Here is a 55,537-nt window from a genome sequence, read left to right on the forward strand (position 1 = left end):
TGAAACCTTCCCGCCCAAAAGCGGGATGCTCTATCCAATTGAGCTACAGGACCGTAATTGTCGGGGTGGCAGGATTCGAACCTACGACCTCCTCGTCCCAAACGAGGCGCGATACCGGGCTACGCTACACCCCGAAGCTTTAATTTTATACAAGTCCAAATACACCAGCGTACAAAACTGTGATCCCGCTGGGATTCGAACCCAGGACCCATACATTAAAAGTGTATTGCTCTACCAGCTGAGCTACGGAATCATTTTTATTATTTCAATCACCCTATAATCTTGGCCTCACGATCAAAACTAAAAAGCTAAACACTAAAGTTATCGACTCCGGATTTCCCTGTATCGACTCCTTAAATATCCTCATTAAAGTATCCAACGTGTATGCCTTATATTCTGGCAGCGCATCTAGCTTAAGTCCATACGACTTAAATTTTTAACGAAATTTGATTTGCTTTTTGCTAAATCTTTATCGTAATTGGACTGCAAATTTAAGCGACCTTATTTAAAATGCAAAACTTACAGCCAATCTTTATTACAAAATTTCTAATATTTTTTTTGATGATTACACAAATCATTAATTGTCAAGCAAATACCAAAAACTTAAATTTAGGAGATTCTTTGTTCAAAACGCAAAATTACAAAGAAGCCTTGGAAATTTATGAAAACTTGCTCCATGAAGAGCAATCCTATACGCCAAGCATGCTGCTGAAAATGGCATTTATCACAGAAGGAATGGGCGATTATCCTAAAACTACCCTTTACCTGAGCAAATATTACGATTACAATCCCAATCAAAGAATAACCAATAAAATCAAAGCCCTAACAGAACAGACTAATCTTGTAGGATACACGGTTTCAGATGGTGAACAATTCTTCCGGCTTCTGGCAGACCAAAGAGAGAAAATAACCATATTCTTGATTCTATGTCTATTGCTATCTCTCGGGTTCATTATAAAATTTAAAGAAAGAGCCGATAAACCTCGCTATTTTGTACCCAGCATTATTCTTATATTGCTCATCTTCTTTTCCAATAACTTTTTGCATACACCTCAGCGTGCCATCATCACCGGTAGCCCTACCTTAATCATGGACCAACCTACGGCAGGAGGTAACCTCATTAAAAAAGTGGATGCCGGTCACCGTGTTAAAGTAAACTCCACTAAAGATATATGGTACGAAATAGAATGGGAAAACCGTAAAGGCTATGTTAAAAAAAATAGTCTTACTAAATTGTAATCATAAAAAAATGACTTCTCCAAAACCACTTCTATCACTGTATCCTAGAAAATGCCATTTTATAAAAGTATGTCATATTATATGTATGGTCACAGCATAGTGACTTATATTATCTTATCAATTCGGAATAGCTATAACTGTAAGTTTATTTTATAAAAAAAAGAGTGATTTGTATCTAAATTGCCTTTATGATTTTCAAAAAAAATTTACCGTAAATATTTTTAAATACAAATGCATGGATATGCCTATTCATAAACCACAAATAGATCGTCAGCTAAATAATAAAACATTGGTTAAGTGTATAATTAATGTTGTTATTTAGGAAAACAGTACGAAGAACATAATTGTAGTACCATCATTTTTCAGCATTTTCCACTTCATCATCATCATCATCCTCTTCCACATCTACCAGGGTCATGATCTCACCGGGGGACATATATAGGTCCCGGATCTTGTTCCTGTACTCTTCCGGGAGGCGGTCATGGTTTAATATAAAGTTTTTGGTATCTACCAGGTTATTACCCAATCCACCCGCTACAGCATAACTATCTGCAGTAATTTCTGCTTGGGTAACAAATGCATTAGAGGTGACATATCTCACCCCAAAAGAAATTAAGCCCAATCTGGATTTATCAAGATAATCCATGATATGTCCCAGTTCATGACCAATCCATCCCAACAGGACATTTTCAGGAACTTCTTCTATTGGAAGCCATTCATCATCCAGTTCAAGATATCTGCTAATATTTATGCGGTATTTCCTATTGCTTTTACTATTAAAAAGCAGTGAGCCAACTTTTGGCTGAGCTTGCATCACTGACCCTCTAATTTTCTTTTTAAAGTCAAAATCAATTTCTACCTCCATTAATTCAGGAAAATGTGAAAGTGCCAACAATGTTACATCTCTGATTTCATCAGGAATTACTTTATTGACCGCATATTGCTCCAAATCTACATATTCGGTCACGCTGGTGGTAGGCATAGGTAAATCTTTCTCTTTATTATCTGACAATTGATCACTCAGCATTAGGCTCAATATTATAGAGGTGGGCAAAACAATATGTGCTAAAATGTATGAAATCATAATTAAACAACTGGGTGGGGTACTGAAAAGTTCAGGCTCAGGACTTTCCTGTATTTAACATATATAGGTTAAAAGCAAAAACCATCCCGTTTAGGATGGTTTTAATAATTAATATTTAAAATATATATTAACTTACTTTTACATTCTTCAAATATTGAGCATTCTTTTCTGCACTCTCCATAGAAGTAATATTGTCAAATCTTTCTTGTTCGGCAAAGAAATAATCCATTCCATTTTCTTTGGCAGTTTTGATAATAGGAAGAAAATCTATCATACCAGTACCTAACTCTGTAGAGGCATCAGCCTCTCCTGGTGAGGCGTCCTTTCTCCTGTCTTTGATATGGCCCAGCTTAAACCGGTCACTGTATTTCCTGAGATAGGCCTCTGGATCATGGCCAGGTACTACTACCCAATAGAAGTCCATTTCATAATATACCAGTTCCGGATCAGTGTTTTCCATAAGAAAATCTTGTGGCATTTCACCTTCCAAGGGTTCAAAGGTATAACCGTGATTGTGATAGGCAAACCTTATGCCCTTGTCCTTACAAACCTGTCCTATCCGGTTGAATTCATCGGCTAATCTTTTAAAATCGTCCATGCTCTCCTGTGGACCTACGTAAGGGCAAATCAGGTATTTTAAATCAATCTCTGCCGCTTCAGATGCCTTTTGCTCCAGACCTTCAAATACATTGGCATGAGTCGAAATAAATTTAAGGCCTAGATCTGATGTCATATCCTTGAAAGCTCTGTGCTGCATACCCCAAAAGATCCCCTTGCCTCCGTCATAACCCTCTATCGTATCGTACCCATAAGCGGCTATTTTTTCTAGCGTATTCCTCACATCCTCGTCCATTTGGTCTTTTACAGAATATAGCTGGATCCCTATATTGGAAAGCCCCCTTCCTGCATTATTGTTAACCAATGCAGACTTCCCTTCTGGGCTACTGCAGAATTGAAATGGCAAAAAGGCACCGCTAGCCATCACCGCTCCCAATTTGAGGAATTTTCTTCTGTTATTCATTTTTATAATTTATTAAATAAAAAACTAAGGAACTTTAGGATATTAGGAAGCCTGTTAAGTTAAATTGCCCAGACTTTATCTCCTACAGTGTAATCTGTACAACCATCGTATCTACCAGGGGTTTCGACGTATCTCAGCTGTTGGGTAGCACCTATTTCCGAGGTAAAATAGCCTAATAAGGTCAGGTCTTTCATCATATTGATGTACTGGGGCCCGTCTTCATTTTCTATGTCTCTTCCTTTCCGGTTCAGACTATTGAGATATTCAGTTCTCTGCTCTACAGTGCCGCTCATAAAATCATTCCCCATCTCCTTTTTAAAGCCGTCCCTTATTTCATTCAAGCCCCTTATCCAGGTTTCCTGTTGCTCTTTATTATAAGTCTCTCTTACCATAGTAGCCATAAAGACTCCTATTCCCGTAGCTTTAGCTCCTGGAGTATCCGTAGTAGGGATGATAGCCTCTCCGATTTCATCCATATAGGCTATTTCACTATCAGAAAAATCCAGGCCCTCTATCCTATCTTCAGGAGCACATCCAGTAAGGATGACGTTGGCACCGACCATAGTCCCACCCATCATGAGCACCATATTTTTCAGCGCATCTCTTCTATTCATTGCCATAATATATGTGTATTATAGGTTTCTGTTTTTTAATTCTCTTACCGCAAAGTCCACCGCTCTGGCAGTCATGGCCATGTAGGTGAGGGAAGGGTTCTGAGCAGCCGCAGAAGTCATCGCTGCTCCATCTGTAACAAATACGTTTTTAGCGTCCCATACCTGATTATTACCATTTAGAACGGAGGATTTAGGATCTCTGCCCATCCTGGCAGTTCCCATTTCATGTATCCCCTGGCCCATGGTATATCCGCTGTCAAATTTAGATACATTTTTGAGACCGGCTGCTTCCAACATTTCGGCAGCATCATTCATCATATCCTGACGCATTTTCATCTCATTTTCTTTGATTTCAGCATTCATTACCAGTACTGACATCCCCCATTTGTCTTTAACATCAGGACTTAGCTTAATCGTATTTTCATGGTAAGGAAGAATTTCACCAAAGGCGGTGATGCCCATGCTCCATGGCCCTGGTTCACTGATCGCGTCTTTAAGGGGAGCCCCGAAATTAATTTCTGCTATTTCCCTGCTCCAACCCTGTCTGCTGGCAGCACCCTGATACCCAAAACCTCTTACGTAATCCCTTTTATCCCCATTAATATTCCTAAATCTGGGTATATAAATACCTGTAGGCCTTCTTCCATAATAATATTTATCATCAAACCCTTCCACCTTACCGTTTGCTCCTAGTCTGAAATGATGATCCATTACATTGTGCCCCAACTCCCCGGAACTACTGCCAAGTCCTTCCGGCCATATATCTGTAGCTGTCCTCATCAGTATGGCTGTGGAGTTAAAAGCTGAAGCACATAAGAATATAATTTTAGCTTTATATTCTACTGTCTGGTTGGTTTCAGCATCCAATACCTCTACACCAGTGGCTCGCTGTGAATCTTTATCATAAATCAGCTTATGCACAATAGACCATGGCCTGAGAGTAAGGTTCCCGGTCTTCATAGCAGCAGGGAGTGTGGAAGACTGAGTGCTGAAATATGCTCCGAAAGGACATCCAAGCCAGCACTTGTTCCTATACTGACAGTTAGTCCTACCCTCTAGCGGCTGTGTGATATTCGCCACTCGCCCTATAGTCACATGGCGTGAACCTTTAAAATGGTCTTTTACCCTGGCGGCAACATCTTTTTCCACACAGTTCATATCCATAGGAGGCTGAAATTCGCCATCAGGGAGTTGTGCCAATCCATCTCTACTTCCAGATATTCCGGCAAATTTTTCTACATGGCTGTACCATGGGGCTAAATCCTTATACCGGATAGGCCAGTCTACCGCAATGCCTTCTTTGGCATTTGCTTCAAAGTCTATATCACCCAGTCTATAGCTCTGCCGTCCCCACAATAGAGATCTTCCCCCTACCTGGTATCCTCTATACCAGTCAAAAGGCTTTTCCTCCACATATGGTGAATCAGATTCATGTGCCCACCAGTCTACATTCAGCTCATTCAATACATAATCCCTTCTAAGTACAGGATGATTTTCGATCATTTCTACCGATCTTCTTCCTCTATAATTAGTCTCCCAAGGTCCAATAGTAGCCGTATGATAGTCCTTTACGTGCTCTACATTCTGTCCTCTTTCCAGTAACAGGACCTTAAGCCCTTTTTCCGTCAATTCTTTTGCCGCCCAACCGCCGCTGATACCTGACCCAACGACTATAGCATCATATTCTTGATTTGCCATAAATTATCTATCCTCTATTCTTATATTAAACATCACATATTTCTATAGCTTCACGCAGTGATGCTATTTTATTACCGGCCTTGGGAATAAATTCCTGAGCCACATATCCATCAAATCCTGTATCCTTTATAGCATTCATTATCGCTGGATAGTTTAGTTCCTGACGGTGATCTATTTCATTCCTTCCAGGATTACCTGCAGTGTGGTAATGTCCATAGTATTGGTGGTTTTGCTTTATGGTCCTGATAACATCTCCTTCATCTATCTGCATATGATAGATGTCATAGAGCAGTTTAAAGTTTTCAGAATCCAGCCTTTTGCATAGTTCAACTCCCCACTTGCTGTTATCCGCCATATAATCAGGATGGTCTACCTTACTGTTCAATAATTCCATCTGAAGTACTACCCCTTCCTTTTCAGCCAAGCCAAGAATTTTCTTTAACCCTTCCACACTGTTTTTCAATCCAGTTTCATCATCCATCCCATCTTTGTTTCCACTGAAGCATATCAGGTTTTTATATCCAGCTTTGGCTACCTGGGGGATCATTGCAGTATAATTGTCCACCAGTTTCCTATGATACGTTTTATTATTGAAACCATGGATGAGGTTGATCTCTGCCCCATTGCACATAGAACTGTGAACATTGTGCTTTTTCAGTGTATCCCATCCACCAGGCCCCACCAGATCGATTGCATTAAATCCAAGCTCTTTGATCGTAATACATAATTCGTCCAATGACAAATGTCCAAATGTCCACTGACAGACAGCATGATTTATATTGCCTTTTAATCTCATTTCATTTTTTGCTTTAACATCTACAAAAGGCAAGGCAGAAAACAGTGCCGTTCCTGCCAGCATTTTCTTTAGCACATTTCTTCTAGAATCTCCCATTACACAGCCTTTTCTATAAGTTCTTCTTTTTCAACCTTTTCTTCTTTAAACAATACAGCGAAAAGTATGGTCACCAATACCGCTATACCTGAAGGGATCATCCAAATCGATTTCCAATCGTGGGTCTGATCTGCTAAAAGGAAATGGTCAGACACCAACCCTGCTATCCAAAAACCTATCAGCATGCCCACGCCATAGGTTGCCAAGGTGATAAGACCTTGAGCGGCACTTTTATACCGTGGACCTGCTTTTGAGTCAGTGTATATCTGACCTGAAACGAAGAAAAAGTCATAACAGATACCATGTAGTGCTATCCCTATCAATAACATATATACGCCGGAGCCCGCATCTCCAAATGCAAATAAAGCGTATCGGGCCACCCATGCCATCATTCCGACCAGCAATGTTTTTTTGATCCCAAACTTAGTGAAGAAAAGAGGCAGCAATAACATGAAAAGCACTTCCGATACCTGTCCTATAGTCATCTTCCCGGTGGGATTTGGCAGCCCTACTTCGGTGAGGAAAGGGTTTGCATTCTGGTAATAGAACGCAAGTGGAATACATATTAAGATAGAGGAAATGAAAAATATCAAATAATTCCGATCTTTCAAAAGTTTAATGGCATCTAAGCCGAGTACTTCACTTATCTTCAACCTCTCGCCCGTCGCTATTTTAGGTGGTGTAGCTGGCAAAGTAAAACTGAAGAGTCCCAGAACGACAGATGCTATGCCTGACATTAGAAAGGTATTCCGAAGGGCTCCCGCAGCAAGTCCTTCTGTACTATCCCATAAAAGAAGGCTGATAAGTAATCCGGCTAATATCCAGCCTATAGTCCCCCATACTCTTATAACAGCAAATTCTTTCGCAGGATCCTGCATCTGATTAAAGGACACGGAATTTACTAAAGCCAGAGTAGGCATATAGACCACCATATAAGCAAATACATAAGGATAAAACTGGGTGAAATCTTCTGCTCTAAACATCATAAACATCAATCCGGCACCTATCAGATGCAAGAAACCCAATATCTTTTCTGCATTAAAATATTTGTCCGCTATTAGCCCAATTATAAAAGGTGCTATGATAGCCCCAAATGATTGGGTAGAAAATGCCGCTGCAGTCTGTGTACCTGATGCCTGTAAAGTAGCACCTAAAAAGGTCCCCAATGTCACAAACCAACCGCCCCAAATAAAAAATTCAAGGAACATCATGAAAGATAATCTAATCTTAATACCAGTAGTCATAGGGTCAAAGAAGGTTATTATAAGTTTAAGTTAATACTGAATTTACAAACATTTTCTAACATTAATCACTTAAATTAGTAAATCCAAACAATATGGTAAGAAAGCAATTCCTGATCATTTTATTTTTACCATTCATATAATATTGAGACACTAAATCACCGATACCATTTGGTGAGAGAAAAAAATTATCCAATATTAACTATTATAAGAGAAATTATAACAAAACGAATTAATATAAAAAGATCAACCACAATAATAAAGAATATGGCTTACAAAAAACTCAAAATGGGAATGATCGGTGGCGGACCTGGCAGTTTTATTGGCGCTATTCATAGAATAGCAGCCAATATGGATGGTGAAATAGAACTCGTGGCGGGAGTATTCAGCAGCGATCCTGAAAAAAGCAGATCGGCAGGGGAATCCTTATTTTTGGATCCCAATAGAGTTTATGGATCATATGATGAAATGTTTGAAAAAGAAAATCAGCTTTCAGAAGAGGAAAGAATGGATTTTGTGAGCATAGTCACTCCAAACCATGTCCATTTTGACCCCTCCATGAAAGCGCTCGAGCATGGCTACCACCTGGTACTGGATAAACCAATGACCCTGACATTAGAGGAAGCCCGTATTTTATACGATAAAATAAAATCCAGTGGCAAACACTTTTGCCTAACACATACCTATACCGGCTATCCCATGATAAAGCAGGCCAGACAAATGGTAGCTGATGGTATACTCGGAAATATCAGAAAAGTATATGTAGAATATCCTCAGGGATGGCTTACAGAAATGCTGGAAAGTGAAGACAACAAGCAGGCTTCATGGAGAACTGATCCCAAAAAAAGCGGTAAATCAGGATGTATGGGTGACATAGGAACACATGCCTTTAACCTGGCTGAATACATAACCGGATTAAAACTCTCTAAATTATGTGCAGATATTAATACAAAAGTAGAAGGCAGGTTACTTGATGATGATGGAAACGTACTTTTGAAATTTGATAATGGGGCATCAGGGACATTAATCGCCACACAGATAGCAACAGGGGCAGAAAACAACCTCAATATCAGAATCTATGGAGACAAGGCAGGCCTAGAATGGAAACAAGAAGATAACAATACCCTCATTATAAGACATCACAATCAGCCGGACCAGATCTATAGAGCTGGAAGCCCTTACCTGAGCCATAATGCACAGGCCAACACAAGAACTCCGGCGGGCCATCCAGAGGGATATTTGGAAGCATTTGCAAACCTTTATAGAAATTTTGCGCGAACCATACAAGCACAACGTCAGGGTAAACAACCTGATGAAGCATGGCTTGACATCCCAGGAGCTACTGATGGCCTTCGGGGCATGGCATTTGTACACCATGTAATCGAAAGTGGAAAATCAGACCAAAAATGGACAGAGTTTACCGTTTAAAAACTGATATGGCACATCTAAGCAACCTTTGTGTGTCTAATATTTCAAATTTTATTACCTTGTATTACTAACCAAACAAATACTATATGAAATTTTTCAAACCTTTAAGTCTTGGCATCATTGCCCTAACATCCGTAATGTATGCCTGTGGAGGAGGCGGAGGAGAAGGTACAGAGGCCAGTAAAGAAACCACCTCCTCACTACCACAAAACCAGCCGCAACAATCATTGGAACAAAGGTATGGTGATGATCCAGATTATATAGCAGGACTGGCACTTATAAAGGAGTCCGACTGCCCGAGTTGCCATATGGCTGAAAGAAGAATAGTAGGCCCATCCTATAATGAGGTAGCTGAGAAATATGAAAACACCTCAGAAAATGTAAACTTATTAGCTTCCAGGGTAATCAAAGGTACTGTAGGGGAATGGGGAAATGTCCCTATGCCTGCTCATCCAAGCCTATCAGAAGAAGATGCACAGCAGATGGTGCGCTATGTACTATTGCTAAGAAAATAGATGATGATTAAAAATACGTATTTATCAATAGCGGCTATTGCACTTATAGCAACAGCATGTGAACCCAGTAATACCACCTCTAACGAAGAGGAACAGGAAACCACTTCGACCCGGGATTCTGATTGGATCGATCTTTTTGACGGTGAGTCTACACGTGGATGGTCCAGCTATAACCAAGAGGGTATAGGAGAGGCCTGGAAAGTATCAGATGGAGTTTTACATTTCGATGCGTCTGCCGGAAAAGGCGGCGATCTTGTGACAGATGAAGTTTATTCTGATTTTCACCTAGAACTAGAGTGGAAAATATCGGAAAATGGAAATAGTGGGATTTTGTTTTATGTTCAGGAAACTGAAGAATATAGTGCTCCCTATCACACAGGACCTGAAATGCAGATTCTGGACAATGATGGACATCCTGATGCCAAAATCACGAAGCACCGATCAGGAGACCTTTATGATCTGATAGAATCAAGTGAAGAAGCTTCCAACCCTGTGGGCGAATGGAATAAATCAGAAATAATATCACAAAATGGCAAACTTGATTTTTACCTTAATGGCGTCCACACCGTGTCTACCACCATGTGGGATGATCAGTGGAATGAAATGGTAGCCAACAGTAAATTTAAAAACTGGGAAGGTTTTGGTAAATACCAAGAAGGAAAAATAGCCTTACAAGATCATGGTGATGATGTATGGTTCAGAAACATCAGAATCAAAAAACTGTAAATAAAAAAAAGCCGGAATATCCGGCTTTTTTTTTATTCTCCTATCATTTCCAATATACTGTTAAAGGTGCGGCTAGGCCTCATAGCACGTGATGCTTTATCTGCATCGGGCTTATAATACCCTCCTATATCTACTGATTTGCCCTGAGCTCCGTTCAGTTCTGCTAGAATATCTGCTTCCTGATCAATAAATGCCTGCGCTACTTCTTCAAAATCTTCCTGAAGATCCGGATCTTGATCCTGTTCTACTAAAGCCTCAGCCCAATACATGGCCAAGTAATAATGGCTTCCCCTTAAATCCAGTTCGTTTACTTTTCTGGAAGGCGATTTGTCATTCTGCAAAAACTTTCCTGTAGCCTTGTCCAGTGCCTTTCCCAGGACTATTGCCCGCTCATTGGAGAATGTATTGCCAAGATGCTCCAAAGAAACCGCCAATGCCAAGAACTCTCCCAGTGAGTCCCATCTCAAATGCCCTTCCTCCACAAACTGCTGTACGTGCTTGGGTGCTGATCCTCCTGCCCCGGTTTCAAATAGACCTCCTCCGTTCATTAAAGGTACTATAGAAAGCATCTTTGCACTGGTCCCTAATTCTAAAATAGGGAATAAATCTGTCAAATAATCCCTCAACACATTACCGGTCACAGATATAGTATCTTCTCCTGCTTTTGTCCTTTCTAATGTAAACTTAGTAGCCTGCTCAGGACTCATGATCTGTATGTCCAGTCCATCAGTATCATGATCACCCAGGTATTGGTGGACTTTTTTGATCAGTTCTGCATCATGAGCCCTATCTTTATCCAGCCAAAAAACAGCCGGTGCCCCTGTAGCCTTGGCCCTATTAACAGCTAATTTTACCCAATCTTGGATAGGGGCATCCTTGGTCTGGCACATTCTCCAGATATCGCCTTTTTCCACTCTATGTGCTATAAGCACTTCTCCAGCATCGTTTACTACCTCTACTGTACCTGCATCAGGTATTTCAAATGTTTTATCATGCGACCCATATTCTTCTGCTTTCTGCGCCATCAGTCCCACATTAGGAACACTACCCATTGTAGTAGGGTCAAAAGCACCATGTTGCTTACAAAAATCTATCGTCTCTTGGTATACCCCTGCATATGATCTGTCAGGTATTACTGCTTTGGTATCCTGAAGCTTATTGTTTTTGTTCCACATCTGGCCAGATGAACGGATCATGGCAGGCATAGATGCATCTATGATCACATCACTAGGTACGTGCAGGTTGGTGATGCCCCTGTCAGAATTTACCATAGCTAGATCAGGACTTGATGCATAACAGTTATCTATTGTTGCTTCTATTGCCTTTCTTTTATCATCTGGAAGTTGCTGGATGGCATTCACCAGATCAGCAAAACCATTTCTCACATCCACACCTAGGCTCTTTAATTCCTCCCCATGCTTTTCAAAGACAGGAGCAAAAAACACCTCAACCGCATGGCCGAAAATAATAGGGTCCGATACCTTCATCATGGTCGCTTTCATATGAAGAGAAAATAAGACGCCCTGATTTTTGGCATCTTCCTTTTGCTCTTCCAAAAATGATCTTAGTGCTTTCACACTTAAAACGGACGCATCTATAACTTCGCCTGCTTTTAAAGAGAGTTTTTCTTTAAGTATTTTTGTATCTCCGTTCTCCGCTTTAAGTACTATGTTCACTGTACCTGCTTCTGATAAAGTAAGTGATTTTTCACTTCCATAAAAGTCTCCCCCAGTCATACTGGATACATGGGTTTTAGACTCACTGTTCCATTTCCCCATACTGTGGGGGTTGTTTTTAGCATATTGCTTTACAGCCTGTGGCGCCCGTCTGTCCGAATTACCTTCTCTCAAAACTGGATTTACAGCACTTCCTTTTATTTTATCATACCTTCCCTGTATAGACTTTTCTTCCTCACTTTGCGGTTCATCAGGATAATTTGGCAATGCATATCCCTGCACCTGAAGTTCTTTGATAGCTGCTTTCAGCTGTGGAATGGAAGCACTTATATTTGGAAGTTTTACGATATTGGCTTCAGGTGTTTTAGCGATTTCACCTAATTCTGCCAGATCATCATTTATCTTCTGGTCTTCATTTAGAAATTCCGGAAAAGAAGCTATGATTCTGCCCGAAAGTGAAATATCACGGGTTTCTACTACCACCCCTGCAGACCCTGTAAAAGCTTTGATAATAGGCAATAGGGAATAAGTAGCTAAAGCTGGAGCTTCATCCGTAAGTGTATAAAGGATTTTTGGAGTTTTTGATGTCATCTTTTTTTATCTAAAATTCTAAGCTCAGCCGACAAACTGTTTGTCGGGTTTAAGTTAAGTGCTATATAAATAAACAATGTACGCTTACCTTATTTTTTAAAGGTTTAAAATTGTGGCTAAAAATAAGCATTTTATCGGGGAATAGTAAATAGATCTTTAAATGAATAAATTCTATCTCCTATAGATCATTTAACCAAAATTGGCGTTTGTGTATAGAAAGTTAGAAATATTAAAAAAAAATTATGCCCGTTAACCTGTTTATAGCCTTTATACTATCCCTACTAATTCATCATTATAGTGATGGACCTGCGGCTGATGTGCTTAGCCCCGAGGAAATGGAACTAATGAAGATAATAAATGAATACCGCACTACCAGAAATTTACCTCCAGTGACTCATTCTCCCAAACTTACCAAAGTAGCCCAGGCCCACGCAAAGGATTTACAGGAAAATTTTTCCCGGGGAAAAAAATGCAATATGCACAGCTGGTCAAAAAATGGCCCCTGGTCCGACTGCTGCTATACAGATGACCACAAACGAGCCAGCTGTATGTGGGATAAGCCTAAAGAAATAGCCGGATACGACAGCCCCGGATATGAGATAGCCTATTGGCATTCTGCCAAAGCCACTCCTGACCATGCCTTAGAAGTATGGAAAAAAAGTCCCGGCCATCACGCTGTCATAGCGAACCTGGGGCCGTTTAAAGACGCCGAATGGAAAGCCATAGGTATAGGTATATTTAAGGAGTATGCAGTAGTCTGGTTTGGCGAAATGGAGGAATCGTCCTAATGCGGAGTAATGGGATCCATAACCAATTTAAAATTCCTATTCCTTACCTAAGGGTAATCAGCATAATGACTAATAATAATACAGTATATACCTTATACTATATTATTATCAGTTCATAGGCCTTATGGTTTCAATTTAATAACTTTCTTTTTCATTGGGAAAATCCCGGGACTTCACATCATCGATGTATTCTTCTACAGCTTTAAGCATCTGTGACCTGAGATCAGCATATTGTCTTAAAAATCTCGGTTTAAATTCCTGGGTGATCCCCAACATATCATGGACCACCAATACCTGCCCGTCTACATCTGGGCCGGCACCTATACCTATTACAGGAATAGATACTGTTTCAGCTACCATTTTGGCTAATTTTGCCGGAATTTTCTCCAGCACTAAAGCAAAGCAGCCACATTCCTGGAGTATTTTAGCATCTTCCAATAGCTTTTCTGCTTCTTCATCTTCTTTAGCACGTACGGTATAAGTGCCAAATTTATAAATAGACTGTGGAGTCAGGCCCAAATGTCCCATCACCGGCACCCCCGCACTCAAGATCCTCATGACCGATTCACTTATTTCTGCACCTCCTTCTACTTTGACAGCATGCGCACCAGATTCTTTCATGATACGGATGGCGGACCTTAAGGCTTCAGAACTATTGCCCTGATAGCTTCCAAATGGAATATCCACCACCACAAATGCTCTGCTTACCGCTCTTACGACGGAAGTAGCATGGTATATCATTTGATCCAGCGTGATGGGCAGGGTGGTTTCATGTCCAGCCATTACATTAGATGCTGAGTCTCCTACCAGTATGATGTCTACCCCACCGGCATCCACTATGCCGGCCATAGAATAATCATAAGCGGTCAACATTGAAATTTTTTCCCCTCTGCCCTTCATTTCATGGAGGGTATGGGTGGTGATTCTTTTTATATTGGATGATTGGTGTATGGACATAATCAGTGAAGATGTACGGTATATTGATCTTTAGATAGGTCTACTTCTATATGCTCACTCAATGTGGTAGAAAGTTCAAAACCTGTGTAGTCAGGTGTTACGGGAAATAGTTTGTGGCTTCTGTTTACAAGTACTGCTATTTCCATTTTATTGATTGGTATTTCCAAAAAAGGTTTTAGTGCATAAGCTAGTGTTTTGCCTGTATTAAGCACATCATCTACTATAATCAGGCATTTGTCTTTTAAATCAATATCTTCAGAAAGTATCACTTCACCTTGTACCACAGCTGTTTTGTCCAGCATTACCTCCAAGAGTTCTACTTTCAATGGGGAAATTTCACGTAAACTATCTGCAAGAAGCGAAGCAAATAAATTACCCATACCTGAAATACCAGCAAATACCACTGCTTCTGCAGATATATTCCGCTCGTATATTTCATAAGCTATCCGGGTGATCTTCTGGAGAATCTGCTTATGGTTTAAAACCAATGTGTTTGTGTCACTCATATTTGTAGGTATAATACCGAATTAAAAATGAAAATTAATTAGATTGTGGCGGGATTCAAAGATTTGCAGATTTTATTTAATCCCTCTCTATGGCCAGGTTCAACCATTCACTTATTCTTCATGTATAAAAAAACTTATCTGTAAGTGTCTTCTTCGTTCATAATATTTACATAACTATCATACCGGTAAGGGTGAATATATCCATCTTCCAATTTTTCTAAAACCATGCACCCAGGCTCATTGATATGTTTGCAGTTATTATACTTACACTGACCTAAATATTTTCTCATTTCTACAAAATAATGAGAAAGCTCCTGGTCCTCTATATCCAAAATCCCAAATTCTTTAATTCCGGGCGTATCTATAATATAGCCACTGCCTTCAAAGCTGAACATCTCCGCAAATGTGGTCGTGTGAACGCCTTTAGTGGTGAAACTGGATATATTTTTGGTAGCCTGGTTTGCGCCTGGAATCAGCTTATTGAGCAATGTGGACTTCCCTACACCCGAATGTCCGGACAATAATGTCGTCTTCCCGATAAGTAAAGGTGCCAGACCTTCAAGCAGACCTGACTCCTTGAGTGCTGATAATTCCAGAACCGGATAGCCCAAAGGTTCGTAGATCTCTCTGATGTCCTGGAGAAAATCAAGGTCTTTATCTTTGTAGGCCAGGTCCATCTTATTTACTACCAAGGTGGCCGGAATCCTAAAGCTCTCGGTACTTACCAGAAATCTATCTATAAAACCCAATGAAGTCCTGGGGCTTCTCAATGTGATCACTAGAAATGCCTGATCAATATTAGACGCAATAATATGAGAAAAATGAGATTTTCGGGTGGACTTTCTTATTACATAATTTTCTCTGGGAAAAATTTCTGTGATCACTGCAGTCAGCTGATCTGCCTCTCTCTCTACCTCTACATAATCTCCTACAGATACAGGATTGGTTAATTTAAGGTCATCTTGTTTGAATTTGCCTCTGAGACGGCATTTGATTTCCTCATCTTTTACCCTTACCAGATACCAGCTCCCTGTAGATTTGGTTACTCTTCCCTTCATTGATTTAAATGTATCATTACCTGTGCCATAATTTTCTCTGCGCTACCCAAATTATCCATCACCATTTTTCCCGCAGCATTACTTGCTTTATCATATCTCTCATTTATCAGAAGCTGATCTACCACTTCTATTAGTTCATCTGAATCTTTAACTTGAAAACCACACCCATACTGTAGACTTATACCAGCTTCGGGGAATTTGTTTTTTATTTTTAATTCCCCGAAGATAACAGGGACACGGAAGGCCAAAGGCTCCAGAATATTATGAAGGCCTCTTCCAAAGGCCCCTCCTATATAGGCAAGATCTGCATATTGAAACAATGAAGAAAGCATGCCTATATTATCTATAAAAAGCACCTTACTTTCTTCCTTTGATATCAGCGTGGAATAGAGGCTACTATTGCTTTTAATTGCCTCTTGCCACAGACGGATCGTTTCTATATTAATATCATGTGGAGCAATGATATATTTATAAGGCGCATCAGAATTAATCAAAGTAAGGAGCAGATCCATATCTTCCTGCCAGGCACTGCCTACTACCATCACTTTTTCATCATTAATCCATTCTTTTATTTCTGGGAAAATTTTTGGGCTTTGGCTTAAGGCATGTACATTATCAAACCTGGTATCACCTGTAAGGGAGGATAAGGGATAACCTATAGTAGTAAGAAGGTCCTTTGATGTCTGGTTTTGGGTAAAAATATGGTCAAATGATTTTAATATTTTCCTAAAAACCCCTCCATAATACTTAAAATATACCTGATCTGGTCTGAATGATGCAGAGAAAAGAAAGAGTGGTATATTCTGTCTCTTTGCTTCCAAGATCAAATTAGCCCAAAGGTCATATTTCACAAAAAAAACAGCATTAGGATTTACCAGGTCTATAAATTTTTTTGCATTCACTGGAGTATCCAAAGGCAAATAAGAAATGAAGTCCACATTGGCCTGAGGTTTTTTTATGACATTTTCATAGCCGGATGGGCTAAAAAACGTGAGCAGAACCGAATGCCCAGGCATTTTTTCTTTGAGTTTAGCGATGACGGGTTTGGCCTGTTCATATTCGCCTAAGGATGCCACATGAAACCAAACAATATCTTTATGATGGGCAGCAAAATAGTGTAAATGCTCAAAAAGCGCAGTTCTCCCCTCTACGAATAATCTCATTTTTGGCGAAACCACTTTGATTAAGCCTGATACTGAAGAAAAACCGCTTAGGATAAAATCATAAAATACCTTCATTGATAGCAAAAATACTCAGAAGGATCCTATAATTGTAGACTTATCCCTAATTTCTATAAAACCAAAAAGCCCCGACGTGGTCGGGGCTGTATTGCTGAGGAAATTTTAAATTAGTTTTTACCTAAATATGCCGCTACACCTTCTTTGGTAGCCTGCATTCCTTCTTTACCTTCTTCCCAGTTAGCAGGACATACTTCACCGAATTTCTCTACGTGATGTAATGCATCCACTAATCTGATCATTTCATCTATATTTCTTCCCAAAGGAAGATCATTGATCGTTTCATGTCTAACCTTACCTTCTTTGTCGATCAAGAATGAACCTCTGTAAGCTACAGGAGCTCCTTCATAAACCAACTCTCCTTCTTCATTATAATTCCACTCACCTGCCAATACGCCAAAGTTATGGGCAATAGTTTTAGCCGGGTCAGCTACTATAGGATAGGTTACTCCCTGTATACCGCCCTGGTCTTTTGGAAGGCCCAACCATGCCAGATGAGACTCCTCAGTATCCGTAGACGCACCTACTACTGCTACTCCTCTTCTCTCAAATTCAGCCAATTTTTCCTGAAATGCAAGAATTTCTGTAGGACATACGAAAGTGAAATCTTTTGGATAAAAGAAGAAAATAACATCCTGCTTGCCCAGATATTGGTCCAATGAGAAATTTTCAACAATTTCTTCACCGTTAATTACTGCTGCTGCTTTAAATACTGGAGCTTTTTTTCCTACTAATGACATAAATTTAATTTTTTGGTTTTGTATAAATAATATATTCTATTGTACTTTTTGGCCTTTGATCACGATGGATATTTCATCGATTTCAAAATCCTCTATTTTATGCTTTTCAAAGAAATCTTTTAGCATAAGTTCTAATGCTTTATTTTGATAATCAGATATCTCATTGGTCTTCCTGCAATAGATGTGGCTGTGTGCTTCCAATATTGCATCAAACCTCATCACACCTTTGTTATCAACGAATTTCTGGATCAAACCAGCATTGACAAAGGTATCCAAGGTCTTATAGACCGTACCTAAAGAAATCGAGGGATTTTGGGTTTTTATGGAATCAAAAACATGTTCAGCTGTAGGATGGTTTTCTGCATCTACTATGGATTTATAAATCACCATCCTTTGATGGGTAAATTTTAATCCACTCTCTGAAATGATGTTTTTTACTTTATTAATATTCATTTGCTACAGAGAATGATTCTCATTAAAGAATCGTTCCACAAAATTAAAAAAATTTATGATTCAAAAAAAATCATTGAAAATTTATTTTTCAAAGTAAAACTTAAAAGAAATTCTGTAAATTTAATCTTGCATCGGTTTAACCTGATTGGCATTGCTTGTACAGAAAGCTTCTTATATTTTCTATATTAAACTATTTCTCGACCAGAGACCTTCTGATTAAGTTCGTCATTATGATCAAAGTTTTATTTATTTGTTTGGGAAATATCTGCAGATCCCCTTTAGCGGAAGCGATATTTAACCACAAGATAAACCTGCGCGGATTAAATAACCGATTCTCGGCGGATAGCTGTGGGACTTCAGATTACCATATCGGAGAACTCCCCGATGAACGGACTATCCGCTGCGCAAATAAATACAACATCAGCCTGAATCACCGCGGACGCCAGCTTAACAAGCTGGATTTTAAGACTTTCCATTACTTGCTGGTAATGGACAAATCGAATATGAAAAAAGTGCATGAATACATGGATGCAAATGGCCTCGACCACCCAAAAATTTATATGTTATGCGACCTAGAATGCAAATCTCCTGTAGAAGTGCCCGATCCCTATTATGGAGTGGAAGAAGATTTCAATAATATGTATACCATCCTGGATGAAGCCATAGATAAACTCCTTGACAAAATAATGAAGGAAGCGGTCCATGTTTGATCAGCAGGATAAATATCACAAAATACTCCTAGAAGTATTAGGTAACCCTGTCACAATACATGAGGTAAAATTAGTAGCTGCCGGTAATTTAAACCAGGCAATATTCTTATCTACAGGCGGGGGTGACTTTTTCCTTAAAACAAATTATTCGGAACACCCTGACATATTTGAAAAAGAAGCATTGGCGCTGGAATTTTTGAAGCCCAAAACTTCCTTACATATTCCATCTGTATACGGCTTTGGAAAATTAGATGACCTGAACTACCTCATCACTGAGTGGATTCCAAACAGTAGGAAAACCCCTGATTTCTGGAAAGATTTAGGATATGGGCTAGCACAGCTACACATGGTCAGTGCTAAGAATTTTGGCATGGACCATGATAATTATATCTCTCATCTTCCCCAGATCAATACACCGAAAAAAAAATGGAGCGAATTTTTTATTTCCTTTAGATTGGAACCTATGCTAACAAAGGCTTTTTATGACGGGCTCATAACAAAAGCATTTATGGAACGATTCAGAGGAATATATGATAAACTACCATCAATATTTCCTAACGAAATCCCTTCACTATTACATGGAGACCTATGGTCAGGCAATGTAATGGGATCCGGCTCTGGCGGTCCGGCGCTGATCGATCCGGCCATTTACTTTGGTCAAAGAGAGGTAGACCTGGCATTTTCAAAATTGTTTGGAGGGTTTGAAAGCGGCTTTTACGATGCCTATCACGATGTATTTCCTCTTGAGCCTGGCTTTGATGATAGGGTTAGATTATACAACCTTTATCCTTTACTTGTTCATCTCAATCTCTTTGGGCAAAGCTATCTATCACCAATTGAAAAAACCGTCAGGCTTTTACTTTAAGACATAGCAGTATCCACCATTTTTTCGAGGTATGCGATTTGATATGAAGTTCTAGTTCGCTGCTCGAGGAGAATTTCTCGCCCCTGTTCATGTAGTTCTATAAGTTCTCTGGTATAATGTAAAATAGTCAACAGCTGTAAGCCCACATTGTATTTGAACTGGAACTCTCCTTTTATTTCTCTTTTCCATAGCTCAATATTGAAAAATTCTTTATCAATACAAATGGATATGCTGACTGCGGATGTTTGTATTAAATTGATCTTCAGCTTTAATTTGTTCAGCAATCCATAAACATACTGAAGGTGTTCCCCGCTGATGAAGGTCAAGTCTCTCACCCATAAAGTGACCAAAACCTGGTTTTCTTTTGTAATGATAGTTGGAATTTCAGGCTTTAAAGAGGAGTTAGTGATTAAAGTTCCACTTTGATCAGGTTCCAAAAATGACTTCACCCATAAAGGGATGCTTTTATTTGCCAAGGGCTTTATGGTTTTGGGATGGATAACGTTGGCCCCGTAAAAGGCCATCTCTGCAGCTTGGTGATAGTCTATTTCATGGAACAGAACTGTAAAATCATTTTTTTTTGGATCTGCATTTAAAACTCCCGGAACATCTTTCCATATAGTCACAGAAGTAGCCGCTGTGCAGGCAGCTAATATAGCCGCTGTATAATCCGATCCTTCCCTACCAAGGGTGGTAGGATAGCCTGAATCACTCCATGCTATAAAGCCCTGAGTCACCACTGGATACTTCTTTAGCTTGGGCAAAAGAATTTTCTGACAGTTTTGATAAGTTTTTTCCCAATTGACCTTGGCGTCTCTATGATTTTGATCTGTAAATATAAGCTCTCGGACATCTTGCCATAAGCAGTATAGTTTCTGGTCACATAAATACTCTTGAACCATCCTCGTAGCAATGAGCTCTCCGAAACTTACCACCTCGTCATAGAAAGCATCCTTATCGCTTCCTTTAAATCCCCTGGCCATTATCCGCTTCAGATGAGCAAAATGATTATCTACATGAGCAAAAATCAAATGACCATCCTCAAATAAATCGTGGCAAATTTCCATATGAAGGTTTTTTACAATTGTAATATTTGAAGAATAATCTTTTTGTTCATATTTCAAATTTAAAATATTTTCTAACAGATTAGTTGTTTTACCAATTGCCGAAATTACAATTATCGGGGGATTTCGCAATCGATTGTTTAAAATGTTATACAGGTTTTTGAACCCCATAGCATCTTTTACTGCAGCTCCACCAAATTTGAATACAAATGTTTTTGACATATAAATTATTGTTGTAATTTAAGTGAACCAATAACCAATAATAGGATTTTTCAAATATATGCGTACTAAGCCTTACATACAAGACAATTCAGCTTTGGGGTATTCAGTAGGAATAACCTTAGACAGATTTATCAAAAGTAAACAAGATGATTTTCCCTTTGCCTCGGGAGAGTTATCACAACTTTTAAGGGATATAGCTTTGGCCACAAAGATAGTGAATAGAGAAATCAATAGGGCCGGCTTATCAAATATAGGAGGGGCATTTGGCCAGACCAATGTACAGGGTGAAGAACAGCAAAAACTCGATGTGGTAGCTAATATACGTTTTACACGAGCCCTGACCAAAGGTGGGGAGGTTTGTGCCGTAGTCTCTGAAGAAGATGATGAGGTCATTGATCTTCAAAACAACAGCGGAAAATACGTAGTAGCCATAGATCCATTGGATGGCTCATCCAACATAGATGTAAATATTTCCATTGGGACTGTATTTTCCATTTACCGAAGGGTCACACCGCTGGGCAGCCCTATACAACCTGAAGATGTGATGCAGCCAGGAAATAAGCAAGTAGCCGCTGGCTATGTCCTGTATGGATCATCTACCATGCTGGTGTATACTACAGGCCATGGGGTAAACGGATTTACCTATGAAAATTCTCTGGGTGAATTTTTCCTTTCTCATCCGGACATTAAAGCGCCGGAAACCGGAAACGTATATAGTATAAACGAAGGACTATATTACCAAATGGCAGAAGGTTTGAGAAATTTTGTGTGTGATTGTAAAAAGAAAAACTTCAGTGCCCGATATATTGGCAGTTTAGTAGCAGACTTTCACAGAAACTTACTTAAAGGGGGCATATATATATACCCAGGTACAGATAATAATCCTCAAGGAAAACTGAGGCTTTTATATGAAGCCAATGCTCTGGCTTTTATCGCTGAGCAGGCTGGAGCAAAAGCCACAAACGGCATAGATAGGATACTGGATATGGTACCGACCAGCCTCCACCAGAGGACCCCACTTATCATAGGTTCCAGGGATTTGGTCCAGGAAGCTGAATCATTTTTAAATGGTAAAAAAGAAGCTTTCACAGAAAAATTTCAATAATTAACACCGACCCAAAATCAAAAAGTCTCCTGAGGGAGACTTTTTATTTAAATTAATGCGGCATAAATACTTCGTCGGGCCATTTGAATTTTTCCCCTAATTTTTCATCCCAATAGTCAGGTTCCATTCTTAAATTACCTGCTGCCCCGGAGAATGTCATCTCTCCAAAATAAATAGTATTTTCAAAAAGATAGAGGTCAACTCTGGCATACGCAAATGGATTGGCTAATTTCTTAGCAATAGTAAGCAAGTCTGCCAGTTTTTCAGGCCTCTTCAAAAGTTCTTTATTGGTGATAGGTTCAGATCCTTCCCTTCTAAAAGGCGCTTCTGTCCAGTCCTCCAAATAGAAGGATTGCTTGATATTTACAGTCCTTTCATCCATTACCTGTATAAAAATATACGGAGGTTCTCCATCATGTCCTGAGAACACATGGATTTTATAATCAGCGGGTGAATGGCCATCCTTAAGAAGTGCTTTTTCAGCGATCAGTCTCCTATTTATATTTTGATAATGTTTTTCATGATAGATTTTGGAATAATCAATTTTAAGCCATTCATTAGCTTGTTCCACAATATCAGGAATCGATTCTACACTTTTATCTTTAATGACCATATTAAAACCTGCACCATGATTAGCTTTTAGTACAAAGCTATCCGGAAGAAGCTGGACATCCTTTTCAGTAATCTCCTCAAAATACCCATAAGTTGGTATTAAATATTGCTCACCTATCACGGATTTAACATATTCTCTAACCCTGACTTTATCGGCCAATTCAGAAAATATAGGTAAAGGTTTAATCAGTCTACAATAAAGCTTCTCCGTAAAGGTCTTGGGATGTAGGAAATTGGGAAATTTATGAAATTTTCTGTAATACTGAAGGTACAGCTTTAACGCTTGGGGGGAGCGGCGTTCTATACCATACATAATCTGGTTAATTTTCATTTTCAAAAGCTGTTATTTCTATATTACAGGCAACAATCCATTTATGGTAGCCTATCAGTTACTATTATAGAAAATACCTGCTTACAAAACTTATACCACCTCGAGTATATTTTATTACCGTTACTTTAAGTTATATTTTGCCGGCACCTCTCAGGCCAATCAAACATTTGGCCTAACTTCTTATCCCAAGAAGTAGGGCTTAGGCTAACACTACCAGCACCTGGGGTAACTGTCATTTCCCCGAAGTATATCCTGTCTTCAAACAGATACAAATCAACCCTCAAATAGCTAAAAGGGCTCGCTAACTTCTTGGCGACACTTACCAATTCTTTCAACTTTTTAGGTTTAGTTAAATTTTGCACTGAATCTATTTCTGACACATTTGCCTTAACAAATTTAAACGGTGCCGGCCTCCAGTCTTCCAAATAAAAAAAATGTTTGAGCATATCGCCGTTTCTTTCCATCAGTTGAATAAAAACGAAAGGATCTTTATCTTGGTTATTAAAAACATGTACCTTATAATCAAGGGGGGGCTTATTTTCAGACAGTAATGCCTTTTCAGCAAATAGCTTTGGTGCTATCATCAAATAATGCCTTTCATTGTACCTTTTAGAATAATCCATCCGTAACCATTCATTGGCTTCGGAAACCATGTTTTCGAGGGTCAGCGTGGTTTCTTGTTTTTTATCTGCAACTATCCTATTGAAACCCGCACCGTGATTTGCCTTTAAAACAAATGAATTGGGCAATGCCTCCAAATCTTTCAAGGTCAATTCATCAAAAACGTTATATATGGGTATCAAATAGGGTTTACCTATCATTTTCTCTACATAACCCCGAACCTTTAACTTGTCAGCTAAATCTGAGAATACGGGCAATGGATTGAATAATCTACAATAGATTTTCTCTGAATAGGAACTAGGCATGTATAAATTCGGAAACTTATTGAACCGTTTACGATATCTAATAAACATCATAACTGAACAGGGAAGCTTGCTTTTAAAGCGTTGGATCAACTTATTAAAAGGCATACCGGTTACTTTACAAACTGAATCTGTCTGGCCAACTAAACATTTTTCCAAGTTCCATATTCCATATTTCCGGTTCTATGTTCATATTACCGGCAGCATGTGAAAAAGTGATCTCTCCAAAATATAATTTGCCTTCATATATATAAAAATCGACTCTGGCATAACTGAAAGGTTTAGCCAAAACTTTAGACGCATTAATCAGTTCATTTAAAATCGCAGGTTTGGCTAATAATTCTGGACTCTCTATATCTCCTACTCCCTTTCTTCGCAGTTTAAAAGGAGCAGGGTCCCATGATTCCAAAAAGAAGGCATTTTGCATTTTACCTCCACATTTTGCCATTACCTGTATGAACAGATAATCTTCTTCCCCTTCCGGCCTGTTGAAGACATGAACTTTATAATCTGTAGGCGATTTACCTTCTACCAATAGGGCTTTTTCAGCTATAAGTTTCGGTATAATCTGGCCATAATGTTTTTCAAAATACCGCTTGGAATAATCGATAGAAAGCCAATGGTTAGCTTCACTCACTAATGAAGAAATCGACTCTTGGCTTTTATCTGCTACTACTTTATAAAATCCTGCACCATGATTAGCCTTCAGCACAAAAGAAGAGGGAAGTTCATTTAAATCTTCCTCGGTCAAACTGTCATATACTCCATATAAAGGGATCAAATACTCAGGGCCCAATACTCTTTTAACATAATTTCTTACCTCTACTTTGTCAGCTAACTGAGAAAATATAGGCAATGGGTTCATGATCCTGCTATATAGCTTTTCCATAAATGTCTTTGGAAAAAACAAATTAGGGACTTTGTTAAATCTCCGATAATATTGTATATGGAGCTTTATAGCCGTCGATGAAATCCGCTCTATGTTATCTAGTATTCTATTCATATTCCCTTAAAAAGTAATAATGGCATATATAAAGACACCTGTGTTAATTGATCGTTATAACTGCTTTTTCTGTAAAACAACATAGCCTGTCATCTGACATGAATCAGACCTTATAATTTATGCCCATATACAGAATATTGCTATTGCAGATGAAATAACCTATTCAACTCCTTTATCACAATATTAAGTTTGAAGATTTAAACTGACTGCTAAACTACAAAAATTATTATATAAATCCCATTTTTGATTATTTTTCTTGCGCAAATAATTAAAAAACAAAATATGGTGTTTTACGATACCTAACAAAAAAATTAACATTTAAGCCACTAGAACTATATTTTTTCCATCCAAAAATGTAAGTAATTAATCTACTATTATAACAGTTGGCTTTTATAAGAAATGGATTAAGAGCATTATTTAATAAAAACAAATTTTGCTATATAGCTATAAAAGATTTTTAAAATCAATGTATAAAATCCCCTTTCATTTTTTATAAATCTACATCAATTAATTACTGACCTGCTCATCAGGGTGAATCGCGTGATCAATTTGGTAAAATACAATAAGTATATATCATAATGAAAAGAGCTGCCCGTTTACATATTACAGGCAGCTCTCATAATGGTATACCCACTATCTATTAATCCTCGGTATTCTCATCCTTTTCTTCAGAAATGGACTCGTCTTTAGAACTGGAGTCCTGAAGTGATTCCGGACTATATTTCCTTAGGATATTATACCAGCTTACCAGTTTCTTGATATCACTGGAATAAACCCTGGACTCATCATAGTCAGGCAGAACATGCTTCAGAAAAGCCTTCAGTTCATCTGGATCTGCACTTGTAGTAAGGCCCAAATCACCGTCAAACTCCTTTTCTATTGTTTTCATCACCTCTTCCAAAGATGTGGCCCCTTCTTCATTCATGGTATAAATGGAAATTTCACTTAGTATCGAGACTCTGTGGCTTGCTCCTACTACTAACTTCCCCTTTTTTTCATCCATGGATTCGAGGATGACGCCACTTCTGCTGGGTTTTAAAATTTTATATAAGCCAGGTTTTCCTGCTACAGTTGCTATTTCTTTAAATTCCATTGCTGTTAATTTTTTATTAGGGTTGCAAATATACTGGTTAGGTTGTAATGCCCAATACTTAATTACGCTCTGAGTAAAAATCTTCTGTCACTGCACCTACAAATTCAAGCACCTCATCCCTCCCCTGCTTATCCTCAGCAGAGGTTACAAAATAAAGCGGAGCTTCTTCGTATATCTCTTGAGTAGCCTTTATAAACGCATATACATTTGCCAGGGTCTTGGTTTTTGATTGTTTGTCGGCTTTAGTAAATATAAGAACGATGGTCACGCCATTTTCAGCGCACCACAATATAAACTCCAAATCATTTTTCTGTGGCTCCAGCCTGCTATCGATCAGTACAAAGGTAACTTCAAGGTTTTCCCGTGAGGTGAGATAGCCTTTAATCATTTTGTCCCAGTCTCCTTTTATAGATTTACTGACTTTGGCAAACCCGTATCCCGGAAGGTCCACCATATACCATCTTTCATCAATTACAAAATGATTGATCAACTGCGTTTTACCAGGCCTTCCTGAGGTTTTTGCTAAACTTTTATTATTTGTCAGCATATTGATCAGGGAGCTTTTGCCTACATTTGACCGTCCTATAAATGCAAATTCTGGTTTATTGGGAGTAGGGCACTTCGTGTGGTCGGTATTACTTACTAAAAAAGAAGCTTTTTTGATCATGGCATAAATATTTTTCACAAAGGTAAGGCTTTCCTTACAAAATAGTGGGATCAATTAATCTTTAACATTTTTCCGATGCTCAAGTTTAGTTAGTAATATTACGTTCTAATCAAGTAAATTCAGATGGCAGTAGTACCTTATAAAGATAAAAACGATGGCAAAAAGGCTCAGGTAGCCACCATGTTTAACAATATTAGTAAAAGATACGATCTCTTAAATCATGTGCTCAGCATGGGCATTGATATCATCTGGAGAAAAAAAGCCATCAAACTGTTAAAAAATGACCAGCCCAAACTCATACTGGATATAGCTACAGGTACAGGGGATTTTGCTATAGAAGCTTTGGCACTTCATCCTGATAAGGTTATAGGGGTGGATATCTCTGAAGGTATGCTAGCCGAAGGAAAGAAAAAGCTGAAAAAGAAAAAACTGGAGGACAAAATAGAACTCCAGATGGGTGATTCGGAAAAGCTGCTGTTCGAGCAAAATAAATTCGATGCGGTGATCGTTTCCTTTGGAGTAAGGAATTTTGAAAATCTGGAAAAAGGTCTGGCAGATATGTACCGGGTGCTAAAGCCTGGAGGTAAGACTGTTATTATAGAATTTTCCAAGCCCAAAAAATTTCCCATGAAGCAGACATATAATTTTTATTTCAAATTTATCCTTCCTCAGATCGGTAAAATTGTATCTAAAGATAATTCTGCTTATACTTATTTACCTGAATCCGTTCAGGCATTTCCAGATGGAGAGGATTTTCTTCAGGTACTTAGAAAAGTAGGCTTTAAAAACACGCAATGCACACCGCTCACATTTGGGATAAGTTCGATATACATAGGAGAAAAATAGGGTTCACCCTGCTTTTCCTCTTTATTTTTTTCAACAGCTACAGTCAAAGGCCACTAAGCGAATCTGGTCAGGATGATGCTTTTATATCCTATGGTTTCTTTTTGGCCGGACATACCAATTCTTTTAGGATCAGGTATTCTGATGCCTTTATGGACCCAAACAGGGGGATCAACCAAAACCTTCCACAGCTACAAAATATCCACAGTATCCAACCGGTGTTTTCTCAGGGATTTTCGTTGGGATTTCTTACTACTTTAAGACTACATGACCAGTTCAATTTATTATTTACCCCAAAAGTGGGCTTCTATGAATACCGTACTGAGGTAAATTATTTCACTAGAACTGATATCATAGATCCAGAGGGTAAAATATATATTGAACCTGTATCTCATGTATCTGAGGCTACTCTGGTAGAATTTCCTCTCCTGCTTAAATATAAGTCTCAGAGGTTCAATAACACACGCATGTATTTTATAGGAGGAGCCAATGCCCAGTTCAGAACCAAAGGGCAAGAGGAAGCTAATGAAGACAGCTTGGTCATACTGGGAAGTGATCTGGCTTTGGAGTTAGGAATGGGGTTTGACATATATTTTGAATACTTTAAATTCTCTCCGGAAATAAGATTTTCCCATGGTTTAAGGAACCTATATAAGGCTTCTCATACAGACCCCATGTTTGCAGAGGCCATAACCGATATCAGGATGAAGACGATAACCATTTACCTTAACTTTCAATAAAAAACCATTTTTTAGAATCTTTGACTTTTTTAGTATGGGTAAAAATCTTTAAATTGTTTTCAGAAACTCGTTTTAGCAGGTATCGCTGTATATAATTAAGATGATGCCCATCCAGTCAATCCATGAAAAATAAAATCGCATTTATCACCGGAGCTAGCTCCGGCATAGGGAGAGCTAGTGCCCTAGCACTAGCTGGCGCAGGTTATGACATCATTGCCTGTGGCAGAAGAGAGGAAAGATTATTAGCTCTAAAAAAAGATCTTCCCCAAAATGTTGGATACACCCATTTAATATTTGATGTCAGAAATAGGGATGAGGTAAGAACTGCATTTGAATCTTTGGATGAAAAATGGAAGCAAATTGACCTTTTGATCAATAATGCAGGAAATGCACACGGTCTTTCTCCCATTCAGGAGGGGGATATGGATGATTGGGATGCGATGATAGACATCAACGTCAAAGGACTTTTATATGTATCAAAACAGATAATGCCAGGCATGATCGAGCGCAAGTCGGGGCAAATCATCAATATAGGGTCAATAGCAGGAAAAGAAGTGTATCCAAACGGCAATGTCTATTGCGCTTCTAAACATGCCATAGATGCCCTTACCAAAGGCATGCGGATTGACTTAAACCCATACGGGGTTAAAGTCATGGGCATACACCCGGGATTAGTCGAGACAGAATTTTCCGTAGTGAGGTTTAAGGGGGACGAGAAAAGGGCCAATTCAGTCTATCAAGGATTTCACCCTCTTCAGGCTGAAGATATAGCTGACATTATAGTTTTTGCAGCTACCCGCCCAGCACATGTAGTGATGGCAGATATAGTCGTATTACCTATAGCCCAGGCAAACAGCACCATACTCCATAAGCAGCTATGAGGTATGTGTATATACTTTCTTCTTTACTCCTGCTTTCCTGTCAGCAACCCAAAGAAGAATCCATTTCAGCGGAGTCTCTTGGCCATGATCTGTATGAACTTGATGAACTAGCATCCGAATCTATGAATTTCTCAGAAGAAGCTCAATTACTGACGGACTGGGACAAAAGATTTATCGATGCTGGCCTGACTAACATTCAGGATATCCTACCAGATGTATTGGTAGATTTAAAATACTCCAGTACTGATAATTTTTTTGGCCAAGATGTATATGATGATTTGGAAAATGCCTATTTGCAGCCCGAAGTAGCAGCTATGTTATTAAAAGCGCATGAAAACCTACAAGAAAAAAATCCCAGCTTCACTTTTCTCATTTATGATGCCGTCCGCCCCAGGACAGTACAGCAGATCCTGTGGGATAATCTGGACAAACCGGATAGCTTAAAGCCTCTATATGTAGCAGACCCAAAGGTAGGCAGCCTGCATAACTACGGGGTAGCAGTAGACCTCACGCTGGTGGATAAAAAAACACGGCTACCGCTAGATATGGGCACCAAGTATGATTATTTTGGATACCCGGCATACCCGGACAGGGAAGCACAAATGCTCAAAGAAGGCAAAATTACCCAGAAGCACATTGATAACAGAAAGCTGCTCAGAGAAGTGATGCTAAGTGCGGGATTTACAGGGATCGGAAGTGAATGGTGGCATTTTAATGCTTTCTCACGAAAAGAAGCGAGCCTAAAATACGAAATTGTACCTTAAATATTCTCCTGAAATGAAAATACACCTCGTCATCCTCTTTGCCTTTCTGCTTCCATCTATAGGACTAGCCCAAAAAATGCAATTCAATGCCTTAACTTTCAGTAAAACAGAAGGATTCAGGCATGAATCTATAGAAGCTGGTACCAACGCTTTAAAAAAGCTGGCAGCAGAGAATTTTTTCAAACTAGACCATACTGAAGATGCTAGCCTGTTCACTGAAGATTATTTAAATAATTATGATGTGATCATCCTGCTCAATACGACAGGGGATATTTTTAATGCAGATCAGAGGGAGGCTTTTAAGAAATTTGTCCAAAGCGGAAAAGGTGTCGTAGGAGTACATAGTGCTACTGATACAGAATATGACTGGCCATGGTATACCGAATTGATAGGCGCACAGTTTGAAAGCCATCCTCATATCCAGACAGCTAGGGTTCAGACCGTACATCAACATCCATCCACTTATCATCTTCCCAAGATCTGGCTTTGGACAGATGAATGGTACAATTTTAAACATTTTAATGATAAAGTTATCGTACTGCTGGAATTAGATGAAAGCTCTTACGAATCCGGCAAAGAAGAAAAGAGAAGCCACCCCATCTCATGGTACCATGATTATGATGGAGGGAGGGTTTTTTATACAGGACTGGGACATGATCCACGTATATATGAAAACCCTGTTTTCATCAGGCATTTATTGGGAGGCATCTGGTACGCAGCCAAAAAAGATATGAATGTAGTATCTCCAGTAGATGGTTTTTAACCATTTAAATCATTAAATTTAAATGGCAAAAGTTCATCTATACTGTCAACCTTATATATTTCATCATTTGGGGCCAACATATAGATCTCTATAGGCTCGGAATATCTTTGCTCATATTCGCTTATGGTCTGCCGGCAAAGCCCGCACGGCGTCACGTAAGCAAAGTTTTTTTCATTCCTTCTCTTGGCTGCCACAGCTAATTTAAGAGGTTTTGATTTTGGATAACGTGCATGGGCATACCCTAATACTACCCTCTCAGCACATATGCCTACAGGGAAGGAGACATTCTCCTGATTATTGCCTGACAGTATCTCTCCATTGTCCAAAAGTAAGGCGGCTCCTACCATAAAATTCGAATAGGGAGCATAAGCCTGTGATGAAGCAGATCTTGCCATATAGATCAAGGTCTTGATTTCTTCATCAAGCTGATCCCAATGAAAAACTTTCAGGGTTACTGTTTTTTGTATTTTATTTATCATGAGCTACATTTAAAAAGGGATTCAAATTATAAAAAAAATATTACAATAATTAGAATTAATATGTAATTTAAATAAAATTTTTTAGGCTTCGTTAAATTTACCATCTTCATGTAATACGTTTTGTCTTAAAATATGAAAACAGTCTTAATAATCGGAGCAGGAAAATCTGCTACGGTTCTAATTGATTATTTAATGGAAACAGCCAAAGAAAAAAACAGGAAGGTGATCATTGCAGATGCCTCATTGGAAATGGCTCAAAAGAAAACCAGAGGACATACTACTGCCCGTGCAGCTCACTTGGATATACATGACAGGGAATTGAGACAAAAATTAATCCAGGAAGCTGACATCATAGTATCTATGTTACCTGCCTTTTTACACCCTATAGTAGCTAAGGACTGCCTGACTTTTGGAAAGCATTTTTTTAGCGCTTCTTATGAATCTGCAGCGTTGAAAGAAATGAGAAAGGAAATTGAAGAAAAAAACCTGCTCTTTCTAAACGAATGCGGTTTAGATCCTGGCCTGGACCATATGTCCGCTATGCAGATTATAGATAGGGAAAAGGCACAAGGTAATAGCATAACCCTGTTTAAATCTTACACCGGAGGTTTATTGGCTCCTGAGAGTGAAAATAATCCGTGGAAATACAAATTCACGTGGAATCCGCGCAATGTCATCTTGGCCGGCCAAGGCGTATCAAGATTTATCCGAAATGGCAAATTGAAATTTATCCCTTATCATATGCTGTTTAGAAGAACTGAAACTATCATCTTTGATAAGCTTGGAGCATATGATGGATATCCAAACCGGGATTCTTTAAGTTATCGCCATATATATGGTTTAGATGGTATTCCAACAATACTGCGGGGAACATTGCGCCGCTCAGGCTTCTGCAAAAGCTGGGATGTGTTTGTTCAACTGGGGATAACAGATGATTCTTTCGAAATGGACGTGCCAGAAGGCTTTACAATGAGGATGTTTATAAATTCTTTTCTTCCCTATCACGAAACCAAAACGGTGGAAGCAAAGTTGCTGGAATTACTGCCTTGGGTAGATGAAGACATTCTATTAAAGGTCAGGTGGACTGGGATTTTAGAGCACAGCCCATTGACATTGACAAAAGGAAGTCCTGCCCAAATCCTTCAATCGATTCTTGAAATGAAATGGCAGCTTCAGTCTGGGGATAAGGACATGATCGTCATGCAGCACCAATTTGAAATGGACACTCCAAAAGGCCGTAAATCCATCACCTCCAGCCTGATCCATATAGGAAAAGATCAACAACATACCGCTATGGCCAAGACTGTGGGATTACCACTTGCCATAGCAGCAGATCTCTTCATGGACGGAAAGATAGATAGCCGAGGTCTTAGACTTCCAATACATAGGGATATATACGCACCTGTCCTGGACAGGCTTAAAGAAGAAGGTATAATTTTTACCGAGATAGAAACAAAGCTAGATTAAAATACTATCCCATTTTCAGAATTGTATTTTTCTGGAAAGTTTTCCTGTGATTCCCTTAACTGCTCTCGGAGATTGGTCTCTATGGTCACACTTAGGGCAGTCATAGGAGTATCTTCGAGTCTGTTTTCAAATGGATCTTCTGTCCTTTCGCCTATAAGGTCAAGGGCCAAAAACACGAATGAGACTGCTAAAGCTATCGGTATGGTTTTCCAGCCTAGCTCACTGACAAACACCATGGGCAGTAATGTACAGTGGATCAGAACAAATATCCTAGAAAAATAGGTATATTGTCTTGGTAGGGGAGTATTTTTGATACGTTCGCTCATGCCCTGGATATCATTAAAATCCACGAGGGTCTCTTCCATCTTCACAAATCTGTAATCACTTAACCAGCCTCTTTGAAAAGCATATTTAAGGTCTTCGCCCTGTCGTTGGATCAGGTAATTGGGAGGATTGTTTTGCTTTTTGAAAATTTCAAATTCTTCAGAACTTAAAAATGGCTTAGCATCCAGGTAGGTATTTTCTTCTATAAACAATTCTTTAAGACTTGTTTTATTGTATTCCAGCTTCTTTCTAAGAAATACACGCAAAGCATTGACAAAAGCCAGGTGTCTATATACGAGTTTCTGATGGAACTCTCTGGCTTCTGCTTCTTCATCAATTGAAGTGGGTATAATAAGCGTCAACACCTGCCTGGTCCATGCCCTGCTGTAATTGACCATCAAACCCCAAATTTTTCTTGCTTCCCACCACCTGTCATAAGCATGATCATTTTTAAAACCCAAAAATATAGCCAATGCAGTACCTAGCGCAGCTATGGTATAAGATGGTATATTAAAAAAGATCACCTCATATACATCATGAAGTATTACGATAAGCGTAGATAAAATTATATAATAGAGCAGCTGTCTCCATGTATAGTGCAGTATCTGTTTAAATTTAATATTCCTACTTACGATCATATGTTTATATATTATATGTCAGATCTTAAATTCTTTGAATTCAAGACCGTAATGGTATTGAGCATGTCACATTTATTAAAGATCAAGGGCAATGTAAAGCCTAGACCTTTATAGCTAAAATAATACCTAAAATATTATAAGAAAGTCCTGAAGTAACGAAGCATAGGTTTCAGCATAATTTCCGTTATCATCTTTGATATTCATCTTTACATGATAAGGGCTGGTAGAAGCTCCAAAAGCAAAGGATGTGATCAATCTTATAGGTTTAGTAGCAGGCCTGTCCTTTACCTCCACTATTTCATGTGGGTACAACCCCTGTTTAGAAAGACAAATCTCCAATCGTTTCATTTGTACAGGAGGAAGGATAGCATAAAACTTCCCCTGAGGCGATAATAATTCTGCTATTCCTACACTGAGTTCTTCAAATGTCAATAAATCGGAGTGAAGTGCTATGTTTTTTTCAAGAGTCAGGGATTTTAGGTGATTATGATAATAAGGGGGATTGCTTACTATCAGGTCATACTTCTTACTCCCATTTAGACTATTAACATATTCTTGAAAGGGTATATGAAATACCTGCATTCTATCAGACCAGGGACTATTCTCAAAATTATCCTTAGCCTGTAAAAATGCTTTATATTCAATCTCTACACTACTGAGGTTAGAATATGGGTATCGCTGCGCCAGCATAAGGGAAATGACACCGGTACCCGCTCCTATGTCCAAAATATCCTCAGGCTGTACTGTCTCTGCTAAGGCGCCTAAAAGAACCGCATCTGTATTGACTTTTAAAGCACATTGGTCCTGTTTTACGATGAACTGTTTAAAAGTAAAGGGCCTGATGGTTTTCATTAACTACCCTCTATTGGTTTCATACCCTATGTCAGGTTTTGGTCCCGCAGTCATAGCGGCCATTACCGCCAAAGTATCACACCGCTCGTTTTCTATATTGCCGGCATGTCCTTTAACCCATACGAATTTAGGTTTGAACTTGATATGGAGCGGAATGTAACGCTTCCATAAATCTACATTTTTTTTATCTTTGAAGCCTTTTTTTTGCCAACTCCATATCCATCCTTTTTCTACTGCATCCACTACATATTTACTATCTGAATAAATCTGTACTGGCAGGCCTTCTACTTTTAGTTCTTCTAACCCCTTGATGACAGCCATCAATTCCATCCTGTTATTGGTAGTCAACCTAAAGCCCTCTGACAGCTCCTTTCTGTGCTGCTTATATATCATTACCGTGCCGTACCCTCCGGGGCCTGGATTGCCCTTAGCCGCTCCATCTGTGTAAATAGTAATCATATGTAAGTTATAATTTTATTTATAAAAGGATTAAAACAGATTGGTCTTAAAGATTTTGATGGCTATGGATAGCAATATGATACCAAAAATCCTTCTTAGCACATCCAGACCCGTTTTGCCCAATTTCATTTCCAGCCAATTAGTACTCTTTAAAACTACAAAGACTATTATCAAATTGATAACTATCCCTATCCCTATGTTAAATTGTGTGTATTCGGATTTTAGAGTCAATATAGTCGTAAGGGTTCCTGCTCCTGCTATGAGCGGAAAAGCTATAGGAACTATAGAGGCACTGGTGGTAGCTTCAGGGTCAGGTTTAAAAATCTCTATACCTAAAATCATCTCTGCCCCTAGGGCAAATATGATCAAAGCCCCTGCTATGGCAAAATCGTCTACTCCTATTCCAAAAAGATTTAGGATAGATTTTCCTACCAATAAAAACAATACCATCAGGATTCCTGCCGCTATAGTAGCTTTACCTGACTGTATATGACCTACTTTTTTCCGAAGATTGATAATGATAGGAATAGACCCCAATATATCGATGACAGAAAATAAAATAAGTGTAACAGAAAAAACCTCTCTTAAGTCAAACATCTATAGAATTTTTCCACAAAATTAGTTTTAAATTATATAGAAAACATATAACCTATTTAATATTCCTTCAAATAGTCAGTAAGTTTCTTAAACTGTTCATCAGAGATCACCGGGAAGTTTGCTACTCTAAAGGAAGTAGTTTTATATCCTCCATAGCCACTTCCCAATAATATACCGTGCTGTTCAGCGTCCTTTTTAATATCCCCTATCAATGATTCTTCCCCAGAAATCCCTAATACGGTGCGGCTCCTGAATTCTGGCATTTTGATGAGGTAGCGGTACTTGTCTTTACTTGCAACTATGTTTTCGAGCTCCTGCATTCTTTGACGGGTCCTTTTGTCTAGAAAATGTATTTCTTCTACATCCTTCAATAACCTCATCAGAAAATAAATACCCAGTACATTTGGGGTATAATGGGTCTGGTAGTTATCTGCATTTTCCACCATAAAACTGACGCTGTTATATCGCCCATGTTCGCCTATCTCGCTGGCTTTCTTTAAAGCTTTGGGGGATAATATAAGTATGCCTAGGCCAGAAGGCAAGCCAAAACACTTCTGTACAGATGCAAACCAGATATCGGCCTGGTGAAAATCCAGTTCAATTCCCCCCATGGAAGAGGTAGTATCTACGGCTATTAATTTGTGAGGAAACTTGCTTCTAATCTCTTCTATGACATGCAGGGGCACCTGAGAAGCATTAGCTGTTTCATTTTGGGTTATCGCGATAATATCCAACGCCTCAGGTACATCAAGATCATTTACCTGGAATCCTTCATCAGCAGAAAATTTAAAACCTGCAGTATGGGGAAGAATATTAGTGGCATAATCAAACCACTTTTTACCGAAAGCCCCAGAATAAAGGTGATAGGAGCCTTCTTTGGTAAGTGATTGTGAAATGATTTCCCAATTTTCTGTAGCACTAGAAGTAAACAGCAAGCGATAATCAGCGGGCAAGTGTAATTTTTCCTGAAATAACTGTATCACTTCTTGATACATGTTCATAAACATTTTACTTCTGTGATTGGCGCTTAATACATGGTGATTATAGGCGTCCTGAAAATATTGCGGTAATGCAGGATATACCTGCGATGGACCGGGAGAAAAAGAGATCATGATTTTTTGTTTTTTTGTAATAGAAAATAGTTTATACCCAGCCGATAACTATCAAGGCCCAGACCAGATATTAAACCCACGCATTCTTTACTGATTATACTCTTATGCCTAAATGCTTCCCTTTTGTAAATATTGGAGATATGTACTTCCAATACAGGGGTGGTCACCCCTGCAATGGCATCTGATATGGCTACAGAAGTATGCGTATATCCTCCGGCATTGAGTAATATACCATTCACCTCAAACCCTGCCAAATGGATAATGTCTATCAGTTCCCCTTCTATATTGCTTTGAAAATAGGTGATTTCAATTTCTGGAAAATCTCCTCTTAACACTTCTAAAAAATCCTCAAAGCTTTGGTGACCATAAATATCTGGTTCCCTCTTGCCCAATAGATTTAGATTTGGCCCGTTTATAATTAATATTTTCAAAATTTGCGATTTAATGTGTCCTTTCTCTGCTATGACTTATTCAGATCAAATTTAATGATTCAAAATTAGAACTCTTCCTACTACAGCACTTCTTTTGTATTTATATTTACCAAAACAGCTAGAAGAATGACCTGGGACAATGCCATAAAGCAATTTGAAAATTATTTAAAACTCGAAAGATCATTAAGTAAAAATTCAATAATGGCCTATAAGCAGGATGTGTCCAAGCTAAAGGCATATATGGAGCTATATATGCCACATATAGGTCCACTCGAAGTTACACTGCCCCAACTGCAGGATTTCACCGCAGAAATCGGCCAGGTGGGTGTATCTGAATATACCCAGGCAAGGATCATTTCAGGAATCAAGGCTTTTTATCATTTTTTGATGTACGAAGACAGGATAATCGAAGATCCTGCTCAGCTTTTGGAAGCTCCAAAACTCGGAAGAAAGCTGCCGGAAACACTTGATTTCTTGGAAATAACCATGCTTCTTGAGGGCATTAATCTTGGTGAGCCGGAAGGCCACAGAAACAGGGCTATGCTGGAGATCTTATATTCGAGCGGCCTCAGAGTATCTGAACTGGTAGATTTAAAGCTTTCTTCTGTATATAGAGATGTTGGATTTTTGAGGGTTATAGGAAAGGGCAATAAAGAACGGCTAGTACCTATCGGTTCAGAGGCATTAAAATTTCTGGACTTATATTTGTCACATTACAGACAGAAAATGGCTCCGGCCAAAGGTCATGAGGAAATCGTATTTTTAAATCGTAGGGGCAAAAAACTTTCTCGTGTCATGGTATTTTTGATTATCAAAAAACTGGCTGAAGAGATAGGACTCAAAAAATCAATCAGCCCCCACACTTTCCGTCATTCCTTTGCCACCCATCTGATAGAAGGAGGGGCAGACTTGAGGGCAGTTCAGGATATGTTGGGACATGAAAGTATCACCACCACAGAGATCTACACCCATTTGGATAGGGATTATCTGCGCCAGGTTTTGACTGAATTTCACCCTCGAAAATGAGTTGTTATTAATCATTATATAAAATTATCGAACATGAACAAAAAAAGAAACTTCCGTCCTTTGATGTATTTTTTGGGATTTATTATACTGGCACTTTTGGTGTTAATAGTTTACATCATGGTAAATCAGCCTGAGGTATAAAAAGTAGAATTGCCTATTCCGGATGATTGGCATGATACTATGGATCAGAATCTGTAAGATCAAGTCTTTTCTGCTATATATATATGAAGCTACTGGTAAACGCATAACATTGGGAAAGAAATGACGATGAAGTGTTTCAAATTTGACCTAACTTGCAGCGCAAATCTTACTGAGCATTTTAATACATAAGCTAGTGTACAAGTCTGTCATAAAACCCGTCCTTTTCAGGAAAAATCCAGAAGAAGCACATTACTTCACTTTTTCTGCTATAAAAAAGATATTTCACCTTCCTTTGGTCAATAAAGTTATTGATAAGCTTTTTGCCTATGAGGATAAAATATTAGAACGGGAAGTTTTCGGTCTTACATTTAAAAACCCGATAGGCCTGGCCGCGGGATTTGATAAAGATGCTACCTTAATAGACGAAATGGGTATGCTGGGATTTGGTTTTATAGAAATAGGAACCCTTACCCCCAAACCGCAGGAAGGAAACCCAAAACCAAGGCTTTTCAGACTTCCGAAAGACAAGGCACTTATTAACCGCATGGGGTTTAATAATGGAGGAGTAGATGGTGCCGTATCCCGTCTTAGCAATAGAAAAACCAAAGTGCTGATAGGAGGAAATATTGGGAAAAACAAAAACACACCGAATGATCAAGCAGAAAGTGATTATCTTTACTGCTTAGAAACACTCCATCCTTATGTAGACTACTTTGTGGTAAATGTAAGTTCACCCAATACCCCTAATCTCAGGGAGCTGCAAGAAAAAGAACCTTTAAAAAAGCTCTTATTAGCGGTGAAAAGGGCTAATGATAGAAAGTCTAAACCTAAACCTATACTTCTAAAAATAGCACCCGATCTGACTGAGGGACAACTGGATGACATCGTGGCCATCATACAGGAAACACATATAGATGGTATCATCGCTACCAATACTACTATAGACAGAAGCGGGTTAAGCACTAAGGCAAAAGAAGTAAACCATATGGGTGCTGGTGGTCTTAGTGGCGCCGTACTTAAAGACCGAAGTACAGCCGTGATAAAATACCTGGCAGATAAATCAAATAAGTCATTCCCCATCATAGGAGCAGGAGGCATATTCACGGCTGCGGATGCTATCGAAAAATTAGAAGCAGGAGCCTCACTGGTACAGGTTTACACAGGCATGATCTATGAAGGACCGAGTATAGTAAAAAAAATTAAAAAGGGCCTAGTCCAATATTATAGAAGCTGAGATTTTATATATTTCAGATTAGATTAAACCAATAAGCATCAAATGGCTTCAAATACTTATAAATCCAATACTTTTAGAAAAAAGGAAAATGCTAAAACGGCTCAGAAAAAGAAGGTCCGTCCTACATTTTCTATAGGTTTCTTGAAAGACAAAAAAATAGGCCTATCTCTTGGTATCGTGTTTATGATGGTGGCTTTATTCTTGTTTTTTGCCTTTCTGGGGTACCTGTTTTCAGGACAGGCTGATCAGAGTGTGGTACTTGCTGAAAATATGATAGACAGAGAAAATGCTGCTGAAGCTAGAAACTGGCTAGGCTTTACAGGTGCCACTGTATCCCACTACATGATCTTCAGATGGTTCGGCATAGCAGCATTTTTACTTCCCCCATACCTCTTTTTCCTTGGATTTAAACTTGCATTTAAAAAATCGCTCATCAGCTTGTCCAGCTATAGCACGTTTGCCCTTTTCTTTATTTTCTGGCTTGGCCTTCTGACTGGGTATGTAGTCCATATACTGGATAACTATAGCTACCTGGGTTTTCTTAGTGGTGGATTTGGTTATGAAATGGCTCAATTTGCGGATGATTTTTTAGGCTGGGGAACATTTATTCTGATTTTTGGATCTTTATTGATTTTCGTGATCTTCTTTTTTAATATAGACCAACTTAACGGTTTTTCATTTAGCAGTGATGCCGACACTGGTGACCGTACCACAGCAGATGATAATTCAGCGCTGGAAGAGGATGAAGATGATTTGTTGGAAGATGACTTTGAAGATGATACATATATAGAAGAGGAATTGGTTCTTGATAAATCAAAAAAAGAAGAGGTAGAGCTCGCGGATAGCAGTACATGGGCCATTAAAAATGATCCCGCTCCATCTAAAAAATCTCCTTCTGAACCTACCTTTAGCATTGAAAGTCCAGAAGGAGATGAAATCATAGAAGAAAAGCCGCAGGAGGACAGGAAATTTAGCGTGGAAAAGCCCGTGGAAGAAAAAACTGAAGATGAGGTTCAGAACCTGGCCCCATATGATCCTACTTTGGACTTGCCAAAATATCAATATCCTATCTTGGACCTGCTGAATGAATATGACCTGCAGAAAGTAACTGTAAGCAAACAGGAACTGGAGGATAATAAAGACAAGATAGTAGAAACCCTGGTGAACTTTAAAATAGGTATACAGGGCATAAAAGCGACTATAGGGCCTACTGTTACGCTTTATGAAATAGTACCAGATCCGGGGGTTAAGATCTCGAAGATTAAAAATCTGGAAGATGACATCGCACTGAGCTTAGCCGCTTTGGGCATCAGGATCATAGCTCCTATCCCTGGTAAGGGCACCATAGGTATTGAAGTACCTAATAAAAACAGGGAACTCGTACCGGCCCGCTCAGTATTGGGCACAGAAAAGTTTATGAAGAGTGATAAAGAACTACCGGTAGCTTTGGGCAAGACCATTTCCAATGAAGTATTTGTGATGGACCTGGCCAAAATGCCCCACCTTCTGATGGCCGGTGCTACAGGCCAGGGTAAGTCAGTAGGGCTTAACATGATCCTGGCTTCTTTGGTATATAAAAAGCATCCATCACAACTGAAATTTGTACTGGTCGATCCTAAAAAAGTAGAATTAACATTATTTAATAAAATAGAAAGACACTTCCTGGCCAAACTTCCTGGTGCTGAGGAAGCAATTATTACTGATACCAAAAAAGTGATCTATACTTTAAATTCACTCTGTATAGAAATGGATAACCGGTATGATCTGCTTAAGGATGGAGGCTGCCGAAACCTGAAGGAATATAACGCCAAATTCATCGCCAGAAGGCTTAACCCTGAAAAAGGACACCGGTATATGCCCTATATCGTCCTAGTAATAGATGAACTTGCCGACCTGATGATGACAGCAGGCAAAGAAGTGGAGGCACCTATAGCCCGACTGGCACAGCTGGCCAGAGCTATTGGGATCCATCTGGTGGTGGCTACTCAGAGGCCATCGGTAAATGTAATTACGGGTATCATTAAAGCAAACTTCCCTGCCCGTCTTTCTTTCAGGGTAACTTCTAAGATAGATAGCCGTACAATACTTGATGCCGGCGGAGCAGAGCAGCTTATCGGGATGGGAGACATGCTATTGTCACAGGGATCAGAAGTGACCCGAATCCAATGTGCATTTCTAGACACCCCTGAGGTAGAAGCCGTCTGCGACTGGATCGGAGAACAGAACGGGTACAGTGATGCTTACATTCTACCTGAATTTGCTGGGGAAGATGGAGACCACAGTCCGGGGGACATAGATCTATCCGATAGAGACCCCTTATTTGATGATGCGGCCAGACTGATCGTTATGCACCAGCAGGGCAGTACATCATTGATACAAAGAAAGTTAAAATTAGGATACAATAGAGCAGGTAGAATAGTTGACCAATTAGAGGCAGCCGGTATAGTAGGTGCTTTTGAAGGAAGTAAAGCCAGAGAAGTACTGGTTCAGGATGAACATAGCTTGGAACAATTATTGAATAGGCTCTAAACAAATAACAAAGTCATGAATCTAAAGAAATTTATTCCGTTAATCCTTTGTTTGGGAGTCATATTTTCTGCTCATGCACAGAAAGATCCCAAAGCCAAAGCCATATTGGATGCTGTCAGCAAAAAATATCAATCACTGGATGGTCTAAAAGCCACCTTTGAATATACCTTTATCCATGAAAGAGATGGTATCAACCAGACCAATACAGGAGAAGTGGCTGTCAAAGGTGACAAGTACAGGTTAAACCTAGATGATCAAGAAATCTACAATAATGGTAAAACATCATGGACCCTGATCAAATCTGATAGCTATAAAGAAGTGACGATAAGTGATGTGGATACAGACTTCGACGAACTAACTCCATCTAATATCTATAACCTTTATAAAAAGGGTTATAACTATAGACTATTGGGTGACAGAACTATCAATAGCAGATCTGTTCAGGAAGTAGAGCTTACTGCAGAAAAAAAAGGATCTCAGATCCAAAGGGTCAAAATCATGGTGGATAAATCAACCAATGACTTGATCGGCTGGGAAATGCATGACAATACAGGTGGTCTACTTCAGTATAAATTTAAAGATGTGGACAGTAAAGTCAAATTAAATGACAGCTATTTTGCTTTTGATAAGACCAAGCACCCAGGAGTGGAAGTTATAGATTTAAGGTAACCCAGCACCGCTTTTATGGCCAGTCAGGATAGACTGGCTTTTTTTATGTTATAGATTATCTCTATGTGCACAGACTTTTCACCTTTCAAGGGGCCGGAATGGATCTCATTTGCAAAAAGAGCTATAATGTATGATATATCAGTCATGCTAACTTTTTGATAAACAATTTTTTATGGTTTAACATAAAAGCTTTAGTTTTATTTTTCAGCTAATCATATTTGATGATGAAACTAAAATTTATATACCTATCGGTTAATCTTTTTTTGATATCGTACTGCTCACAAGCCTAACAGACCCAACTTATCCCTATTCTATAAGCTGAACCAGGTTTACATGGCTTAGGGTTAGGCTACGAAATCCCTTTTGACCATAATTGGATAGGGGAAATAAACCTTCATGCCGGGGGCGGTTTTAATGTAAATACCGCTAACGAAGTCTCCTTCCACTATGCTGAGTTTCCTTCTATCCATTTGAGCCCAGCACCAAAAAGAAATTACAATCTGCATAAAAGTAGGAGGAATCCAGCCAATAATGCAGGAAATTATATCACTGCCCAAGTCAAATTTGTATCTCAAGGCTTGATCCAGCGTTCAGGGGATATGGATCTCCCCCCTATCTCTCCTCCTATACAAGCTGTTCTGATCACTGAAGTACATTTGGGCTTGCAGCGAAGTATAAGCAATAGACTTTTTTTCATTGCTAAAATCGGTGTAGGATACCTGTTGGATTTTCACCAATCGAGCAGCACTATTTTATGCACGGGAGGGGTATAATTGGCTTATCATCTTAAATAGATAGCAGATAATCCTACAACAGCCACATATTTAGGCATTTTTTTATAATTTTGCCATAAATCAGTTATTTATGACCAAGGCAGAACTCATAGCTCAAATCGAAAAAAAATCTTCTTTCCTATGCGTAGGCCTAGATACTGATATAGCAAAAATCCCTTCCTACCTCCATTCCTTGCCAGACCCCATATTTGAATTTAACAGGCAGATCATAGATCATACCGCGGAATATGCTGTGGCCTATAAACCAAACATTGCCTTTTATGAAGCCATGGGACCAAAAGGTTGGGAATCTCTTCAGCGAACTTTAGAATATATCCCTAAGGACATATTCACCATAGCCGATGCAAAAAGAGGAGATATTGGAAATACATCTGGGCTATATGCCAAAGCGTTTTTTGAAAGCATGGAATTCGATTCCATCACTGTAGCCCCATATATGGGAGTAGACAGTGTAAAACCATTTTTAGAATTTGAAAACAAATGGGTTATACTGTTGGCACTTACATCCAATGCTGGAAGCCATGACTTTCAATTAACCTTATCTAAGAATGGCAAGCCACTATTTCAGGAAGTCCTCGAAAAAAGTCAGCAATGGGGAAACCACGCAAACATGATGTATGTAGTAGGCGCTACGCGTGGAGAAAAAATCGCCGAGGTAAGACAAATTGTACCTGATCATTTTTTCCTGGTGCCAGGAGTAGGTGCACAGGGAGGAAGCCTAGAAGAAGTAGCCAGATATGGCATGAACAAAGATTGTGGATTGTTGGTAAACTCATCGAGAGGCATCATCTATGCTTCAAGTGACGGAGATTTTGCCTTAAGAGCTGGTGAGGAAGCCAAAAAGCTTCAAGAAGAAATGAAAATATTACTCCAGAAATATATGAATTGAATAAAATCATAAAGGATATTATAAAAATTGCATTTTTTAAACTAACTTACTTGGAGTAAATTAGGTATGAACCTAATCTTGAGCTTAAAAATTCTGACCATAGTCTCTTTTACTATGATCTAAAGTATAATTTTATTAGGAGTACGATTTCACACAAGTCTTTGTACATTTTTAACCATTAATTTTTTACTTATGGTCTTCCAAGAAAACTTTCTCCATCTGGTATGGAAATATCAGTATTTTGAAAAAACACAACTGACCACTACTGATCAAGTCCCACTGGAAATAAAAAAAATAGGATATCATAATTTTCATGAAGGCCCTGATTTTTTTGAATCCCATATCCAGTTGGATGCCGTAGCTTATTTTGGAAACGTAGAAATCCATCTGCGGTCATCTGATTGGAATAATCATCATCACCAGCATGATGAAAGATATGAGAGCGTGATACTCCATGTGGTATATGAACATGATCATGAGATTTTTCATCCTGACGGTACCCGTATTCCTACCCTAGAGCTGAAAGGGAAAATTTATCTGGATGTCCTTCGTAATTATGAAAAGTTATTAAATGGGCCAAACCACATACTTTGCTCCGACTCATTACCAGAAACCTCAACTATCATAAAATTTTCTATGCTCGAGAAAGCACTTGTAGAAAGGTTTGGGCAGAAAAGTAAACTTATCACTCAGCTTTTAGAAGATAATAAAGGTGACTGGGAAGAAACTACCTACCAGTGGCTGTTTTATAGTTTTGGCTTTAAGACGAATAGTGCAGCTATGCTTGAGTTAGCTAAATGTACCCCTTACCGGATACTTAAAAAACATGCTCCAAATGTGGGCATTATAGAATCCATCCTTTTAGGTCAAGCTGATCTTTTGGGAACAGATATACCTGACGAATACACCTCTTTCCTACTAAAAGAATATGACTTTTATGCCCGGAAGTATAGATTTGACAGCGGACTTTATCCATCATCTTGGAAATTCATGGGAGTCAGGCCGGGTAATTTCCCTACCGTCAGGATAGCTCAGGTGGCCTCCATTTTATCTAATACACCCAATCTTTTTTCCTCCATTATTAATCCACAGAATGATACCACTTCCATAAAACAGATTTTTAATTATGGTATATCTGACTATTGGCGTCACCATTACAGGCCTGGAAAAATGTCAAAAAAAGTACTGGGGAAAACCCTCTCAAGTCAATCCATTTATTTGCTATCCATAAATTTCATTGTACCGCTTTGGTATGTCTATGGCCAATATGTGGATGACAATACATGGCAAGAAAAATGTTTTGATCTACTTCAGGAGATGGAGGCTGAACAGAATTATATCATCAAAAGATTCAGGCAGATCCAGTGGCATCCCGAAAATGCCTATGACAGTCAAGGTATGATCGGTCTGCATAATAATTACTGCCTTCAGAAAAAATGTCTTGAATGTAAAATTGGACAGAACCTACTCCGTCCGGTAAAGAAATGATTTTTTGCTTCCAACCGGATTTTACCGTAATTTTGCCCCTTCATTAATTTACATTTCATGGAAAAACCAGTAATAATATTTGGAGCAAAAGGCATAGCGCGTCCTGCATTGGAAATATTCAACAGCAATGAGGTCGTGGTATATGGCTTTTTGGACGAAGATGAGCAGTTACATGGGACAGAGATCAATGTAGTGTCTGTACTGGGCAATCCAGAAGATGATGGGTTTCTAAAACTGATCGGGCAGAAATGTGAAGCATTTGTCGCCATCGATGACAATAAATACAGGCAGTTTATCGTCAAAATGCTCAATGACCGCAGAAAAACACAACCCATAAATGCGATTCATAAAGAAGCATATATCTCTACTGATGCAGAATTAGGTCATGGTAATTTTATAAATGCCAAAGTAAATATCGGTACAGGTGTTAAAATAGGATCACATGGTATCTTCCATTCAGGGGCCACTATTGACCATCAGGCAGAGTTAGAAGATTTTGTCCAGATAGGTGCAGGCACGATTATTAATTCCAGTGTCAAAATTGGTAAAGGTGCCTTCATCGGATCAGGTGCAGTGATCGTATCAGGGGTAACTATCGGGAAAAATGCCAGGATCGGAGCAGGCTCTATCGTGATAGCTGATGTAGCTGAAGAAGATACTGTATTTGGCAATCCTGCGGCAAGTATTAAAAAGTGAAAATCGATGACCTAAGGTCATTACCGCGTAAAGTTTCCACTAAAGTATGATTTTTACACATAGTATCGGCAGCGTAGAAATTATGACCCTTAGAGTAACATAATAATTGGATGCATTGTCTTAAGATGTATGCATTATATCCAATTAAAAAAACAATATCTTTAATAATCCGGACTTTTGTATAAAGGCATTTAATAAAATTTATCTTCAATCAAATCACCCTGCAGAAACAGGGCACAGGTTTTATGGAAAATCAAACTTACAATATCCTCCTTTATTACTGCTATGCAGAAATAACAGATCCTGAAATTTATCGGGAAGAACATCACTTATTTTGTGTCGAGAACAATATCCGAGGGAGAATCATCATCTCATCTGAAGGGTTGAACGGCACCGTATCAGGGCTCATGGAAGACTGTGAGAAATACATGGCTTATGTAAAATCTGATCCAAGGTTTGCCAAAACGGAATTTAAAATAGATACCCACCACCAGCATGCTTTTGCCAAAATTCATGTAAGGGCAAAGGAAGAAATAGTCCATTCCAGTCTGAGGCACATCAATCCAAATATACGTACCGGAAAGCATTTGGCTCCCAAAGAATTTAAAGCGCTCAAAGACCAGGATGATGTGGTCATATTGGACGTGAGGTCTAATTATGAACATGAATTGGGGAAATTTAAAAATGCCATCACGTTGGATATTGAAAACTTCAGAGATTTTCCTGACAAAGTAAAAGAGCTTGAGCACCTCAAAGACAAGAAAATACTTACTTATTGTACCGGCGGTATTAAATGTGAAAAAGCCAGTGCTTACCTTCTTGAACAGGGATTTGAAGATGTATACCAACTGCACGGCGGGATCATCAAATATGGCATTGAGGCTGAGGGGGAAGATTTTGAAGGTAAGTGCTATGTATTTGATAATCGGCTGGCAGTAGATATCAATAAAGTAAATCCTACAGTGGTCTCCACCTGCCACGTATGTAATGCCAAATCAGACAGGATGGTAAACTGTGCCAATCCTACCTGTAATATACACGTGCCTATATGTGAAAAATGTGGCTGGGAACTGGAGGGAGCCTGTTCTGATGCCTGTAAAGACCACCCGGAAAAAAGGCCCTATAATGGCACCGGATATTATCAGAAAAAAACCAATGGATACAATCCCTATAAAGGCTTAAACCGTGTCCCAAATAAAGCTAAAATAAAAGCCAGCATGAAATGACCAAAATCATCCCTGCATCTGAACTGATCATCAATCCGGACGGAAGCATCTATCATTTAAATATTAAACCAGAGGACATCTCTTCTACAATCATTGCTGTAGGGGATCCAGAGCGGGTAGCGGCTATATCAAAACATTTTGATAGCCTCGAATTCAGTATGGCAAAAAGGGAATTTGTCACCCACACCGGCATGTACAGAGGAAAAAGGCTGACCGTAATGAGCACAGGGATGGGAACAGACAACATTGAGATATTCATGACCGAACTGGATGCCCTGGTAAACATAGATCTGAAAACACGCATACCAAAAGCAACACATACCACCCTAGAAATAGTAAGGGTAGGAACATCCGGTAGCATGCGAAACGAAATTAAAGCAGGCTCTAAACTAGCCTCTGAATTTGGTATAGGTATGGATACGCTGATGACCTATTATACAGCTGATCAAAGTGACTTTGAAAAAAAGGTTGGTATAACCGTACAGGCTGCACTTGGACTTCCATTTACACCCTATTGTTTCCAAGGATCTCAAAAGCTATTGGACAGGTTATCTAAAAACCTGATAATAGGTAATACAGTAACTTGTCCTGGATTTTTTGGTCCACAGGGAAGGGAAGTAAGGTTGAAGCCTGCCATACCTGATATCATAGAACGACTCGGAGCTGTAGAACTGGATAATTTTAAACTTACAAATTTTGAAATGGAAACAGCCGGATATTATGCAATGGGAAGACTGCTAGGTCATGAAGTTTTAAGCCTAAATGCCATAGTGGCCAACCGTATCTCACTGCAAATGGCCGAGGATCCGGGGGCGATAATAGATGACCTAATCCTGCATACTTTACAAAACATCTAAACAGAGGAATCCACCTCTGTTTTTTTTTGCCTTACCGTTCATATAACTTTTGTGATATTCTTGAACCTTTTGGTTAAACAAAAGTTTTTATGTAAATATTCATATTCAATTAAGTAAATATCTGTACTACAATAAGTTTATTGATATACTCATAAAACTAAGTCCGTTTATCCATTTATCTTTCCACTGAGAAAAAGAACCCCATTTCGCAATATATAATTTTGCATATTAGTTCATATAGCACCATCTAAAAATACGCCATGAAATCATATTTAGGATTATTTATATCATTTTTTTTATTTTTCTTATCCGTTGATACCGTAGCCCAAAATGTCAGGTTAAAAGGCCGAGTCGTAGATAGAGATACTGGTGATCCTTTAGAATTTGCGAACATTGCACTACTGTCTCCACGCGACTCTGCACTAGTAACTGGCGGAACAGCAGAACTAGATGGTAATTTTAGTTTTACAGCAGTAGCAGGGGAATATATTGTAAGGGCTGGTTTTATTGGGTATGAACAAGGATATAAAAATGTGACTATAGGAGATAAAGCTGAAATAAACTTAGGTAGATTCAGATTGGTATCTACCGCTGAGGCATTAGATGAAGTGGTAGTAGAAGGGGTGACTTCTATGTTTGAAAGCGATATCGATAAAAGAAGTTATAATGTAGAGAATAGTATCGTAGCCGAAGGAGCCACAGCATCAGAACTACTAGGTACATTACCATCCATTCAAATGGATGATGAAGGAGGTATCACGATGAGGGGAAGCGGGAACATATTAATTTATATAAATGGCCGACCTTCTAACCTTTCAGGGGACGATGCAGAATCTATATTGGCCCAATTCCCTGCTAGTAGCATTAAAAGCGTGGAACTCATTACTAATCCCTCATCCAGATATGATGCCTCTGGAGTAGGCGGTATCATAAACATCATACTTAAAAAAGATCAGAGGCTGGGAGTAAACGGCCAGGCAAATGTTTCAGTAGGGACGAGAGATAAATACAATGCCGGTATTAATATTAATTACGGAGGAGAAAAAATAAACTACTTTGGTTCCTATAATTATCAGGACAGAACACTTTTTAGAGAATCAGAAGCCTTACGTTCTACCAACATTCCTGGTGCCTCTCCATTTTTGGACCAAGATGGCTATGGGGAAAATAGAGATAGAAACCATTTTATGAGAGCTGGATTTGACTATACACCATCGGAGAATAGTACCTTCAGCTTTTATGGTCAGGCTAACGTGCGGGAAAGGTCAGGCTTTAACGAATTAAATCAGAGAAGTCAAAATGCAGCCCGTCAATTGGACAGTCTATATGTAAGAAATGAAAATGATCATAGAAGTAGTTTTAATATAGAAACAGGATTAAGCTTTACCCATGACTTTGATACTTTAGGACAACAAGTATTCACCTCTCTATCCTATAGCCGAGATGAAAGAGACCAAACTGAGCTTTTTGATCAACTTTTCTATAACTCTTTTATGGAAGAGGTACCACAAAACTTTTTAAGCCAAACCAACATAAGACCTCAGGTCAGTGATCTATATATCTATCAGCTGGATTATATTAAACCATTTCAGGGAGGAGGTAATCTAGAAGCTGGACTTAAGGGTACTTTTGGTGTCTGGGACCGGGGTCAGGAATTTTTCCAGGCAGATGAAGATTCTAATTTTCAACCTATACGAAATGATACGATAAGTGACAACTTTACTTTTCGAGAAGATGTATATGCAGCTTATACAGCCTATAGAAATAGAACAGGTAAATTAGGATATCAGGTTGGTTTAAGAGGGGAATACACAGAAACTATTGGATACCAAACCAATACCGATCAGGAATTTATTAATAATTACTTTAATCTCTTCCCAAGTGCATATATCAATTATAATCTAGCCGGGCCTGAAGAAGAATTACGGGTAAATTATAGCAGAAGAATATCAAGACCAAACATATGGGGATTGGCTCCATTCTACAGAGTGAGTGACTTACTCAATATTGGCATAGGAAATCCTAATCTACAGCCTGAACTAACTGACAGTTATGAATTGGGATATCAAAACAGTTGGGGTAATTACCTTTTCACAGGAACGGTCTATCACCGGTACTCTACAAATGTACAGACAAGGGTAATAGCACTATTAGATAATAATGTGGCAGTACAGACCCGTGAGAATGCCGCCAGTAGGAGCAATACAGGTCTAGAATTAATTAATCAGTTTGAATTTACAAATTGGTGGGATATGATGATTTCAGCAGATTTATTTTATTCAGAAATCAGAGGAGAAAACATAGAAGCAGGTTTTACCAATAGCAATTTTAGCTGGACGCTCAATTTAATTTCTAACATCAACATCCCCAATTTTGCTAGTATACAGATTCAGGGAGATTATAGGGGACCAATCGTATTGCCTCAGGGAGAAATAGAACCGTTATACGGGTTAAATATAGGGGCAAAGAAAAATATATTAAACGACAGGGCCACTATAAGCCTAAATGTAAGCGATGTTTTCAATACCAGGGTATTTAGGATTACCACCGAAGATGCTCGCTTTGACCAAAGGAGAGTTTTCAATCGTGAAACCAGGATTGGCACCCTTACTTTTACCTATAGATTCGGTGGATTTAGAGACAGATCAGAAAGAGAAAGAGATAGCGATTATGATGAAGAAAGTGAATTCTAACCTTATAGATAATATTACCGAATTAAATATATAAGTTAAATTATATATGGTCTAAAATATACCGGACATCATCCAATGCTATATTTGGATTTAATGAATGGTGGCTCCTTTGATAAGGAACACCTATAAAAAACAAGCCAGGTATGGAAGCTATACCCCGGTCATTTCTGAGTTGTATTAAATCTATCTCAAAATGGGGTATATTAATCAAATTATAATCTGGATCATACCCATCCGAAAATATAATAAAATCATATTGAGCTGAAGTCCCATCATCAAAAGCTACAAGACTTCCATTTGCGTCTTCTACTTTCGATCTCTTCGTTACCTTTTTTAATTTTGATTTTAGATCATCACATATAAATATCGGTTGAGCTTCTGAGGTCGTATTTTTATTCCATTTTATCTTCTCCTTCCACCAATGAATATGTTTGCCCAATACATATAAAGGAGTATGCTTTATCTTTGGATCCCTCGCCCATTCCACTTCAAAATATTTAATAAGCTCTGCCGCTATCTGGGCCGAACTATTTCCATTACCAGAAACAAGTACTTTTTTCCCCTTTACTGATACAGGATTACGATATTTTTTTAGGTGAATACTGGGTACGGCCAGTTTATGAATCCATTGAGGAATAACCGGATTCTCTCGCATACCATTTGCCATAATCAGCATGTCAGCGGTGAATATTCCCTGATCGGTTTTTACCACATATTTATTATCAGCCAAGGAGATGGATTTAACTTCTACATTGGTAAGCACCGGTATATCAAGATGGTCTATATACCTTTCGTTATAGTCCGCCATTTGATTTTTTGTAGGCCTGGCATCATCATCCAATGCTATAGGAAGCCCTGGTAAAGTAGCATATTTGGCAGGAGAAAAAAGCTTCATCGATTCGAAACGTTGCCTCCAGTTATCTCCTACCCTGTCATTTTTCTCTAAAATTAAAAAATCTTTTCCCTGTTGTTTTAAATAATAACTGATCGTTAATCCATAATGACTGGCTCCTACGACTAAAATATTCTTATGCATACGATTTAGCTAATACCATCTAGTTCACTTAATTCTAACCACCTAAATTCAAGATCTTCGAGCTTTTCATCAATTAATTTAATTTTATTTGACCACTCTATAAGCTCTCCATGGTTTTCAGATCCAAGAGCTATTTTATTAATCAACTCCTCTTTTTGAGTATTCAATATTGCTATGTCCTTACCTATCTCTTCAAATTCCTTTTGTTCTTTAAAGGAAGCCTTGTTTTTTTTATTCTCCTCCTGTTTCTTATCTGCTCCTTTTTGTTCGGTGGATTTTACATTTGTGGTATTGGATTGCCCTTCCTGCTTTTCCCATTCCCTAAGTTCGGTATAGTTACCAGGAAAATCCTTTACTTTTCCTTTTCCCTGAAAAACAAACAAATGCTCTACCAGTCGATCCATAAAATACCTATCGTGAGATACTATGATAAGACAGCCTGGAAAATCATCCAGAAATTCTTCAAGGGTATTCAAGGTCATGATATCCAAATCATTGGTAGGTTCATCTAGAATTAAAAAATTGGGATTGGTGATCAAAACCATCAATAGTTGCAACCTTCTTCTTTCACCACCACTTAATTTTGCAATAGGGGTATGTTGTTGTTTTGGTGGAAACCCGAATCTCGTCAAGAACTGGGCAATAGTAATAGTACTCCCACCTCCGATGGTAACTACTTCTGCCACTTCTTTTACTATGTCATATAGTCTTTTGGTTTCATCAAAGGAAGTCTCTTCCTGTTTATAATAGCCAAAAGCAGTAGTTTGTCCTATGGCCACTTTACCCGAATCTGGGGCAAGCTTACCGATGATCATATTTAAAAAAGTAGTCTTCCCTGCTCCATTTGGACCCACTATCCCTATTTTATCACCTTTTTTAAAGGTATAGGTAAAATCTTCTACTATTTTCTTGTCCCCAAAGGACTTATTTAAGTCTTCTATTTCAATAATTTTATTGCCCAAACGCTGTGCTGTGACAGAGAGCGAAATATCCCTCTCCTCTTTTTTGTTAAAAGCTTTTTCTTTGACGTCTTCAAAAGCATCTACTCTATATTTAGCTTTTGTAGTCCGGGCTTTGGGCTGCCTGCGGATCCAGTCCAATTCTTTTTTGTATAGGCTTCTGGCCTTATCCAGCTCTACTTCCTCATTTTCCCTACGCTCTTCTTTTTTGTCTAAAAAATAACCATAGTTACCGCTATATCGATAAATCTGCCCACTATCAAGTTCTAATATTTCATTGGTCACCTTCTCTAGAAAATACCTGTCATGCGTTACCATGAATAGGGATAGATTAGCTTTGGACAGGTAATCTTCCAACCATTCTATGGTTTCAAGATCCAGGTGATTGGTCGGTTCATCTAAAAGCAATAGATCGGGCTTTTCCAAAATCGCTTTAGCTAATGCAACTCTTTTTCTTTGACCACCTGACAAATTGCCAACAGGTAGGTCTACATCGTGCAGTCCGAGTTTTCCTAGAATTTCCTTAACTTGGTATTCAAAATCCCAAGCCTGAAGGGCATCCATTTTTTCAAATATTTTATTTAAAAGATCAGAGTTATCTATTCCATTCTGAGAATCTAACATCGCCTTATTATAATCCTGAATTATTTGAAGCGTATCATTGCTACTTCCTTCAAATATGGTTTGGTAGATGGTCAAACCAGCAGCAAATACGGGGTTTTGATGTACATAGCTGATCTTTACGTTTTGATTCAGTGCTACCTCTCCGGCATCTGGCACTTCCAGTTTCATGATGATTTTCATCAAGGTGGATTTCCCAGCACCGTTGATCCCTACCAATGCTACTTTTTGGCCCTGCTCTATACCAAATGAAATGTTTTTGAAAAGGACTTTATCACCAAAGGATTTGGTAAGGCTTTCTATAGATAAATAATTCATGCACAAAATTAATCAAAATAAATCCTATAAAAGAAAAAGCCGACAACATATGCAGCTCAGATGAAAAAATATTGCTCGTATTGATTATTTGGAAAATACGGATTTCACCGCTTGCACTAAATGATGGAATGCCAATACTACATGATCTCTGGATTTTAGAAAGTCGGGCTCCGCATTTTTAAAATTTTCGTTATACGATTTTTCAAATGATTGCTTTCTTTTCTGAAACTCTTTTTCTAGGGATTCTTTATTCAGGTTCAGATCCTTTATTTTCTTTTCTATCTCAATCTGAGCCTCACCAGTAGCCTCTGCTGCTTTGGCTATTAATTCTTCGATCTTAGCCCCCACCTCTTGCAGGAGTTTCTCTACTTCCTCAAATGAATTCTTACTAGACATAATGATAATTTTAAATAAAAATACTCATTTTATTTGACAAAGTCTTATAAAATTAAAAAGGCGCTACTATACCTACTAATCAAAAGATTCTAAGGATAACTATTTAAGGATTTCAGGCGGTGACACACACTTAACCGCTATTTCCATAGGGCATATGTATAATGTATAGTGTCAATGAAACTATCCGATTATAGCGGAGGGAGGAATAGAAAAGTTACCATCCATAACAATTGGAGGATTCAATGATGACGGGTATTCTGTCTATGTGGTACTAAATAAAATCAATACAGGTATTGAATCTTATATAGCAGTTACTATCTGCGAAGTTTGCATTTGATTCACTTACCCTAGTTCACTAGACACATTTAAATTGCACTTAAGGCATCTATAAAAGGGCATCTACAATAGCTATTCCCAGCGGATTTTACACATTATCGGACCTAAGTGGAGTATAACCGTAACGGTAGGGATTTGCCTCACTGGAGGTATGGAATAGGAAGAAATGGGAACTGCTGTTTTTGAGAATCAGGCCAGCGGCTGTAGTAATAGATGTCC

Annotated in this window: 54 protein-coding genes and 2 tRNA genes; 25 read left to right on the plus strand and 31 right to left on the minus strand. The window is 38.7% G+C overall.

The features are described 5' to 3' along the window. Nucleotides 1-60: 60 nt before the first annotated feature. A tRNA-Pro gene (locus EL17_RS11485) sits at nucleotides 61-134 on the minus strand. Nucleotides 135-180: 46 nt separating this feature from the next. Continuing rightward, nucleotides 181-253 (minus strand) — tRNA-Lys (locus tag EL17_RS11490). Nucleotides 254-561: 308 nt separating this feature from the next. Between EL17_RS11490 and EL17_RS11495 the strand changes: the two genes are divergently transcribed. After that, the gene (locus tag EL17_RS11495; RefSeq protein ID WP_240485981.1) at nucleotides 562-1,239 is read left to right on the plus strand and encodes an SH3 domain-containing protein; all 678 of its coding nucleotides are present in this window, start codon (nucleotides 562-564) and stop codon (nucleotides 1,237-1,239) included. A gap of 355 nt (nucleotides 1,240-1,594) precedes the next feature. Here the strand turns inward: EL17_RS11495 and EL17_RS11500 are convergent, their stop codons facing one another. The 6 genes from EL17_RS11500 to EL17_RS11525 form a co-directional block, all read right to left on the minus strand. Next, the gene (locus EL17_RS11500; protein ID WP_035074093.1) at nucleotides 1,595-2,323 is read right to left on the minus strand and encodes a hypothetical protein; all 729 of its coding nucleotides are present in this window, start codon (nucleotides 2,321-2,323) and stop codon (nucleotides 1,595-1,597) included. A gap of 127 nt (nucleotides 2,324-2,450) precedes the next feature. Next, nucleotides 2,451-3,344 (minus strand): sugar phosphate isomerase/epimerase family protein, encoded by an 894-nt coding sequence (locus tag EL17_RS11505; protein ID WP_035074095.1) that lies wholly within the window; start codon nucleotides 3,342-3,344, stop codon nucleotides 2,451-2,453. Between the two features lie 59 nt (nucleotides 3,345-3,403). Continuing rightward, nucleotides 3,404-3,964: a gluconate 2-dehydrogenase subunit 3 family protein gene (locus EL17_RS11510; protein ID WP_035074098.1), complete on the minus strand. Its 561-nt coding sequence runs from the start codon at nucleotides 3,962-3,964 to the stop codon at nucleotides 3,404-3,406. A 12-nt stretch (nucleotides 3,965-3,976) separates the two neighbouring features. Continuing rightward, nucleotides 3,977-5,656, minus strand: a complete 1,680-nt coding sequence (locus EL17_RS11515; protein ID WP_035074100.1) for a GMC oxidoreductase — start codon at nucleotides 5,654-5,656, stop codon at nucleotides 3,977-3,979. Between the two features lie 25 nt (nucleotides 5,657-5,681). Further along, the gene (locus EL17_RS11520; protein WP_035074102.1) at nucleotides 5,682-6,548 is read right to left on the minus strand and encodes a hydroxypyruvate isomerase family protein; all 867 of its coding nucleotides are present in this window, start codon (nucleotides 6,546-6,548) and stop codon (nucleotides 5,682-5,684) included. Then, a complete protein-coding gene (locus tag EL17_RS11525; protein WP_035074104.1) occupies nucleotides 6,548-7,792 on the minus strand; it encodes a nucleoside permease in 1,245 nt (414 codons plus the stop codon). Before EL17_RS11525 ends, EL17_RS11520 begins: the two co-directional genes overlap by 1 nt. A 264-nt stretch (nucleotides 7,793-8,056) precedes the next feature. Between EL17_RS11525 and EL17_RS11530 the strand changes: the two genes are divergently transcribed. From EL17_RS11530 to EL17_RS11540, 3 genes are all read left to right on the plus strand, one after another. After that, on the plus strand, nucleotides 8,057-9,217 hold the full coding sequence (locus EL17_RS11530; protein WP_035074106.1) for a Gfo/Idh/MocA family protein: 1,161 nt from the start codon (nucleotides 8,057-8,059) through the stop codon (nucleotides 9,215-9,217). A gap of 86 nt (nucleotides 9,218-9,303) precedes the next feature. Beyond that, nucleotides 9,304-9,732, plus strand: coding sequence for a c-type cytochrome (locus EL17_RS11535; protein WP_035074108.1), 429 nt, complete (start codon nucleotides 9,304-9,306; stop codon nucleotides 9,730-9,732). Beyond that, complete coding sequence (locus tag EL17_RS11540; protein ID WP_316932661.1) at nucleotides 9,733-10,458, plus strand: 3-keto-disaccharide hydrolase; 726 nt, start codon at nucleotides 9,733-9,735, stop codon at nucleotides 10,456-10,458. It begins immediately after the preceding gene. 32 nt (nucleotides 10,459-10,490) lie between these two features. Here the strand turns inward: EL17_RS11540 and EL17_RS11545 are convergent, their stop codons facing one another. Then, the gene (locus tag EL17_RS11545) at nucleotides 10,491-12,725 is read right to left on the minus strand and encodes an NADP-dependent isocitrate dehydrogenase (RefSeq protein WP_035074110.1); all 2,235 of its coding nucleotides are present in this window, start codon (nucleotides 12,723-12,725) and stop codon (nucleotides 10,491-10,493) included. Nucleotides 12,726-12,967: 242 nt separating this feature from the next. Between EL17_RS11545 and EL17_RS11550 the strand changes: the two genes are divergently transcribed. Next, on the plus strand, nucleotides 12,968-13,513 hold the full coding sequence (locus EL17_RS11550) for a CAP domain-containing protein (RefSeq protein ID WP_035074112.1): 546 nt from the start codon (nucleotides 12,968-12,970) through the stop codon (nucleotides 13,511-13,513). A 135-nt stretch (nucleotides 13,514-13,648) separates the two neighbouring features. On the opposite strand, the gene panB is transcribed toward EL17_RS11550, so the two are convergent. From panB to EL17_RS11580, 6 genes are all read right to left on the minus strand, one after another. Then, entirely contained in the window at nucleotides 13,649-14,470 is an 822-nt protein-coding gene (panB, locus tag EL17_RS11555) for a 3-methyl-2-oxobutanoate hydroxymethyltransferase (protein WP_035074114.1), read from the minus strand. 2 nt (nucleotides 14,471-14,472) lie between these two features. Continuing rightward, the gene (locus EL17_RS11560) at nucleotides 14,473-14,976 is read right to left on the minus strand and encodes a phosphoribosyltransferase family protein (protein ID WP_035074117.1); all 504 of its coding nucleotides are present in this window, start codon (nucleotides 14,974-14,976) and stop codon (nucleotides 14,473-14,475) included. A 134-nt stretch (nucleotides 14,977-15,110) separates the two neighbouring features. After that, a complete protein-coding gene (gene rsgA, locus EL17_RS11565; RefSeq protein ID WP_035074119.1) occupies nucleotides 15,111-16,034 on the minus strand; it encodes a ribosome small subunit-dependent GTPase A in 924 nt (307 codons plus the stop codon). Then, the gene (locus EL17_RS11570) at nucleotides 16,031-17,197 is read right to left on the minus strand and encodes a 3-deoxy-D-manno-octulosonic acid transferase (protein WP_240485982.1); all 1,167 of its coding nucleotides are present in this window, start codon (nucleotides 17,195-17,197) and stop codon (nucleotides 16,031-16,033) included. Before EL17_RS11570 ends, rsgA begins: the two co-directional genes overlap by 4 nt. 185 nt (nucleotides 17,198-17,382) lie before the next feature. Beyond that, entirely contained in the window at nucleotides 17,383-18,012 is a 630-nt protein-coding gene (locus EL17_RS11575; protein ID WP_035074123.1) for a peroxiredoxin, read from the minus strand. A gap of 36 nt (nucleotides 18,013-18,048) precedes the next feature. Next, complete coding sequence (locus EL17_RS11580; RefSeq protein WP_035074125.1) at nucleotides 18,049-18,465, minus strand: Fur family transcriptional regulator; 417 nt, start codon at nucleotides 18,463-18,465, stop codon at nucleotides 18,049-18,051. A gap of 230 nt (nucleotides 18,466-18,695) precedes the next feature. On the opposite strand from EL17_RS11580, the gene EL17_RS11585 reads away from it, so the two are divergent. Further along, nucleotides 18,696-19,175: a low molecular weight protein-tyrosine-phosphatase gene (locus tag EL17_RS11585; RefSeq protein WP_035074127.1), complete on the plus strand. Its 480-nt coding sequence runs from the start codon at nucleotides 18,696-18,698 to the stop codon at nucleotides 19,173-19,175. Beyond that, nucleotides 19,168-20,040 carry a fructosamine kinase family protein gene (locus EL17_RS11590; RefSeq protein WP_035074129.1) on the plus strand — a complete coding sequence of 291 codons (873 nt, stop codon included), beginning with the start codon at nucleotides 19,168-19,170 and terminating at the stop codon, nucleotides 20,038-20,040. The genes EL17_RS11585 and EL17_RS11590 overlap by 8 nt, the downstream gene beginning before the upstream one ends. On the opposite strand, the gene EL17_RS11595 is transcribed toward EL17_RS11590, so the two are convergent. Continuing rightward, nucleotides 20,037-21,326, minus strand: a complete 1,290-nt coding sequence (locus EL17_RS11595) for an aspartate kinase (RefSeq protein ID WP_035074131.1) — start codon at nucleotides 21,324-21,326, stop codon at nucleotides 20,037-20,039. The genes EL17_RS11590 and EL17_RS11595 overlap by 4 nt on opposite strands. 58 nt (nucleotides 21,327-21,384) lie before the next feature. Here EL17_RS11595 and fbp point away from each other — a divergent pair, with 58 nt between their 5' ends. Next, complete coding sequence (fbp, locus tag EL17_RS11600) at nucleotides 21,385-22,431, plus strand: class 1 fructose-bisphosphatase (protein WP_035074133.1); 1,047 nt, start codon at nucleotides 21,385-21,387, stop codon at nucleotides 22,429-22,431. A gap of 52 nt (nucleotides 22,432-22,483) precedes the next feature. Here fbp and EL17_RS11605 read toward each other — a convergent pair whose 3' ends face one another. From EL17_RS11605 to yihA, 5 genes are all read right to left on the minus strand, one after another. Further along, nucleotides 22,484-23,374 (minus strand): ATP-grasp fold amidoligase family protein, encoded by an 891-nt coding sequence (locus EL17_RS11605; RefSeq protein ID WP_051719962.1) that lies wholly within the window; start codon nucleotides 23,372-23,374, stop codon nucleotides 22,484-22,486. A 125-nt stretch (nucleotides 23,375-23,499) separates the two neighbouring features. Next, the gene (locus tag EL17_RS11610) at nucleotides 23,500-24,300 is read right to left on the minus strand and encodes an ATP-grasp fold amidoligase family protein (protein ID WP_051719963.1); all 801 of its coding nucleotides are present in this window, start codon (nucleotides 24,298-24,300) and stop codon (nucleotides 23,500-23,502) included. 115 nt (nucleotides 24,301-24,415) lie between these two features. Then, on the minus strand, nucleotides 24,416-25,186 hold the full coding sequence (locus EL17_RS11615) for an ATP-grasp fold amidoligase family protein (RefSeq protein ID WP_051719964.1): 771 nt from the start codon (nucleotides 25,184-25,186) through the stop codon (nucleotides 24,416-24,418). 754 nt (nucleotides 25,187-25,940) lie between these two features. Continuing rightward, entirely contained in the window at nucleotides 25,941-26,393 is a 453-nt protein-coding gene (locus EL17_RS11620) for a DUF5606 family protein (RefSeq protein WP_035074135.1), read from the minus strand. A 58-nt stretch (nucleotides 26,394-26,451) separates the two neighbouring features. Then, complete coding sequence (yihA, locus tag EL17_RS11625; protein ID WP_035074137.1) at nucleotides 26,452-27,060, minus strand: ribosome biogenesis GTP-binding protein YihA/YsxC; 609 nt, start codon at nucleotides 27,058-27,060, stop codon at nucleotides 26,452-26,454. Between the two features lie 123 nt (nucleotides 27,061-27,183). Between yihA and ubiE the strand changes: the two genes are divergently transcribed. From ubiE to EL17_RS11650, 5 genes are all read left to right on the plus strand, one after another. Further along, nucleotides 27,184-27,906: a bifunctional demethylmenaquinone methyltransferase/2-methoxy-6-polyprenyl-1,4-benzoquinol methylase UbiE gene (ubiE, locus tag EL17_RS11630; protein WP_035074139.1), complete on the plus strand. Its 723-nt coding sequence runs from the start codon at nucleotides 27,184-27,186 to the stop codon at nucleotides 27,904-27,906. Beyond that, nucleotides 27,855-28,643, plus strand: a complete 789-nt coding sequence (gene porT, locus EL17_RS11635; protein ID WP_035074141.1) for a type IX secretion/gliding motility protein PorT/SprT — start codon at nucleotides 27,855-27,857, stop codon at nucleotides 28,641-28,643. Before ubiE ends, porT begins: the two co-directional genes overlap by 52 nt. Nucleotides 28,644-28,765: 122 nt before the next feature. Beyond that, nucleotides 28,766-29,524: an SDR family NAD(P)-dependent oxidoreductase gene (locus EL17_RS11640; protein WP_035074143.1), complete on the plus strand. Its 759-nt coding sequence runs from the start codon at nucleotides 28,766-28,768 to the stop codon at nucleotides 29,522-29,524. Further along, a complete protein-coding gene (locus tag EL17_RS11645) occupies nucleotides 29,521-30,288 on the plus strand; it encodes a M15 family metallopeptidase (protein ID WP_035074144.1) in 768 nt (255 codons plus the stop codon). The genes EL17_RS11640 and EL17_RS11645 overlap by 4 nt, the downstream gene beginning before the upstream one ends. A gap of 13 nt (nucleotides 30,289-30,301) precedes the next feature. Next, nucleotides 30,302-31,051, plus strand: coding sequence for a ThuA domain-containing protein (locus tag EL17_RS11650; protein ID WP_051719965.1), 750 nt, complete (start codon nucleotides 30,302-30,304; stop codon nucleotides 31,049-31,051). On the opposite strand, the gene EL17_RS11655 is transcribed toward EL17_RS11650, so the two are convergent. Beyond that, nucleotides 31,048-31,530, minus strand: coding sequence for a cytidine deaminase (locus EL17_RS11655; protein ID WP_035074146.1), 483 nt, complete (start codon nucleotides 31,528-31,530; stop codon nucleotides 31,048-31,050). The genes EL17_RS11650 and EL17_RS11655 overlap by 4 nt on opposite strands. A gap of 132 nt (nucleotides 31,531-31,662) precedes the next feature. Here EL17_RS11655 and EL17_RS11660 point away from each other — a divergent pair, with 132 nt between their 5' ends. Further along, entirely contained in the window at nucleotides 31,663-32,997 is a 1,335-nt protein-coding gene (locus EL17_RS11660; protein WP_035074148.1) for a saccharopine dehydrogenase family protein, read from the plus strand. Here EL17_RS11660 and EL17_RS11665 read toward each other — a convergent pair. The 6 genes from EL17_RS11665 to aroQ all read right to left on the minus strand — a co-directional run bounded on the left by EL17_RS11665 (nucleotide 32,994) and on the right by aroQ (nucleotide 37,410). Continuing rightward, on the minus strand, nucleotides 32,994-33,959 hold the full coding sequence (locus tag EL17_RS11665) for a bestrophin family protein (RefSeq protein ID WP_035074149.1): 966 nt from the start codon (nucleotides 33,957-33,959) through the stop codon (nucleotides 32,994-32,996). The two genes, EL17_RS11660 and EL17_RS11665, sit on opposite strands and share 4 nt — an antisense overlap. 126 nt (nucleotides 33,960-34,085) lie before the next feature. After that, the gene (locus EL17_RS11670) at nucleotides 34,086-34,811 is read right to left on the minus strand and encodes a tRNA1(Val) (adenine(37)-N6)-methyltransferase (protein ID WP_035074151.1); all 726 of its coding nucleotides are present in this window, start codon (nucleotides 34,809-34,811) and stop codon (nucleotides 34,086-34,088) included. A 3-nt stretch (nucleotides 34,812-34,814) separates the two neighbouring features. Next, entirely contained in the window at nucleotides 34,815-35,270 is a 456-nt protein-coding gene (gene rnhA, locus EL17_RS11675; RefSeq protein WP_035074153.1) for a ribonuclease HI, read from the minus strand. Between the two features lie 30 nt (nucleotides 35,271-35,300). After that, nucleotides 35,301-35,867, minus strand: coding sequence for a MarC family protein (locus EL17_RS11680; protein ID WP_035074155.1), 567 nt, complete (start codon nucleotides 35,865-35,867; stop codon nucleotides 35,301-35,303). Nucleotides 35,868-35,923: 56 nt separating this feature from the next. Next, on the minus strand, nucleotides 35,924-36,979 hold the full coding sequence (locus tag EL17_RS11685) for an aminotransferase class V-fold PLP-dependent enzyme (RefSeq protein WP_035074157.1): 1,056 nt from the start codon (nucleotides 36,977-36,979) through the stop codon (nucleotides 35,924-35,926). Beyond that, complete coding sequence (gene aroQ / locus EL17_RS11690) at nucleotides 36,976-37,410, minus strand: type II 3-dehydroquinate dehydratase (protein ID WP_035074159.1); 435 nt, start codon at nucleotides 37,408-37,410, stop codon at nucleotides 36,976-36,978. Before aroQ ends, EL17_RS11685 begins: the two co-directional genes overlap by 4 nt. A gap of 126 nt (nucleotides 37,411-37,536) precedes the next feature. Between aroQ and xerD the strand changes: the two genes are divergently transcribed. The 11 genes from xerD (at nucleotide 37,537) to EL17_RS11745 (ending at nucleotide 51,652) form a co-directional block, all read left to right on the plus strand. Next, nucleotides 37,537-38,436, plus strand: a complete 900-nt coding sequence (xerD, locus tag EL17_RS11695) for a site-specific tyrosine recombinase XerD (protein WP_035074161.1) — start codon at nucleotides 37,537-37,539, stop codon at nucleotides 38,434-38,436. A gap of 334 nt (nucleotides 38,437-38,770) precedes the next feature. Continuing rightward, on the plus strand, nucleotides 38,771-39,811 hold the full coding sequence (locus tag EL17_RS11700; protein WP_035074163.1) for a quinone-dependent dihydroorotate dehydrogenase: 1,041 nt from the start codon (nucleotides 38,771-38,773) through the stop codon (nucleotides 39,809-39,811). A gap of 42 nt (nucleotides 39,812-39,853) precedes the next feature. Next, nucleotides 39,854-42,340: an FtsK/SpoIIIE family DNA translocase gene (locus EL17_RS11705; protein WP_035074165.1), complete on the plus strand. Its 2,487-nt coding sequence runs from the start codon at nucleotides 39,854-39,856 to the stop codon at nucleotides 42,338-42,340. 15 nt (nucleotides 42,341-42,355) lie between these two features. Further along, nucleotides 42,356-43,009: a LolA family protein gene (locus EL17_RS11710; RefSeq protein WP_035074166.1), complete on the plus strand. Its 654-nt coding sequence runs from the start codon at nucleotides 42,356-42,358 to the stop codon at nucleotides 43,007-43,009. 470 nt (nucleotides 43,010-43,479) lie between these two features. After that, nucleotides 43,480-43,782 (plus strand): hypothetical protein, encoded by a 303-nt coding sequence (locus EL17_RS11715; RefSeq protein ID WP_035074168.1) that lies wholly within the window; start codon nucleotides 43,480-43,482, stop codon nucleotides 43,780-43,782. Between the two features lie 91 nt (nucleotides 43,783-43,873). Beyond that, nucleotides 43,874-44,692 (plus strand): orotidine-5'-phosphate decarboxylase, encoded by an 819-nt coding sequence (pyrF, locus tag EL17_RS11720; RefSeq protein ID WP_035074171.1) that lies wholly within the window; start codon nucleotides 43,874-43,876, stop codon nucleotides 44,690-44,692. A 192-nt stretch (nucleotides 44,693-44,884) separates the two neighbouring features. Further along, nucleotides 44,885-46,180, plus strand: a complete 1,296-nt coding sequence (locus EL17_RS11725) for a DUF2851 family protein (protein ID WP_035074173.1) — start codon at nucleotides 44,885-44,887, stop codon at nucleotides 46,178-46,180. 57 nt (nucleotides 46,181-46,237) lie between these two features. After that, on the plus strand, nucleotides 46,238-46,876 hold the full coding sequence (locus EL17_RS11730; protein ID WP_035074175.1) for an acetyltransferase: 639 nt from the start codon (nucleotides 46,238-46,240) through the stop codon (nucleotides 46,874-46,876). 245 nt (nucleotides 46,877-47,121) lie between these two features. Further along, a complete protein-coding gene (gene trhO / locus EL17_RS11735) occupies nucleotides 47,122-48,102 on the plus strand; it encodes an oxygen-dependent tRNA uridine(34) hydroxylase TrhO (protein WP_035074177.1) in 981 nt (326 codons plus the stop codon). Further along, complete coding sequence (locus EL17_RS11740; protein ID WP_035074179.1) at nucleotides 48,099-48,959, plus strand: nucleoside phosphorylase; 861 nt, start codon at nucleotides 48,099-48,101, stop codon at nucleotides 48,957-48,959. The genes trhO and EL17_RS11740 overlap by 4 nt, the downstream gene beginning before the upstream one ends. A gap of 260 nt (nucleotides 48,960-49,219) precedes the next feature. Next, on the plus strand, nucleotides 49,220-51,652 hold the full coding sequence (locus EL17_RS11745; RefSeq protein ID WP_035074181.1) for a TonB-dependent receptor domain-containing protein: 2,433 nt from the start codon (nucleotides 49,220-49,222) through the stop codon (nucleotides 51,650-51,652). Nucleotides 51,653-51,692: 40 nt separating this feature from the next. Here the strand turns inward: EL17_RS11745 and EL17_RS11750 are convergent, their stop codons facing one another. The 3 genes from EL17_RS11750 to EL17_RS11760 form a co-directional block, all read right to left on the minus strand. Further along, on the minus strand, nucleotides 51,693-52,688 hold the full coding sequence (locus tag EL17_RS11750; protein WP_051719966.1) for a flavin-containing monooxygenase: 996 nt from the start codon (nucleotides 52,686-52,688) through the stop codon (nucleotides 51,693-51,695). A 5-nt stretch (nucleotides 52,689-52,693) separates the two neighbouring features. Beyond that, nucleotides 52,694-54,586: an ABC-F family ATP-binding cassette domain-containing protein gene (locus tag EL17_RS11755; protein ID WP_035074183.1), complete on the minus strand. Its 1,893-nt coding sequence runs from the start codon at nucleotides 54,584-54,586 to the stop codon at nucleotides 52,694-52,696. 84 nt (nucleotides 54,587-54,670) lie between these two features. Further along, nucleotides 54,671-54,982 carry a hypothetical protein gene (locus tag EL17_RS11760; RefSeq protein WP_035074185.1) on the minus strand — a complete coding sequence of 104 codons (312 nt, stop codon included), beginning with the start codon at nucleotides 54,980-54,982 and terminating at the stop codon, nucleotides 54,671-54,673. Nucleotides 54,983-55,537: the final 555 nt, after the last annotated feature.

The organism is Anditalea andensis (genome assembly GCF_000714815.1).
In the GTDB taxonomy this organism is placed as follows: domain Bacteria; phylum Bacteroidota; class Bacteroidia; order Cytophagales; family Cyclobacteriaceae; genus Anditalea; species Anditalea andensis.

What these genes read in the sequence shown, in the direction of transcription:
- EL17_RS11615 (WP_051719964.1), bottom strand. Translation starts at nt 25,186, where the DNA reads ATGGAAAAGCTATATAGCAGGATCATGAACCCATTGCCTATATTTTCT.
- pyrF (WP_035074171.1), top strand. Translation starts at nt 43,874, where the DNA reads ATGACCAAGGCAGAACTCATAGCTCAAATCGAAAAAAAATCTTCTTTC.
- EL17_RS11540 (WP_316932661.1), top strand. Translation starts at nt 9,733, where the DNA reads ATGATGATTAAAAATACGTATTTATCAATAGCGGCTATTGCACTTATA.
- EL17_RS11505 (WP_035074095.1), bottom strand. Translation starts at nt 3,344, where the DNA reads ATGAATAACAGAAGAAAATTCCTCAAATTGGGAGCGGTGATGGCTAGC.
- ubiE (WP_035074139.1), top strand. Translation starts at nt 27,184, where the DNA reads ATGGCAGTAGTACCTTATAAAGATAAAAACGATGGCAAAAAGGCTCAG.
- EL17_RS11525 (WP_035074104.1), bottom strand. Translation starts at nt 7,792, where the DNA reads ATGACTACTGGTATTAAGATTAGATTATCTTTCATGATGTTCCTTGAA.
- EL17_RS11530 (WP_035074106.1), top strand. Translation starts at nt 8,057, where the DNA reads ATGGCTTACAAAAAACTCAAAATGGGAATGATCGGTGGCGGACCTGGC.
- EL17_RS11670 (WP_035074151.1), bottom strand. Translation starts at nt 34,811, where the DNA reads ATGAAAACCATCAGGCCCTTTACTTTTAAACAGTTCATCGTAAAACAG.
- EL17_RS11760 (WP_035074185.1), bottom strand. Translation starts at nt 54,982, where the DNA reads ATGTCTAGTAAGAATTCATTTGAGGAAGTAGAGAAACTCCTGCAAGAG.
- EL17_RS11650 (WP_051719965.1), top strand. Translation starts at nt 30,302, where the DNA reads ATGAAAATACACCTCGTCATCCTCTTTGCCTTTCTGCTTCCATCTATA.
- EL17_RS11640 (WP_035074143.1), top strand. Translation starts at nt 28,766, where the DNA reads ATGAAAAATAAAATCGCATTTATCACCGGAGCTAGCTCCGGCATAGGG.
- EL17_RS11535 (WP_035074108.1), top strand. Translation starts at nt 9,304, where the DNA reads ATGAAATTTTTCAAACCTTTAAGTCTTGGCATCATTGCCCTAACATCC.
- EL17_RS11560 (WP_035074117.1), bottom strand. Translation starts at nt 14,976, where the DNA reads ATGAGTGACACAAACACATTGGTTTTAAACCATAAGCAGATTCTCCAG.
- EL17_RS11730 (WP_035074175.1), top strand. Translation starts at nt 46,238, where the DNA reads ATGGAAAAACCAGTAATAATATTTGGAGCAAAAGGCATAGCGCGTCCT.
- EL17_RS11610 (WP_051719963.1), bottom strand. Translation starts at nt 24,300, where the DNA reads ATGCCTAGTTCCTATTCAGAGAAAATCTATTGTAGATTATTCAATCCA.
- EL17_RS11585 (WP_035074127.1), top strand. Translation starts at nt 18,696, where the DNA reads ATGATCAAAGTTTTATTTATTTGTTTGGGAAATATCTGCAGATCCCCT.
- EL17_RS11660 (WP_035074148.1), top strand. Translation starts at nt 31,663, where the DNA reads ATGAAAACAGTCTTAATAATCGGAGCAGGAAAATCTGCTACGGTTCTA.
- EL17_RS11545 (WP_035074110.1), bottom strand. Translation starts at nt 12,725, where the DNA reads ATGACATCAAAAACTCCAAAAATCCTTTATACACTTACGGATGAAGCT.
- EL17_RS11740 (WP_035074179.1), top strand. Translation starts at nt 48,099, where the DNA reads ATGACCAAAATCATCCCTGCATCTGAACTGATCATCAATCCGGACGGA.
- EL17_RS11665 (WP_035074149.1), bottom strand. Translation starts at nt 33,959, where the DNA reads ATGATCGTAAGTAGGAATATTAAATTTAAACAGATACTGCACTATACA.
- EL17_RS11655 (WP_035074146.1), bottom strand. Translation starts at nt 31,530, where the DNA reads ATGATAAATAAAATACAAAAAACAGTAACCCTGAAAGTTTTTCATTGG.
- EL17_RS11570 (WP_240485982.1), bottom strand. Translation starts at nt 17,197, where the DNA reads ATGAGATTATTCGTAGAGGGGAGAACTGCGCTTTTTGAGCATTTACAC.
- EL17_RS11510 (WP_035074098.1), bottom strand. Translation starts at nt 3,964, where the DNA reads ATGGCAATGAATAGAAGAGATGCGCTGAAAAATATGGTGCTCATGATG.
- EL17_RS11605 (WP_051719962.1), bottom strand. Translation starts at nt 23,374, where the DNA reads ATGAAAATTAACCAGATTATGTATGGTATAGAACGCCGCTCCCCCCAA.
- EL17_RS11685 (WP_035074157.1), bottom strand. Translation starts at nt 36,979, where the DNA reads ATGATCTCTTTTTCTCCCGGTCCATCGCAGGTATATCCTGCATTACCG.
- fbp (WP_035074133.1), top strand. Translation starts at nt 21,385, where the DNA reads ATGCGTACTAAGCCTTACATACAAGACAATTCAGCTTTGGGGTATTCA.
- EL17_RS11705 (WP_035074165.1), top strand. Translation starts at nt 39,854, where the DNA reads ATGGCTTCAAATACTTATAAATCCAATACTTTTAGAAAAAAGGAAAAT.
- EL17_RS11755 (WP_035074183.1), bottom strand. Translation starts at nt 54,586, where the DNA reads ATGAATTATTTATCTATAGAAAGCCTTACCAAATCCTTTGGTGATAAA.
- EL17_RS11590 (WP_035074129.1), top strand. Translation starts at nt 19,168, where the DNA reads ATGTTTGATCAGCAGGATAAATATCACAAAATACTCCTAGAAGTATTA.
- EL17_RS11500 (WP_035074093.1), bottom strand. Translation starts at nt 2,323, where the DNA reads ATGATTTCATACATTTTAGCACATATTGTTTTGCCCACCTCTATAATA.
- xerD (WP_035074161.1), top strand. Translation starts at nt 37,537, where the DNA reads ATGACCTGGGACAATGCCATAAAGCAATTTGAAAATTATTTAAAACTC.
- EL17_RS11595 (WP_035074131.1), bottom strand. Translation starts at nt 21,326, where the DNA reads ATGTCAAAAACATTTGTATTCAAATTTGGTGGAGCTGCAGTAAAAGAT.
- EL17_RS11680 (WP_035074155.1), bottom strand. Translation starts at nt 35,867, where the DNA reads ATGTTTGACTTAAGAGAGGTTTTTTCTGTTACACTTATTTTATTTTCT.
- EL17_RS11495 (WP_240485981.1), top strand. Translation starts at nt 562, where the DNA reads ATGATTACACAAATCATTAATTGTCAAGCAAATACCAAAAACTTAAAT.
- EL17_RS11710 (WP_035074166.1), top strand. Translation starts at nt 42,356, where the DNA reads ATGAATCTAAAGAAATTTATTCCGTTAATCCTTTGTTTGGGAGTCATA.
- EL17_RS11520 (WP_035074102.1), bottom strand. Translation starts at nt 6,548, where the DNA reads ATGGGAGATTCTAGAAGAAATGTGCTAAAGAAAATGCTGGCAGGAACG.
- rnhA (WP_035074153.1), bottom strand. Translation starts at nt 35,270, where the DNA reads ATGATTACTATTTACACAGATGGAGCGGCTAAGGGCAATCCAGGCCCC.
- EL17_RS11750 (WP_051719966.1), bottom strand. Translation starts at nt 52,688, where the DNA reads ATGCATAAGAATATTTTAGTCGTAGGAGCCAGTCATTATGGATTAACG.
- EL17_RS11745 (WP_035074181.1), top strand. Translation starts at nt 49,220, where the DNA reads ATGAAATCATATTTAGGATTATTTATATCATTTTTTTTATTTTTCTTA.
- trhO (WP_035074177.1), top strand. Translation starts at nt 47,122, where the DNA reads ATGGAAAATCAAACTTACAATATCCTCCTTTATTACTGCTATGCAGAA.
- rsgA (WP_035074119.1), bottom strand. Translation starts at nt 16,034, where the DNA reads ATGAAGGGAAGAGTAACCAAATCTACAGGGAGCTGGTATCTGGTAAGG.
- EL17_RS11620 (WP_035074135.1), bottom strand. Translation starts at nt 26,393, where the DNA reads ATGGAATTTAAAGAAATAGCAACTGTAGCAGGAAAACCTGGCTTATAT.
- EL17_RS11725 (WP_035074173.1), top strand. Translation starts at nt 44,885, where the DNA reads ATGGTCTTCCAAGAAAACTTTCTCCATCTGGTATGGAAATATCAGTAT.
- porT (WP_035074141.1), top strand. Translation starts at nt 27,855, where the DNA reads ATGCACACCGCTCACATTTGGGATAAGTTCGATATACATAGGAGAAAA.
- EL17_RS11575 (WP_035074123.1), bottom strand. Translation starts at nt 18,012, where the DNA reads ATGTCATTAGTAGGAAAAAAAGCTCCAGTATTTAAAGCAGCAGCAGTA.
- EL17_RS11645 (WP_035074144.1), top strand. Translation starts at nt 29,521, where the DNA reads ATGAGGTATGTGTATATACTTTCTTCTTTACTCCTGCTTTCCTGTCAG.
- EL17_RS11515 (WP_035074100.1), bottom strand. Translation starts at nt 5,656, where the DNA reads ATGGCAAATCAAGAATATGATGCTATAGTCGTTGGGTCAGGTATCAGC.
- EL17_RS11580 (WP_035074125.1), bottom strand. Translation starts at nt 18,465, where the DNA reads ATGAATATTAATAAAGTAAAAAACATCATTTCAGAGAGTGGATTAAAA.
- panB (WP_035074114.1), bottom strand. Translation starts at nt 14,470, where the DNA reads ATGTCCATACACCAATCATCCAATATAAAAAGAATCACCACCCATACC.
- EL17_RS11550 (WP_035074112.1), top strand. Translation starts at nt 12,968, where the DNA reads ATGCCCGTTAACCTGTTTATAGCCTTTATACTATCCCTACTAATTCAT.
- yihA (WP_035074137.1), bottom strand. Translation starts at nt 27,060, where the DNA reads ATGATCAAAAAAGCTTCTTTTTTAGTAAGTAATACCGACCACACGAAG.